The 56,961-nt window shown below is 73.6% G+C and carries 53 protein-coding genes and 1 pseudogene (2 of these 54 running past the window's edge); 39 read left to right on the top strand and 15 right to left on the bottom strand.

Going from position 1 to position 56,961, the window contains the following annotated elements; all coding sequences use genetic code 11:
- The 5 genes from ACFPCY_RS40430 to ACFPCY_RS40410 form a co-directional block, all read right to left on the bottom strand.
- Nucleotides 1-260, bottom strand: partial view of a VldE C-terminal domain-containing protein gene (locus tag ACFPCY_RS40430; RefSeq protein WP_378264718.1) — the start only. Its footprint begins 877 nt before the window's first position; only the first 260 of its 1,137 coding nucleotides appear in the window; it begins with the start codon at nt 258-260; its stop codon lies off the left edge, out of view.
- A 170-nt stretch (nt 261-430) separates the two neighbouring features.
- Entirely contained in the window at nt 431-1,267 is an 837-nt protein-coding gene (locus ACFPCY_RS40425) for a DUF4253 domain-containing protein (protein ID WP_378264716.1), read from the bottom strand.
- A gap of 85 nt (nt 1,268-1,352) precedes the next feature.
- Nucleotides 1,353-1,523: a hypothetical protein gene (locus tag ACFPCY_RS40420; RefSeq protein WP_378264714.1), complete on the bottom strand. Its 171-nt coding sequence runs from the start codon at nt 1,521-1,523 to the stop codon at nt 1,353-1,355.
- A 24-nt stretch (nt 1,524-1,547) separates the two neighbouring features.
- Nucleotides 1,548-3,926: an ABC transporter permease gene (locus tag ACFPCY_RS40415; RefSeq protein WP_378264712.1), complete on the bottom strand. Its 2,379-nt coding sequence runs from the start codon at nt 3,924-3,926 to the stop codon at nt 1,548-1,550.
- Nucleotides 3,926-4,654 (bottom strand): ABC transporter ATP-binding protein, encoded by a 729-nt coding sequence (locus ACFPCY_RS40410; protein WP_378264777.1) that lies wholly within the window; start codon nt 4,652-4,654, stop codon nt 3,926-3,928. The genes ACFPCY_RS40415 and ACFPCY_RS40410 overlap by 1 nt, the downstream gene beginning before the upstream one ends.
- 146 nt (nt 4,655-4,800) lie before the next feature.
- Here ACFPCY_RS40410 and ACFPCY_RS40405 point away from each other — a divergent pair, with 146 nt between their 5' ends.
- The 3 genes from ACFPCY_RS40405 to ACFPCY_RS40395 are packed head-to-tail and all read left to right on the top strand — an operon-like array spanning nt 4,801 to nt 7,570.
- On the top strand, nt 4,801-6,039 hold the full coding sequence (locus tag ACFPCY_RS40405) for a sensor histidine kinase (RefSeq protein ID WP_378264710.1): 1,239 nt from the start codon (nt 4,801-4,803) through the stop codon (nt 6,037-6,039).
- Nucleotides 6,027-6,665: a LuxR C-terminal-related transcriptional regulator gene (locus ACFPCY_RS40400; RefSeq protein WP_378264708.1), complete on the top strand. Its 639-nt coding sequence runs from the start codon at nt 6,027-6,029 to the stop codon at nt 6,663-6,665. The genes ACFPCY_RS40405 and ACFPCY_RS40400 overlap by 13 nt, the downstream gene beginning before the upstream one ends.
- 32 nt (nt 6,666-6,697) lie before the next feature.
- The gene (locus tag ACFPCY_RS40395; protein ID WP_378264706.1) at nt 6,698-7,570 is read left to right on the top strand and encodes an alpha/beta hydrolase; all 873 of its coding nucleotides are present in this window, start codon (nt 6,698-6,700) and stop codon (nt 7,568-7,570) included.
- Nucleotides 7,571-7,584: 14 nt separating this feature from the next.
- On the opposite strand, the gene ACFPCY_RS40390 is transcribed toward ACFPCY_RS40395, so the two are convergent.
- A complete protein-coding gene (locus ACFPCY_RS40390; RefSeq protein ID WP_378264704.1) occupies nt 7,585-8,526 on the bottom strand; it encodes a LysR substrate-binding domain-containing protein in 942 nt (313 codons plus the stop codon).
- A gap of 101 nt (nt 8,527-8,627) precedes the next feature.
- On the opposite strand from ACFPCY_RS40390, the gene ACFPCY_RS40385 reads away from it, so the two are divergent.
- The 11 genes from ACFPCY_RS40385 (at nt 8,628) to ACFPCY_RS40335 (ending at nt 20,140) form a co-directional block, all read left to right on the top strand.
- Nucleotides 8,628-10,082, top strand: a complete 1,455-nt coding sequence (locus ACFPCY_RS40385; RefSeq protein ID WP_378264702.1) for a 2-hydroxymuconic semialdehyde dehydrogenase — start codon at nt 8,628-8,630, stop codon at nt 10,080-10,082.
- Nucleotides 10,083-10,091: 9 nt separating this feature from the next.
- Complete coding sequence (locus ACFPCY_RS40380) at nt 10,092-10,910, top strand: 2-keto-4-pentenoate hydratase (protein WP_378264700.1); 819 nt, start codon at nt 10,092-10,094, stop codon at nt 10,908-10,910.
- Nucleotides 10,907-11,653: a 2-keto-4-pentenoate hydratase gene (locus tag ACFPCY_RS40375; protein ID WP_378264698.1), complete on the top strand. Its 747-nt coding sequence runs from the start codon at nt 10,907-10,909 to the stop codon at nt 11,651-11,653. The genes ACFPCY_RS40380 and ACFPCY_RS40375 overlap by 4 nt, the downstream gene beginning before the upstream one ends.
- The gene (locus tag ACFPCY_RS40370; protein WP_378264696.1) at nt 11,650-12,081 is read left to right on the top strand and encodes a RidA family protein; all 432 of its coding nucleotides are present in this window, start codon (nt 11,650-11,652) and stop codon (nt 12,079-12,081) included. The genes ACFPCY_RS40375 and ACFPCY_RS40370 overlap by 4 nt, the downstream gene beginning before the upstream one ends.
- The gene (locus ACFPCY_RS40365; protein ID WP_378264694.1) at nt 12,078-12,650 is read left to right on the top strand and encodes a 3-hydroxyanthranilate 3,4-dioxygenase; all 573 of its coding nucleotides are present in this window, start codon (nt 12,078-12,080) and stop codon (nt 12,648-12,650) included. The genes ACFPCY_RS40370 and ACFPCY_RS40365 overlap by 4 nt, the downstream gene beginning before the upstream one ends.
- A 75-nt stretch (nt 12,651-12,725) precedes the next feature.
- Nucleotides 12,726-13,772 carry an amidohydrolase family protein gene (locus ACFPCY_RS40360; protein WP_378264692.1) on the top strand — a complete coding sequence of 349 codons (1,047 nt, stop codon included), beginning with the start codon at nt 12,726-12,728 and terminating at the stop codon, nt 13,770-13,772.
- Nucleotides 13,769-15,055: a carboxylesterase/lipase family protein gene (locus ACFPCY_RS40355; RefSeq protein WP_378264690.1), complete on the top strand. Its 1,287-nt coding sequence runs from the start codon at nt 13,769-13,771 to the stop codon at nt 15,053-15,055. The genes ACFPCY_RS40360 and ACFPCY_RS40355 overlap by 4 nt, the downstream gene beginning before the upstream one ends.
- Nucleotides 14,998-15,915, top strand: coding sequence for an acetaldehyde dehydrogenase (acetylating) (locus tag ACFPCY_RS40350; RefSeq protein ID WP_378264688.1), 918 nt, complete (start codon nt 14,998-15,000; stop codon nt 15,913-15,915). The genes ACFPCY_RS40355 and ACFPCY_RS40350 overlap by 58 nt, the downstream gene beginning before the upstream one ends.
- Nucleotides 15,912-16,976, top strand: a complete 1,065-nt coding sequence (gene dmpG, locus ACFPCY_RS40345) for a 4-hydroxy-2-oxovalerate aldolase (protein ID WP_378264686.1) — start codon at nt 15,912-15,914, stop codon at nt 16,974-16,976. Before ACFPCY_RS40350 ends, dmpG begins: the two co-directional genes overlap by 4 nt.
- A complete protein-coding gene (gene kynU / locus ACFPCY_RS40340) occupies nt 16,973-18,256 on the top strand; it encodes a kynureninase (RefSeq protein ID WP_378264684.1) in 1,284 nt (427 codons plus the stop codon). Before dmpG ends, kynU begins: the two co-directional genes overlap by 4 nt.
- Before the next feature lie 105 nt (nt 18,257-18,361).
- Nucleotides 18,362-20,140 carry an LVIVD repeat-containing protein gene (locus tag ACFPCY_RS40335; RefSeq protein ID WP_378264682.1) on the top strand — a complete coding sequence of 593 codons (1,779 nt, stop codon included), beginning with the start codon at nt 18,362-18,364 and terminating at the stop codon, nt 20,138-20,140.
- 54 nt (nt 20,141-20,194) lie between these two features.
- Here the strand turns inward: ACFPCY_RS40335 and ACFPCY_RS40330 are convergent, their stop codons facing one another.
- The 3 genes from ACFPCY_RS40330 to ACFPCY_RS40320 all read right to left on the bottom strand — a co-directional run bounded on the left by ACFPCY_RS40330 (nt 20,195) and on the right by ACFPCY_RS40320 (nt 23,047).
- Entirely contained in the window at nt 20,195-20,620 is a 426-nt protein-coding gene (locus ACFPCY_RS40330) for a luciferase domain-containing protein (RefSeq protein ID WP_378264680.1), read from the bottom strand.
- Nucleotides 20,621-20,745: 125 nt separating this feature from the next.
- Nucleotides 20,746-22,215, bottom strand: coding sequence for a threonine/serine exporter family protein (locus ACFPCY_RS40325; RefSeq protein ID WP_378264678.1), 1,470 nt, complete (start codon nt 22,213-22,215; stop codon nt 20,746-20,748).
- Nucleotides 22,216-22,354: 139 nt separating this feature from the next.
- Entirely contained in the window at nt 22,355-23,047 is a 693-nt protein-coding gene (locus tag ACFPCY_RS40320; protein WP_378264676.1) for a PH domain-containing protein, read from the bottom strand.
- A gap of 119 nt (nt 23,048-23,166) precedes the next feature.
- Between ACFPCY_RS40320 and ACFPCY_RS40315 the strand changes: the two genes are divergently transcribed.
- A complete protein-coding gene (locus tag ACFPCY_RS40315) occupies nt 23,167-24,669 on the top strand; it encodes an alpha/beta hydrolase family protein (protein WP_378264674.1) in 1,503 nt (500 codons plus the stop codon).
- Between the two features lie 19 nt (nt 24,670-24,688).
- Here the strand turns inward: ACFPCY_RS40315 and ACFPCY_RS40310 are convergent, their stop codons facing one another.
- Entirely contained in the window at nt 24,689-25,471 is a 783-nt protein-coding gene (locus ACFPCY_RS40310) for a TetR/AcrR family transcriptional regulator (protein WP_378264672.1), read from the bottom strand.
- Nucleotides 25,468-26,691 carry an acyl-CoA dehydrogenase family protein gene (locus tag ACFPCY_RS40305; RefSeq protein ID WP_378264670.1) on the bottom strand — a complete coding sequence of 408 codons (1,224 nt, stop codon included), beginning with the start codon at nt 26,689-26,691 and terminating at the stop codon, nt 25,468-25,470. The genes ACFPCY_RS40310 and ACFPCY_RS40305 overlap by 4 nt, the downstream gene beginning before the upstream one ends.
- Before the next feature lie 48 nt (nt 26,692-26,739).
- Between ACFPCY_RS40305 and ACFPCY_RS40300 the strand changes: the two genes are divergently transcribed.
- Nucleotides 26,740-27,501 carry an SDR family oxidoreductase gene (locus tag ACFPCY_RS40300; RefSeq protein WP_378264668.1) on the top strand — a complete coding sequence of 254 codons (762 nt, stop codon included), beginning with the start codon at nt 26,740-26,742 and terminating at the stop codon, nt 27,499-27,501.
- Nucleotides 27,502-27,554: 53 nt separating this feature from the next.
- Nucleotides 27,555-28,511 carry a quinone oxidoreductase family protein gene (locus ACFPCY_RS40295; RefSeq protein WP_378264666.1) on the top strand — a complete coding sequence of 319 codons (957 nt, stop codon included), beginning with the start codon at nt 27,555-27,557 and terminating at the stop codon, nt 28,509-28,511.
- 33 nt (nt 28,512-28,544) lie between these two features.
- Here the strand turns inward: ACFPCY_RS40295 and ACFPCY_RS40290 are convergent, their stop codons facing one another.
- Both ACFPCY_RS40290 and ACFPCY_RS40285 read right to left on the bottom strand, forming a co-directional pair.
- Nucleotides 28,545-29,213 carry a response regulator gene (locus ACFPCY_RS40290; RefSeq protein ID WP_378264664.1) on the bottom strand — a complete coding sequence of 223 codons (669 nt, stop codon included), beginning with the start codon at nt 29,211-29,213 and terminating at the stop codon, nt 28,545-28,547.
- An 81-nt stretch (nt 29,214-29,294) separates the two neighbouring features.
- Nucleotides 29,295-30,596 (bottom strand): sensor histidine kinase, encoded by a 1,302-nt coding sequence (locus tag ACFPCY_RS40285; protein WP_378264662.1) that lies wholly within the window; start codon nt 30,594-30,596, stop codon nt 29,295-29,297.
- 177 nt (nt 30,597-30,773) lie between these two features.
- On the opposite strand from ACFPCY_RS40285, the gene ACFPCY_RS40280 reads away from it, so the two are divergent.
- From ACFPCY_RS40280 to ACFPCY_RS40265, 4 genes are all read left to right on the top strand, one after another.
- On the top strand, nt 30,774-32,261 hold the full coding sequence (locus tag ACFPCY_RS40280; protein ID WP_378264660.1) for a sugar porter family MFS transporter: 1,488 nt from the start codon (nt 30,774-30,776) through the stop codon (nt 32,259-32,261).
- 248 nt (nt 32,262-32,509) lie between these two features.
- Nucleotides 32,510-34,492: a threonine--tRNA ligase gene (thrS, locus tag ACFPCY_RS40275; protein WP_378264658.1), complete on the top strand. Its 1,983-nt coding sequence runs from the start codon at nt 32,510-32,512 to the stop codon at nt 34,490-34,492.
- A 117-nt stretch (nt 34,493-34,609) separates the two neighbouring features.
- Nucleotides 34,610-35,221 carry a hypothetical protein gene (locus tag ACFPCY_RS40270; protein ID WP_378264656.1) on the top strand — a complete coding sequence of 204 codons (612 nt, stop codon included), beginning with the start codon at nt 34,610-34,612 and terminating at the stop codon, nt 35,219-35,221.
- Between the two features lie 179 nt (nt 35,222-35,400).
- Nucleotides 35,401-36,033: an HIT family protein gene (locus tag ACFPCY_RS40265; protein ID WP_378264654.1), complete on the top strand. Its 633-nt coding sequence runs from the start codon at nt 35,401-35,403 to the stop codon at nt 36,031-36,033.
- A 42-nt stretch (nt 36,034-36,075) separates the two neighbouring features.
- Here ACFPCY_RS40265 and ACFPCY_RS40260 read toward each other — a convergent pair whose 3' ends face one another.
- Nucleotides 36,076-36,966, bottom strand: coding sequence for a polysaccharide deacetylase family protein (locus tag ACFPCY_RS40260; RefSeq protein ID WP_378264652.1), 891 nt, complete (start codon nt 36,964-36,966; stop codon nt 36,076-36,078).
- A gap of 160 nt (nt 36,967-37,126) precedes the next feature.
- A complete protein-coding gene (locus ACFPCY_RS40255) occupies nt 37,127-39,295 on the bottom strand; it encodes an elongation factor G-like protein EF-G2 (protein ID WP_378264650.1) in 2,169 nt (722 codons plus the stop codon).
- A gap of 235 nt (nt 39,296-39,530) precedes the next feature.
- Here ACFPCY_RS40255 and pgsA point away from each other — a divergent pair.
- The 18 genes and pseudogenes from pgsA to ACFPCY_RS40165 form a co-directional block, all read left to right on the top strand.
- Nucleotides 39,531-40,130 (top strand): annotated as a pseudogene (pgsA, locus tag ACFPCY_RS40250) (phosphatidylinositol phosphate synthase); the annotation flags it as partial.
- Between the two features lie 191 nt (nt 40,131-40,321).
- Nucleotides 40,322-41,311, top strand: a complete 990-nt coding sequence (locus ACFPCY_RS40245) for a phosphatidylinositol mannoside acyltransferase (RefSeq protein WP_378264648.1) — start codon at nt 40,322-40,324, stop codon at nt 41,309-41,311.
- Nucleotides 41,308-42,495 (top strand): glycosyltransferase family 4 protein, encoded by a 1,188-nt coding sequence (locus tag ACFPCY_RS40240; RefSeq protein ID WP_378264646.1) that lies wholly within the window; start codon nt 41,308-41,310, stop codon nt 42,493-42,495. The genes ACFPCY_RS40245 and ACFPCY_RS40240 overlap by 4 nt, the downstream gene beginning before the upstream one ends.
- Nucleotides 42,496-42,503: 8 nt before the next feature.
- Nucleotides 42,504-43,040, top strand: coding sequence for a hypothetical protein (locus ACFPCY_RS40235; protein WP_378264644.1), 537 nt, complete (start codon nt 42,504-42,506; stop codon nt 43,038-43,040).
- Nucleotides 43,041-43,335: 295 nt separating this feature from the next.
- Nucleotides 43,336-44,361, top strand: coding sequence for a DUF3048 domain-containing protein (locus ACFPCY_RS40230; RefSeq protein WP_378264642.1), 1,026 nt, complete (start codon nt 43,336-43,338; stop codon nt 44,359-44,361).
- A 225-nt stretch (nt 44,362-44,586) separates the two neighbouring features.
- Nucleotides 44,587-45,510 carry a pyridoxal 5'-phosphate synthase lyase subunit PdxS gene (gene pdxS, locus ACFPCY_RS40225; RefSeq protein WP_378264640.1) on the top strand — a complete coding sequence of 308 codons (924 nt, stop codon included), beginning with the start codon at nt 44,587-44,589 and terminating at the stop codon, nt 45,508-45,510.
- 447 nt (nt 45,511-45,957) lie between these two features.
- The gene (locus tag ACFPCY_RS40220; RefSeq protein ID WP_378264638.1) at nt 45,958-46,572 is read left to right on the top strand and encodes a DUF6928 family protein; all 615 of its coding nucleotides are present in this window, start codon (nt 45,958-45,960) and stop codon (nt 46,570-46,572) included.
- Nucleotides 46,573-46,757: 185 nt separating this feature from the next.
- Nucleotides 46,758-47,375 carry a pyridoxal 5'-phosphate synthase glutaminase subunit PdxT gene (gene pdxT, locus ACFPCY_RS40215; RefSeq protein ID WP_378264636.1) on the top strand — a complete coding sequence of 206 codons (618 nt, stop codon included), beginning with the start codon at nt 46,758-46,760 and terminating at the stop codon, nt 47,373-47,375.
- A 2-nt stretch (nt 47,376-47,377) separates the two neighbouring features.
- The gene (locus ACFPCY_RS40210; RefSeq protein WP_378264634.1) at nt 47,378-48,130 is read left to right on the top strand and encodes a YebC/PmpR family DNA-binding transcriptional regulator; all 753 of its coding nucleotides are present in this window, start codon (nt 47,378-47,380) and stop codon (nt 48,128-48,130) included.
- An 86-nt stretch (nt 48,131-48,216) separates the two neighbouring features.
- On the top strand, nt 48,217-49,374 hold the full coding sequence (locus tag ACFPCY_RS40205; RefSeq protein ID WP_378264632.1) for a GNAT family N-acetyltransferase: 1,158 nt from the start codon (nt 48,217-48,219) through the stop codon (nt 49,372-49,374).
- 79 nt (nt 49,375-49,453) lie between these two features.
- Nucleotides 49,454-50,065 (top strand): crossover junction endodeoxyribonuclease RuvC, encoded by a 612-nt coding sequence (gene ruvC, locus ACFPCY_RS40200; RefSeq protein ID WP_378264630.1) that lies wholly within the window; start codon nt 49,454-49,456, stop codon nt 50,063-50,065.
- Nucleotides 50,062-50,667: a Holliday junction branch migration protein RuvA gene (ruvA, locus tag ACFPCY_RS40195; protein ID WP_378264628.1), complete on the top strand. Its 606-nt coding sequence runs from the start codon at nt 50,062-50,064 to the stop codon at nt 50,665-50,667. Before ruvC ends, ruvA begins: the two co-directional genes overlap by 4 nt.
- Nucleotides 50,664-51,734 (top strand): Holliday junction branch migration DNA helicase RuvB, encoded by a 1,071-nt coding sequence (ruvB, locus tag ACFPCY_RS40190; protein ID WP_378264626.1) that lies wholly within the window; start codon nt 50,664-50,666, stop codon nt 51,732-51,734. The genes ruvA and ruvB overlap by 4 nt, the downstream gene beginning before the upstream one ends.
- 210 nt (nt 51,735-51,944) lie before the next feature.
- On the top strand, nt 51,945-52,478 hold the full coding sequence (gene yajC / locus ACFPCY_RS40185; protein ID WP_378264624.1) for a preprotein translocase subunit YajC: 534 nt from the start codon (nt 51,945-51,947) through the stop codon (nt 52,476-52,478).
- A gap of 96 nt (nt 52,479-52,574) precedes the next feature.
- A complete protein-coding gene (secD, locus tag ACFPCY_RS40180) occupies nt 52,575-54,341 on the top strand; it encodes a protein translocase subunit SecD (protein ID WP_378264622.1) in 1,767 nt (588 codons plus the stop codon).
- Nucleotides 54,342-54,343: 2 nt separating this feature from the next.
- Complete coding sequence (gene secF / locus ACFPCY_RS40175; RefSeq protein ID WP_378264620.1) at nt 54,344-55,492, top strand: protein translocase subunit SecF; 1,149 nt, start codon at nt 54,344-54,346, stop codon at nt 55,490-55,492.
- Between the two features lie 128 nt (nt 55,493-55,620).
- Nucleotides 55,621-56,145, top strand: coding sequence for an adenine phosphoribosyltransferase (locus ACFPCY_RS40170; protein WP_378264618.1), 525 nt, complete (start codon nt 55,621-55,623; stop codon nt 56,143-56,145).
- Nucleotides 56,146-56,864: 719 nt separating this feature from the next.
- Nucleotides 56,865-56,961 carry the 5' end (the start) of a RelA/SpoT family protein gene (locus ACFPCY_RS40165; protein WP_378264775.1) on the top strand. The gene runs 2,078 nt beyond the window's last position, so 97 of the gene's 2,175 nt are visible here — the first part of the coding sequence; its start codon is at nt 56,865-56,867; the stop codon falls past the right edge of the window.

Below are 56,961 nucleotides of genomic sequence, written 5' to 3'. Positions count from 1 at the left end.
GTCAGCCCGGCGACGCCCTTCAGCCTGCGCACCCGCGCCACGGCGTCCGGCGGCAGCGTGCCGGGCCCGGCGACGAGGAGATGCGGCGTCAGCGTGCGGGTCAGGGGCGCGACCGGCGGCGGTTTGGGGGCGGCTGCGTCCGCGACCGAGACCAGCCGCCCGGACTTGCGGTCAGGCGGGTCGGTGACGCCGGAGACGACGGCCGCGACGTCGGCGGCCAGCGTGGCCAGGACCGCCGCGCCCACCACGGCGGGCAGCACGCGCGCGCGTCTCCGATCGGGCCCGTGCCCGCGTCCCGTCCTGCGCACCGTGACCGCCGTCCCTTGTTGATCTCCCTCAGACCGGTCATCGTAGACACTCCGGTGGCGGGTGATCCAGAGGAGGCGGGCGGCTCAGGCGGGACGGTCGGTCGCCCGCGCCGCGTCCGCGGTCAGTCCCACCAGAACGACCACCAGGTCTTGCCGCGGATCTCCTCGGCGTATCCGGCGAGCGTGCCGGGACCCTGGAAGAGGATGTCCGGGCAGAACGCCCAGTGCTCGGCCGCGACCTGCACCGCGTGCCGGGTGGTGACCGGCGGCGCGGCGACGCTCAGCTCCAGCGTGTTGAAGCCGAGGCCGACGACGCGCGCGCCGAACCGCTCCTCCCAGCCGCGCACGACGGCGGCGAGGGGCGCGGTCCACTCGTTGTGGTTCAGCGCGCCCTGCCAGCCGATCGCGGCGAGCGCGTCCGCGCCCCGCTCCACCGCGACGAGGCCGAGCGAGAGCCCGCGCGCGGAGAGCGCGCGGGCGTGCCGGTCGGCGGCGGCGTCCGGGTCGTCCAGCGGGGTGCCGGGGGCGGCCGGGCCGGGGCAGTGCCGGCCGAAGGGCGCGAGGTCCTCGAAGTCCTCGGCCCCGGCCTGCTCGGCGAAGTCGCTCCACACCTCGTACATGAACGCGGCGGGCGCGTAGTTGCCGATCTCGGCGACCGGCTCGGGGGCGACCTGCCCGGCCGCCCAGGGCTGGTCCGACTCGTCCAGCAGGACGGGCCAGAGGCCGGACCGGGGGTGCTCGGCGCGCAGCCGCGACCACAGCTCGCCGGTCACCGGGTCGTCGCTCACCCAGAACGCGGGCCGCCGGACGAGCTGCCGCTGCGGGTAGCCGGGATCGGGCCAGACCACGTCTCCGGGCGGGAGCGCCACCGACAGCGAGCGCTCCGCGCCGTCGTCGGGGAAGAGCTTCGGGAGGTCACCCGGCAGCCGCTCTCGCAGGTCGAGGTCCACGTCGTCCATATCACGCCGTTCCGGTCCAATTCGTGCCAACACCGATCTTGGCACTCCAGGATCGTAACGGCGACCGCGCGGGCACGGGCACGGTTCACCGCTCCCGGCGCCCCCGGACGAGGTATTCGGCGAGCAGGCCGAGGATTCCGGCTCCGGTGACGGCGCTGACGACGATCTGGTGCCAGGTGCCACGGAACAGGATCTGGTACCCGACGTTCACGATCAGCAGGACGACGAACAGGGTCCAGCGGGTGGCGGAGTTCATGGCATTGCCTTTCTCGACGGAGTGTCAGTGGACGAACGGGACGGACGGCAGGGACGGGACCGGCTGGCCGGTCACGACCGTCGCGAGCGCGGCGGTGGTGACGGCGGCGACGGCCAGGCCGGCGACCGCGCCGGTGCCGAGGACGATCACGCCCTCCAGCCGGACCGAGCCGCGGACCTGGGCGCGGGTGGCGCCGACCTTGCGGAGCAAAGCCAGTTCGGGGCGGCGCGAGGCCACCGCGAGCAGCCGGGTGGTGACGACGCCGACGAGGACGAACCCGCCGATCGCCGCCACGATGATCTGGCTGAGGAGTTCCTGCGTGCGCATCTCGCGCGAGGTGGCCTCGCCGAAGGCGGCGGGGTCCACGGCGCGGACGCCGGTGAAGCGGGCGGTGACCGAGTCGAGCGCGCGGGCGGTCTCGGGGGAGCACGGGCCGGAGCAGCGCACGAGGACGTGGTCGTCTAGGGCCGAGCCGGCGTGCGCGGCGACCAGGTCGCGCAGGAGGAGGACGTCCCCGAGGCCGAGGCCGCGCGCGTAGACCGCGACCACGCGGGCGCTGATCCGGGTGCCGTCGCCGAGCCACAGCGTCCGGGACGAGCCGATCTTCGCCCCGCCGGCGACGTCCTTGCTCAACGCGACGGACGTGCCGGTCAGCGCGTCCAGGCCGCCCTTGGCGAGCCCGGCGTCGACGGTCCGGGAGGCGTCCGCGCCGAGCCCGCGCGCGGGCAGCGACCGCAGCTTCGTCTCGCCCATCTCGCGGACCGCCATGACCACGGTCGTGCGGTGGACCGGCGTCGCGGCGGTCACTCCGGGGACGGTCCGGACGGCCTCGGCGACCCCGGACGGCACGCCCGCACCGGACGAGACGAGGATCCGGTCGGCGCGGTCCGCGGCGGCGGCCTGGCCGGACGCGGCGTCGATGCTCGTCGCGATCCCCGAGAGCTGTACCAGCGCGAACGCGATCACGAGCGCGACCGGCGTCAGCGTCGCCCCGGCGCGCGGCGCGGCGGCCGCGGCCGAATGCCGGGCGAGGCGTCCGGCGACCGGGGACAGCGCCACCACCGCGCCGCCCAGCACCCGCGCGCCGAACTGGGCGATCACCGGCGAGAGGAGCGCGACGCCGACCATCAGCGCCATCACCATGCTGCTGAGCGAGGCCGCGGCCACCGCCCCGGACGCGCCGAGCGTCACGCCGAGCGAGCTCAGCCCGCCCGCCAGCATCAGCGCTCCGGTGACGATCCGCCAGCGCGGCGGCGAGGACGGATCGGCGGCGGTCTCCCCGAGCGCCCGCACGGGACGGATGCCCGAGACGCGCAGCGACGCCAGCAGCGCGACCAGCACGGTCGCGACCATGGTCAGCGCGAACGAGGCGAGCGCGGGCAGCGGGCTCAGCGCGAGGCCGAAACCGGGCGGCAGCACGCCCTTGTGGTGCATCGCCGACTGGAGGAGCGCCCCGGCGGCGAGCGACAGGACCCCGCCGATCGCGGCGGCGGGCAGCGCGGTCCGCAGCGCCTCGCGGACGACGCGTCCGCGCACCTGGCCGGGCGTCGCGCCCACGGCGCGCAGCAGCGCGTACTCGCGGGCCCTGCGCCGCGCCTGGAGGCCGAGGAGCCCGCCGGCCACGATCAGCGCGGTGATCAGCGAGGTTCCGCCGATCGCCGCGCCGAGCTCGATCATGTCCGGCCGGACGGCGGCGACGGCCGGGTCCTCGGCGTCGCCGCGCGAGTCGCCGGTCAGGACGGACAGGCCCGGAGCGGCGGCGCGCAGGTCGCGGATCTTCGTGTCGCGGTCGGCGAGCACGCCGAACGCGTTGGCGAAGCCCGGATGTCCGCTCAGCTCGGCCGCCGTGGCCGGCGCGAAGTAGGCCGCCGCCGGTCCCGAGCCGACCAGCCCGGTGACCCGGTAGGACGTCGGCACGCCGTTCGCCTGGAGCCGGACCGTCCGGCCGACCTGCGCGCCCGAGCTCGCGGGCAGAACGACCTCGTCCGGTGCCTGCGGTGCCCGACCCGAGGTCGGTGCGGCCGGGAGCAGCGCCGCCGAGTCCCAGCCGTGGCCCGACAGGACGGCCCCGCCGGACGTCACGACCGGGAACGACACGTCCGCGACCACGGCCCGGACGCCGGGCACCCCGCGCAGGCGGTCGGCGACCGCGACGGGCAGGCGCGGCAGCTCGGTCCTCGGCCGCCGCTGCGCCTCCGGCTTGGAACCCGGCGACTTCGTCGTGATCTCGACGTTCCCCGGGGCCGTCACGACCGCCTTGGCGGCCTTGTAGCGCTCGACCGGCGCGTGCGCCCGCAGCCCGGACTCCAGCAGCACGCCGAACGCGCCGACCAGCACGGTCGCGAGCAGGAGCGTCACGAAGACGCCCAGGGACGCGCCCTTGAAATCATCGCGGCGCGGCATCACGCGGCCACCGCGTCCCAGCGCGCCAGCACGGACGCGACCGTCGGCGAGACCAGCTCGTCCACGATCCGGCCGCCGTCCAGGAACAGCACCGAGTCGGCCCACGCGGCGGCGACCGGATCGTGCGTGACCAGCACGACGGTCTGGCCCGCGCGGTCCACCGACTCGCGCATCAGCCGCAGCACCCCGCGGGCGGTGCGCGGGTCGAGCGCGCCGGTCGGCTCGTCGGCGAACACGACCTCCGGCTCGGTCACCAGCGCGCGGGCCAGCGCCACGCGCTGCTGCTGCCCGCCGGACAGCTCACCCGGCCGGTGCCGCATCCGGTCGGCGAGGCCCACGCGGGCCAGCACGGCGGCGATCCGGTCCCGGTCCACCTCGCCGCCGCCGAGCCGGAGCGGCAGCGCGACGTTCTCCTCCACGTCCATGGACGGGATGAGGTTGAAGGACTGGAACACGAAGCCGACCCGCTCCCGCCGCAGCCGCGTCAGCGCGGACTCGCGCAGCCGGCCGAGGTCGGCGCCGCCGATCCACACCGTGCCGGACGTCGGGCGGTCCAGCCCCGAGGCGCAGTGCAGGAAGGTGCTCTTCCCGGAGCCGGACGGTCCCATCACGGCGGTGAAGCCGCCGCGCGGGAACGCCCACGAGACGCCGTCGAGGGCCGTGACGTCCCCGTAGGACCTGGTCACCGTGTCGAGGCGCACCGCCGGGGTGGCGTGCGTCCTGGTCATCGCGCTGTTCACGCCATCGACGCTAGGCAGGCCGGGATCGTTTGCCATCCGGGCGCGACCCCGCATCCATGGTGTAGCCGGCTACACCATGGGACGGGGGCGCGCCCGGGCGCGGGGCGGCCTTCCGGTGGCATACGGTGATCGCCATGGAGGGGACGCTCAGGAGATCGTGGCGGGCCGCCGCGTACCTGGCGGTCGGCCTCCTCACCGCCGTGCCCGCGCTCCTGGGCTTCTACCTGGTGCCGCTGGCGCTGCTGCTCGGCGTGCTGTTCGTGGCGCTGCCGTGGCTGCCGTCGCTGATCCGGCCCGTCCACGCGATGGCCGCCTTCGAGCGCCGCCGGGCCGCCCGGTACCTGGGCCGGGAGATCGCCGCGCCCGAGCCGCTCCCGCCGTCCGGCTCGGCGCTGGAGGACGGCGTGCGCCTGCTGCGTTCGGCGGCGACCTGGCGCGAGCTCGCCTGGCTGCTCCTGCACGGCCTCTACGGGCTGATTGCGGGCCTGTTCGGCACCCTGCTGGTGCCCTCGGCGGCGTACTCGCTGACCCTGCCGCTGTGGTGGTGGGCCGCGCCGGAGGGCTCGGTCTCGGCGTTCGTCCGGCTGGAGACCTGGGGCCAGGCGCTGACCCTGCCGTTCCTCCAGGTGGCGCTCGACCTCGCGCTGGCGGTGTGGCTGGTGCCCCTGCTCGCGCTCGGGCAGGCCAGGCTCGCCGAGATCCTGCTCTCCCCGCCGCGCCGCCGCGTCAACCTGCGGCAACGCGTCGAGCAGCTGACCGAGACCCGCGCCGAGGCGCTGGAGGCGCACGGCGCGGAGCTGCGCCGCATCGAACGCGACCTGCACGACGGCACGCAGGCCCAGCTCGTCGCGGTCGCGCTGCGGCTCGGCCTGGCCGACCGCCGCTTCGACGCCGACCCGGCCGCGTCCCGCGAGCTGTTCCTCCAGGCCAGGGACGGCGTCGAGGAGGCGCTGACGCAGCTGCGGACGGTGATCCGCGGCATCTACCCGCCGATCCTGTCCGACCGCGGCCTCGCCGGGGCGGTGCGCGCCCTGGCCGGGGCGCAGCCGATCCCGGTCAGCCTGGACGTCCCGGCGGACGGCCTGCGCGCGCCGGCCGCCGTCGAGGCCGCCGCCTACTTCGTCGTCGCCGAGGCCCTGACGAACGTCAGCAAGCACGCCGGGGCGAGGAGCGTCGCGGTCGCCGTCCACCGGGACGGCCCGCTGCTGCGGGTGCGTGTCGCCGACGACGGCAAGGGCGGCGCGGACGAGCTGCGGGGCAGCGGCCTCGCCGGGATCCGCCGCCGCGTCGCCGCGCTGGACGGCGAGACCCGCATCGACAGCCCCGAGGGCCGGGGCACGACCCTGGAGGTGGACCTGCCGTGCGGATCGTGATCGCCGAGGACAACGTGCTGCTCAGGGAGGGTGTCACGCTGCTGCTGGAGTCGGGCGGGCACGAGGTCGTGGCGTCCGTCGGGGCCGGGCCCGAGGTGGTCCCGGCGCTGCTGGAGCACCGTCCGGACGCCGCCGTGCTCGACGTCCGGCTGCCGCCGGGCTTCCGCGACGAGGGCCTGCGCGCCGCGATCGAGGCCCGCAAGGCGATCCCCGGGCTGCCCGTCCTGGTGCTCTCGCAGTACGTCGAGGAGACCTACGCCGGCGAGCTGCTCTCGGACGGCGCGGGCGCGATCGGCTACCTGCTGAAGGACCGCATCGGCCGGGTGGACGAGTTCCTCGACGCCCTCGACCGGGTCGTCGCGGGCGGCACGGCGCTGGACCCTGAGGTCGTGGCCCAGCTGATGTCGGTCCGGCGCGACCCGCTGAGCAGCCTCACCCCGCGCGAGCGGGAGGTGCTCGGCCTGATGGCGCAGGGCCTGGACAACGCCACCATCGCGACCACCCTCGTGATCACCGAGCGGTCGGTCGGCAAGCACATCGGCGCGGTCTTCGCCAAGCTCGGGCTGCCGCCGTCCGACAGCGGCCACCGGCGGGTGCTGGCCGTCCTCGCCTACCTCAACGCGTGATCGGACCGGCCGTCCGGCATAAGGTGATCACCATGGACCTGCGTGACGACCCGGCCCGGGGGCTCAGCGACGAGCAGCTCGACGTCGCCTACAACGTGCGGCGCAAGGCGGGCCCGGAGCGGTTCGAGGCGCTCATGAAGCGCTACCGGGCCGACTCCGACGCCGCCGTGGCCGGACTGCCCGGCACGCCCGGGATCCGCTACGACCAGACCAGCGGCGAGCGGCTCGACGTGTGGGGCACCGAGGACGGCGAGCTCCGCCCGGTGTTCGTCTTCCTGCACGGCGGCTACTGGATGGCGGGCGCCAAGGAGGACACCGCGTTCATGGCGCGGATGCTCCACGGCCGGGGCGTCGCGACCGTCGTGCCCGACTACACCCTCACCCCGAAGGTGACGGTCGAGGAGATCGTCCGGCAGGCGCGCGCGGCCGTCGCCTGGGTCTGGCACCACGGCCGCGAGCACGGCCTCGACCCGGACCGGATCGTCGTCGGCGGCAGCTCCGCCGGCGGGCACCTCACCGGCATGACCATGGTGGAGGGCTGGCAGGAGGAGCTCGGCCTGCCCGCCGACGTGGTGAAGGCCGCGATGCCGTTCAGCGGCCTGTTCGACCTGCGCCCGATCCTCCGCGTCTACGTGAACGAGAACGCGCGCCTGGACCTGGAGTCGGCGACCCGGCTCAGCCCGGCGTTCCTGCCCGCCGGACGCCGCTGCCCGGCGGTGTTCGCGGTCGGCTCGGAGGACGGCTCCGGCTTCCTGGACCAGTCGCGCCGCTTCCAGCCCTACTGGGGCAACGGCCCGCTGCTCGTCGCCGACGGCCGCGACCACTTCGACGTCGTCCTCGACCTGGAGGACCCGGACACCGAGGTCAGCCGGGCCCTGCTCGGCCTGTTCCGCGACCTCGGCTGAACGCCCGCCTTCACCTACGGCTTTGGCTCCGGCTGGGTGATCTCGGCCGCCTGCGAGCGCAGGTGGTCGAGCATCAGCCGCGCGGACGGCGTGAGCGGCCGCCGGTCCGGGAGGGTCACGCCGACCTGGCGGCGCACCGGGTCCAGTGGGACCGGCAGCGGCGCGACGCCCGCGTCCGTGCGGGCGACCAGCTCCGGCAGCGCCGCGATCATGTCGGTGTCGCGGACGAGCGTCCGGACGGTCAGCACCGACGTGCACTCGACCAGGTCGGTGGGCAGCGCCAGCCCCCGGTCCCGGAAGATCTGCTCCAGCTCGCTGCGCAGCGCGGTCTGCTGGAGCGGCAGCACCCAGGGGTAGTCGAGCAGGTCGGCGAGGGTCAGGCCGTCCCGGTCGCGGGCCGGGTGCCCGGCCCGCGCGACCAGCCGCACCGGCTCCCCGTACAGGACGATCTGGCGCAGCCCCGGCTGGTCGCCGATCGGGTTGAGGCGGCCGAGGACCATGTCGATCTCGCCGTCCAGCAGCCGCGGCACCTGGGCGTCGAAGGTCGCCTCCTGGACGATCACCGTGATGCCCGGCCGCTCCCGCTTCAGCGCCGCGATCGCGCGCGGCAGCAGCACGTTCGACCCGGCGAGCAGGGTGCCGATGGTGACCGTGCCGACCTGGCCGTCGGCGAGGCCGCTGATCCGCTCCCCGGCGCGCCGCAGCTCGGCGAGCACGGCGCGGGCGTGCTCCACGAACGCCTCGCCGAACAGCGTCGGCGTCACGCCGCGCGGCCCCCGGCTGAACAGCTCCACGCCGAGGACGTGCTCGACCTCGCGCAGGCTGCGGGTGACCGCGGGCTGGGCCAGGTGCAGGTGCTCGGCGGCGCGCAGCACGCTGCCGTGGTCGGCGATCGCCACCACCAGCACCAGGTGCCGCAGCTTCAGCCGCCCGTTCAGCAGGTCGATGGCGCGCATGCCGCCCTTCCTACCAATAACCCTCCTGATATAGCAAGGACGACATTCGGTATTGGACGCGCATAGCTGGCGGGGAGGATGATCGTCGTGTCGGGAGGGTGATGAGGGAGGCGAACGGCATGCGGGTGCGGCACTACGTCGGCGGCGAGTTCCGGACGGACGGCGCGCCGTTCCCCCTGGTCGACCCGGTGACCGGCGACGAGGCGGGAAGCGCTCCGGAGGCGCCCCGGGCGGTCGTCGACGAGGCCGTCCGGTCGGCGCGGGCGGCGCTGAACGGCGAGTGGGGCGCGACCTCCCCCGAGCAGCGGTCCGCCGCGCTCCGCCGGATCGCCGACGGCATCGACGCCCGGTTCGAGGAGTTCGTGGACGCCGAGGTCCGCGACACCGGCAAGCCCCGCGAGCTGGCCGCCACGGTGGACATCCCGCGCGCCGCGGGCAACTTCCGCGCCTACGCCGACCTGCTGTACGGCCGTCCGGAGCGCGCCTACACGACGACCGTCCCCGGCTGGAGCGGCGGCACCGGGCAGGCGCTCAACTACTCCGTCCGCCGCCCGCTCGGCGTCGTCGCGGTCATCTCCCCGTGGAACCTGCCGCTGCTCCTGCTGACCTGGAAGGTCGCCCCGGCCCTGGCCGCCGGGAACGCGGTGGTCGCCAAGCCGTCGGAGGAGACGCCCTCGACCGCGACGCTGCTCGCCGAGGTGGTCCACGACGCCGGGCTGCCCGCCGGGGCGTTCAACCTCGTGCACGGGCACGGCGCGGACGCCGCCGGGTCGTTCCTCACCGGCCACCCCGGCGTGGACGCGATCGCGTTCACCGGCGAGTCGGCCACCGGCGCCGCGATCATGCGCAACGCCGCCGACCACGTCACCCCGGTCTCGTTCGAGCTCGGCGGCAAGAACCCGGCGCTGGTGTTCGCCGACGCCGACCTCGACGCCGCCGTGGACGGCACGGTCCGCTCGTCCTTCACCCACTCCGGGCAGATCTGCCTGTGCACCGAGCGGGTCTACGTCGAGCGGCCGGTCTTCGACGAGTTCGTCGAGCGGCTCGGCGCGCGCGCCCGCGCGCTCGACGGCTACGGCCCGATGATCTCCGCCCAGCACCGCGACAAGGTGCTGTCCTACTACCGGCTCGCGGTCGAGGAGGGCGCGACGGTCGTCGCGGGCGGCGGCGTCCCGACCTTCGGCGACGGCCGCGACAAGGGCTTCTACGTGGAGCCGACCGTGCTGACGGGCCTGTCCGAGCAGGCCCGGACCGTCCGGGAGGAGATCTTCGGGCCGGTCTGCCACGTCGCGCCGTTCGACACCGAGGAGGAGGCCGTCCGGCTCGCCAACGACAGCGAGTACGGCCTCGCCGCGACCGTGTGGACCCGCGACCTGTCGCGCGCGCACCGGGTCGCGCCGCGGATCGAGGCCGGGATCGTGTGGGTGAACTGCTGGAACCTGCGCGACCTGCGCACCCCCTTCGGCGGCGTGAAGGCTTCCGGGATCGGCCGCGAGGGCGGAGAGTACTCCCTGGACTTCTTCTCGGAGCCCGTCAACGTCTGCATCCAGATCTGAGAGCGAACCTTGACCGAAACTGAGAGCCGGACCGCGCGCTCCGCCGTCGAGCGGGCCGCCGACCGCATCCTCGCGGCGCACGCGAGCGGCACGCCCTGCGCGCCCGTCCGCGACCTGATCTCCACCCCGGACGAGGCCTACACCGTCCAGGAGCGGCTCACCACCAGGTGGATCGCCGAGGGCCGCCGCCTCGCCGGCCGCAAGATCGGCCTGACCTCCACGGCCGTGCAGAGGCAGCTCGGCGTGGACAGCCCCGACTTCGGGATGCTGTTCGCCGACATGGCCGTCCCCGACGGCGCGGAGGTGCCCGCCGGGGCCGTCCAGCAGCCGCGGGCCGAGGCCGAGGTGGCGCTGGTCCTGGAGCACGACCTGACACACGAGCGGCACACCGTCGCCGACCTGATCCGCGCGACGGCGTTCGCGCTGCCCGCGATCGAGGTCGTCGGCAGCCGCATCCGCGACTGGGACATCACCCTGGCCGACACGGTCGCCGACAACGCGTCCTCGGGCCTGTACGTGCTGGGCAACCGGCCCGTCCGGCTCGCCGACGTGGACCTGCGGCTGTGCGGGATGGTGCTGGAGCGGCGCGGCGAGCAGGTGTCGTCCGGCACCGGCGCGGCCTGCCTCGGGCACCCGCTGAACGCGGCGCTCTGGCTCGCCGACACGCTCGTCCGGGTCGGCCGCCCGCTGCGCGCGGGCGACACCGTGCTCACCGGCGCGCTCGGCCCGGTCGTGCCGGTCGCGCCCGGCGACGTCGTGGAGGCGCGCATCGACGGACTCGGCGACGTCCGCGTCGCCTTCGCCCGCCAGGAAGGGGAAGAGGCGTGACCGACGTCAGGGGCCTGGCCGCCCGCCTGGACGGGGCGCGGCGCGAGCGGCGCGCGATCGGGATGCTCAGCGCGTCCGAGCCGAAGCTGGACGTGCCCACCGCCTACGACGTGCAGCGCGCGGGCATCGAGCTGCGGCGCACGTCCGGCGAGCGGTTCGCGGGCGTGAAGATGGGCTTCACCAGCCGCGCGAAGATGGTCCAGATGGGCGTGGACGACGTCATCTGGGGCCAGCTCACCGACCGGATGCTGGTCGAGTCGGCGGCCGACGTCGCCTCCCTGATCCACCCGCGCGTCGAGCCGGAGATCGTGTTCCTGATCGGCCGGGACGTCATCCGCCCGGCCGACGTGGACACCGCCGTGGCCGGCGTCGCGGTCGGCTACGAGATCCTCGACTCGCGCTACTCCGACTTCAAGTTCACCCTGCCGGACGTGATCGCCGACAACGCGTCGGCGTCCGGGTTCGGCATCGGCGCCTGGCACGGCCCGCGCGACGTGTCGAACGTCGGGATGGTCCTGGAGATCGACGGACGCGTCGTCCAGACCGGCTCGTCGGCGGCCATCCTCGGCGACCCGGTGCGGGCGCTGCGCGCCGCCGCGCGGCTCGCGACCGAGGCCGGGATCGTGCTGCGCGCGGGCGACGTCGTCCTCGCCGGGGCCGCGACCGCCGCCGTCCCGCTGCCCGCGAACGCGCACGTCCGCGTCACCGGCGCGGGCCTCGGCTCGGTGGAGGTGACCACGTGACCGATGAGGCGATCCTCGTCGAGGGCAAGGCGAAGCCGCGCGGGAGGTTCCCGCACGTGCGGCGCGCGGGCGACTTCGTGTTCGTGTCCGGGACCAGCTCCCGGCGCCCGGACGGCACGTTCGCCGGAGCGAGCGCCGACCCGATGGGCGTCACCGACCTCGACATCCGCGCGCAGACCCGCGCGGTGATCGAGAACATCCGCGACCTGCTGAAGGCGGCCGGGGGAGACCTCGCCGACGTCGTCAACGTCACCACCTACCTGGTGAGCATGAACGACTTCGGCGGCTACAACGAGGTCTACGGCGAGTACTTCGACGAGACCGGCCCCGCCCGCACCACGGTCGCGGTGCACCAGCTCCCGCACCCGCATCTGCTGATCGAGATCTCGTGCGTCGCCCACATCCCCCCCAAGGAGGCCGGAGCATGACCCTTCCCAAGATGGTGCACGGACAGCCCTTCAACTTCCAGGCGTGGATCGCCGAGCACGAGCACCTGCTCAAGCCGCCGGTCGGCAACAAGCAGGTGTTCGAGAACGCCGGGATGATCGTCATGGTGGTCGGCGGCCCGAACCAGCGGACCGACTTCCACGACGACCCGCGCGAGGAGTTCTTCTACCAGCTCAAGGGCAACATGGTCCTGCGGGTGATGGAGGAGGAGGGCAGGCCTCCGGTGGACGTGCAGATCAACGAGGGGGACGTGTTCCTGCTGCCCCCGCACGTCCGGCACTCGCCGCAGCGCCCCGAGGCCGGCTCGGTCGGCCTGGTCGTGGAGATCGCGCGCCCGGAGGGCGAGCTGGAGTCCTTCGAGTGGTACTGCACCGAGTGCCACCACCTGGTGCACCGCACCGAGCTGCAGGTCCGGTCGATCGTGGACGACCTGCCCCCGGTGTTCCAGGAGTTCTACGACGGCGACCGCAAGTGCCCGAACTGCGGCGCGACCCATCCGGGCAGGCAGTGGCCCGATGCGATGGTCCCCAAGACGGCGCCCCGCGCCTGAGCCGAACGAAACGACCCTTCCGGCGGCCCGCCCCGCCGGAAGGGGGCGCGAGCACGCCCGAAAACGGAGGTCCCCGTGAGCGTCTTCGATGTCCACGCGCACGTCTTCCCGCGCATCAGCCGCGCGGAGGGACGGGTGCTGAGCGACACCGGCGAGCCGTGGCTGCGCGACCACGGCGACGGCACCGGAATGATGATGAGCGGCGGCGACGAGTACCGCCCCGTCGAGGAGGGCCTGTGGGAGCCCGCCCGCCGCCTCGCCGACATGGACGCCGCGGGGGTGGACGTCCAGGCCGTCTCGTCCACGCCGCTGATGTTCGGGTACGGGGCCGACCCGGCCCGCGCCGCCGACTGGTGCGACCTGGTCAACGCCAGGATCGTCGAGTACTGCGCGGCCGACCCCGCGCGGCTGCTGCCGCTCTGCCAGGTGCCGCTCCAGCACACCGCGACCGCCTGCGAGGTCGCGACCCGCGCGGCCGCCGCCGGGGCCCGCGGCGTGCACATCGGCAACCACGTGGGCGAGCGGAACCTGGACGACGGCGAGATCGCCGAGTTCCTCGCGCACTGCGCCGCGCTCGGGCTGCCGGTGCTCGTCCACCCGTGGGACATGATGGCGACCGACCGGATGCGCGGGCACATGCTCCCGTGGCTGGTCGGGATGCCCGCCGAGACGCAGCTCAGCATCCTCGGCATGATGCTCGGCGGCACGTTCGAGCGGCTGCCCGAGTCGCTGCGGCTGTGCTTCTGCCACGGCGGCGGCAGCTTCGCGTTCCTGCTCGGCCGGGCCGACAACGCCTGGCGCAACCGGGACATCGTCCGCGCGGACTCGCCGCGCCCGCCGTCGGAGTACACGAGCCGCTTCCACGTCGACTCGGCCGTGTTCGACCCGCGCGCGCTGCGCCTGCTGGTGGACGTCATGGGCGTCGAGCGCGTCATGCTCGGCACCGACTACCCGTTCCCGCTGGGCGAGCGGGAGCCGGGCGCGACGATCCGCGCCTGCCCCGGCCTGACCGGCGCCGACCGGTCGGCCATCCTCGGCGGGAACGCCGAGCGGTTCTTCGCGCCCGCCTCCGGCCGGGACGCCCTCCGGGTCGACTCCGCGGCGGCGGGGCTCGCCTCATGACCACGGTCGCGACCGCGGCCGGGACGGTGCGCGGCGGCCCGGACGACGGGACGATCGCGTTCCGGGGCGTCCCGTACGCCGCGCCCGCCCGCCGGTTCGCGCCGCCCGAACCGCCCGTCCCGTGGGACGGCGTGCGCGAGGCCCGCGCCTTCGGCCCGCCCGCCCCGCAGCGCCCGGGCCGGATGGCCTGGGTGCCGGGCCTGGAGATCGATCCGGAGTCGGGCCGGGAGAACTGCCTCACCCTGAACGTCTGGACGCCCGGCACCGCCGGACGGCGGCCGGTGCTGGTCTTCCTGCACGGCGGCGCGTTCGTGTTCGGCTCGGGCGCCCAGCCGATGTACCGGGGGACGCCGCTCGCCCGCGACCACGACCTGGTCGTCGTCACCCTCAACTACCGGCTCGGCGTGCTCGGCTTCGCCTGCGACGACGAGATCCCGGCCAACCTCGGGCTGCGCGACCAGGTCGCCGCGCTGGAGTGGGTCCGCGCCAACATCGCCGCGTTCGGCGGCGACCCGGACCGGATCACCCTCGCCGGGCACTCGGCGGGCGGGATGAGCGTGCTCGCCCTCATGGGCGCGCCGAGCGCGCGCGGCCTGTTCCAGCGGGCCGCCGTGATGAGCGGCCTGCCCTACGGCTTCGCGACCGGGACGCGCGCCCGCGCGTTCACGGCCGCGTTCCGCCGGGCGCTCGGACGGGCGCAGCCCCGGTCCGCGCCGCTGAAGGCCGTCCTCGCGGCCGAGGGCGAGGCGGCGCGGACGCTGCCGCCGGTCGAGGGCGTCCTGCCGGTCGCGCCCGTGGTGGACGGGGCGTTCCTGCCCCGGCACCCGATGGACGCCGTCCGGTCGGGGGCGGTCCCGCCGCTCCCGCTGCTGGTCACGACCACCGCCGAGGAGATGCGGCTGTTCGCCGCGATCGACCCGGCCACGCTGTCGGCCGCCGGCGCGCGCACCGAGCTGGTCATGGCGCGCCCGGCGGACGAGCTGGCGCGCTGGCACGCCGCGCACGGCGGCGAGGTCCGGCGCGTCCGGTTCGAGCACCGCTCGCCGTACGCCCACGCGGGCGTGCGGCTCGGCGCGGCGCACCTGGTGGACGTCCCGTTCCACCTCGGCACCCTGCACGACCGGCGGCTCGCCCCGCTCACCGGGACCGGGCCGGACGTCGCCGCCCTCGGCGCGGAGACCGCCGCGGCCTTCGCCGATTTCTGCCACGGAAGGGAGACAGTGCCATGCCGGACGCGCAGCGCGTCGCGATCATCGGATCGGGCAACATCGGCACCGATCTGATGATCAAGGTGCTCCGGACGTCGGAGGCCCTCGACGTCGCGGTGCTCGCGGGGATCGACCCGGACTCCGACGGGCTCGCCCGCGCGCGCCGGTTCGGCGTCGCGACGACCCACGAGGGCGTCGAGGGCCTGGTCGCCATGGACGAGTTCGCCGACGTGAAGGTCGTGCTGGACGCCACGTCCGCCAAGGCGCACCGGCACAACGCGCGGGTCCTGGAACCGTACGGGAAGAAGATCGTCGACCTGACCCCGGCGGCGATCGGCCCGTACGTGGTGCCCGCGGTCAACCTGGACGAGCACCTCGCCGCCCCGAACGTCAACATGGTCACCTGCGGCGGCCAGGCCACCGTGCCGATCGTCGCGGCCGTGTCGCGGGTGACGCCGGTCCGGTACGCCGAGATCGTCGCGTCCATCGCCTCCAAGTCGGCCGGGCCCGGCACCCGCGCGAACATCGACGAGTTCACCGAGACCACGTCGCGGGCGCTCGAAGAGGTCGGCGGCGCGGCGCGGGGCAAGGCGATCATCGTGCTGAACCCGGCCGAGCCGCCGCTGATCATGCGGGACACCGTGTACTGCGTGACCGGCGACTGCGACCCCGAGCAGGTCACCGCGTCGATCGAGAAGATGATCGCCGAGGTCGCCGCGTACGTGCCCGGCTACCGGCTCAAGCAGAAGGTGCAGATCCGCCCGCTTCCCGCCGCCGACCCGCTCGCGGCGCTCGCCGGGGGAGAGGCCGGGAACCTGGTCTCGGTGTTCCTGGAGGTGGAGGGCGCGGCGCACTACCTGCCCGCCTACGCCGGGAACCTCGACATCATGACGTCCGCCGCGCTGCGCGTGGCAGAGAGGATGGCGGCCCAGTGAGCCCGGCAGAGAACGTGGAGCCGGCGGAGAGCGTCGAGCCGGCGGAGAGCGTCGAGCTGTACGTCCAGGACGTGACGCTGCGGGACGGCATGCACGCCATCCGGCACCGCTACACCGTGGACCAGGTCCGCGAGATCGCCGCCGCGCTGGACGCGGCGGGCGTGGACGCGGTCGAGGTCGCGCACGGCGACGGCCTCGCCGGGTCGAGCGTCAACTACGGCCCCGGCGCGCACCTGGACGAGGAGTGGATCGCCGCCGCGGCCGAGGTCATGCCGAACGCGCGGCTCACCACGCTGCTGCTGCCCGGCATCGGCACGATCGCCGAGCTGAAGCGCGCGCACGAGCTCGGCGTCCGGTCGGTGCGGGTCGCCACGCACTGCACCGAGGCCGACATCTCCGCCCAGCACATCGCCACCGCCCGCGAGCTCGGCATGGACGTCGCCGGGTTCCTGATGATGTCCCACATGGCCGACGCCCGGACGCTCGCCGGGCAGGCCAAGCTGATGGAGTCCTACGGCGCGCACTGCGTCTACGTGACCGACTCCGGCGGACGGCTGACGATGGACGGCGTCCGGGACCGCGTCCGCGCGTACCGGGACGTCCTGGACGACACCACCGAGATCGGCATCCACGCCCACCACAACCTCGGGCTCGGCGTCGCCAACTCGGTCGTCGCCGTCGAGAACGGCGTGCGCCGCGTGGACGCCTCGCTCGCCGGCATGGGCGCGGGAGCGGGCAACTGCCCGCTGGAGGCGTTCGTCGCCGTCGCCGACCTGATGGGCTGGAAGCACGGCAGCGACGTGTTCAAGCTGATGGACGCCGCCGACGACATCGTCCGGCCGCTCCAGGACCGGCCCGTCCAGGTGGACCGGGAGACGCTGACGCTCGGCTACGCGGGCGTGTACTCGTCCTTCCTGCGGCACGCCGAGGACGCCGCCCGCCGCTACGGCCTCGACACCCGGGAGATCCTGGTCGAGGTGGGCCGCCGGGGCATGGTCGGCGGCCAGGAGGACATGATCGTCGATGTGGCGCTGGACCTGATCGAAGGAAGGAACACGTGACCGACGAAGCCGCGCCCGGGGAGGCGGGGACGCGCGAGCTGCGGGCCCGCCGCCTCGACGAGACCGACCCGCTGCCGACGCTGCGCGCCGAGTTCCTGATCCCGCCCGCGCCGGGCGGCCCGTACGAGGAGGCCGCGTACTTCGCGGGCAACTCGCTCGGGCTCCAGCCGAAGGCGACCGCCGCGCGGCTCGCCGAGGAGCTGACGGACTGGTCGCGGCTGGGCGTGGAGGGGCACACGCAGGCCCGGCGCCCGTGGGTGTCCTACCACGAGCTGCTGACCGAACCCGCCGCGCGGCTGGTCGGGGCGCTCCCGCACGAGGTCGTCGCGATGAACTCGCTGACGGTCAACCTGCACCTGCTGATGGCCAGCTTCTACCGGCCGTCGGGGGAGCGGACCCGCATCGTCATCGAGGACTCGGCGTTCCCGTCCGACTCCTACGCGGTCGCGAGCCAGGCCGTCCACCACGGGCTCGACCCGGCGGAGACGGTCGTGCGGCTGCGCCCGCGTCCCGGCGAGGACAACCTGCGCACCGAGGACGTCGTCGACTACCTGCGGCGGGAGGGGAACCGCGTCGCGCTGCTGATGCTCGGCGGCGTCAACTACCTGACCGGCCAGCTGATGGACATGGCGACGATCACCCGCGCGGGCCGCGCGGCGGGCGCGGTCGTGGGCTGGGACCTCGCGCACGCCGCCGGGAACGTCCCGCTGAGCCTGCACGACTGGGACGTGGACTTCGCCGCCTGGTGCACCTACAAGTACCTGAACAGCGGGCCCGGCGCGGTCGCGGGCGCGTTCGTGCACGAACGGCACGTCCGGGACACCACGCTGCCGCGCCTGTCCGGCTGGTGGAGCACGCGGGCCGACATCCGGTTCCGCATGGACCCCGAGGTCGCCCACCCGCCGACCGCGGACGCCTGGGCGCTGTCCAACCCGCCGATCATGGCCCTCGCACCGGTCCTGGTCTCGCTGGAGATCTTCGACCGGGTCGGCATGACCGCGCTGCGCGCCAAGAGCGAGCGGCTCACCGCCTACCTCGCCGAGCGGCTCGCGCCCATCGGCGGCGTCCGTGTCATCACGCCGGACGACCCCGCGCAGCGCGGCACCCAGCTCTCGCTGCGCGTCGCGGACGCCGGCGGCCTGGTGAAGGCGCTGGCGGACGAGGCGGGCGTGATCGCCGACGCGCGCGAGCCCGACGTCGTGCGGCTGGCGCCCGTCCCGCTGTACTGCACCTTCCACGATTGCCACCGCGCCGCCGAGGCGCTCGCGAAGCTCACCTGAAATTCCGGTGATAACCGGTTCGGTATAGCCGCCCCGAAAGTAGGTATTAGCGGATTCTCCTCACCTGGATCATGCTTCTCGAACCCCCTAGGAAAGGCATTTTCCATGAGGAGAATCCGCCTCGCGGCGGTCGCCGCGGGCTCGGCGTCCGCCGCCGTCCTGGCCTCGCTCGCCGCGATCGGCTCCGCGCACGCCAGCCCCGCCGACCCCTACATCCCGACGGTCTGCGGGGACCGCAGGCCGCCCGCGGCCGACCCCGGCTCGTACGGGATGCAGCTGGACGGCTCGTTCCGGCACCCGGCCCTGACCCCCGCCGACGAGGAGCGGCACCCCTTCCCCGGCGGGTCCACGGACCTGTTCGGCAAGACCGCCGGCTACGACCCGAACGCCCACCGGTCCGGTCCGGTGAAGGTCGAGGCGTCGTACCGGGGGAAGGAATTCACCCCGGACTACTTCCACTCGTGGCAGAACATCGTCGATTTCCACGGCCGCCGCTATATGTTCCAGTACGACCGGAGCGAGGGCCGCGTCTACGACATCACCGACGTCAAGAAGGTGAAGGTCGTGGAGAAGATGACCCGCGACGACGTGAACGGCGACGAGAACAAGGCCAATGGCGCCTGGGCCGCGCACGACTTCTGGGGCGCGTCCACGATCCAGTGGAACCGGCGGCTCAACGCCTACGTCATGGTGCAGAGCTTCGAGGCGAAGCGCCAGATCCCGGACGAGCTCGGCGACGACCCCGAGCACGGCAAGTTCGGCAACCCCGAGGGCGTGAGGAAGGTCCGCGCCACCAAGCAGCTCAAGGGCTTCAAGGTCTTCCGCTTGGACGGCCCGCGCAAGAGGGACTGGCACCTGCTGGCGACCGTCAGCACCGACGCCACCCAGAAGGACCCGCTGCACTCCGACGTCAACGCCGCGCAGCAGGGCTCCGGCTCGCTCGACATCCCGTACTACACGGGCGAGAAGTACATGTTCATCGCGGTCGCGCCGCGCGACTCCTGGGGCAACTCCGAGGTCCCGACGAACCTGTACTCGGCCGGATACGCCTCCTACGACATGTCCGACCCGGCGCACCCGCGCAAGCTCGGCGAATGGCACCTGCCCGGCCAGGTGAAGGGCGAGGAGGCCGCGTACCGGACGAACCCGCGCTGCGGGAACCAGACGTCCTGGATGGGCGCGCGCATGTCGCTGTTCATTCCCAAGCCCGTCGAGCAGGGCGGCAGGTACGCGTTCGCGGCGCAGGGCGGCTTCGGGTTCTCCGTCCTCGACATCTCCGACCCGGCGCGCATGAGGATCGTCGGGCACCTCGACCTGCCGATGTCGGTCGGCGGCACCGAGGCCGACAACGTGGACGTCTCGCAGTACGCCAGGACCGGCATCGTGTACGTCAGCGGCTACCCGCTCGGCGAGGACTGCTACGAGCCGTACAAGGACGTGTTCCAGGTGGACGTCCGGAACCCGGCCAAGCCGCGCATCGTCGGCACGCTGCCCCGGCCCGTCCCGCCGAAGGGCTCCGGCTTCGCCGACTTCTGCCAGCGCGGCGGCAGCTTCGGACCCAAGCGCACCGGCTACTACACCTCGCCCGGCACCCCGCCGAACGGCCTGCTGACCTACGGGTTCTACAACGCGGGCGCGCAGTTCTTCGACGTGAAGGACCCCGCCCACCCGAAGATCGTCGCGCAGTTCGTCCCGCAGGGCTACAGCAAGGACGTCCCGGACTGGGCGCTCGGCAACCAGACGCACGGCGTCTACATCGAGTGGGACCGCCGGATCGTCTGGGTGATGACCAACGACGGGATCTACGCGCTGTCGTCCCGGCGGCTCATCGGCAAGCCGAACCTGGGCGCGCCGGAGCAGCCGTTCCGCAACTCCACCCTCTGACCGCCCACCCGGCCCGACCGCCCACCCGGCCCGACCGCTCATGCGGTCTGGCCGCTACCCGGTCCGGGACGCCGCCGCGCCGCAGGGCCCGGCGTCCCGGACCGCCGCGGTCGCCTTGATCGCCACGCTGGTCAGGGCCAGCGCCAGCGCGAGGTCGGAGTCGGTGTCGAGACGGACCGCCACCCACTCGCCGCCCGGCCGCACCCGCACCCGGCCGGTGCCGGCGAGCGCCTCGCCGAGCCGGTCCAGCACCGGGCGGGTCAGCCGGAACTCGGCCTCGTCGCCGTGCAGGTGCAGCACCTGCCGGCCGCCCGTCGCGAGCGCCCTGCCGAAGCCGCAGTCGGCCCGCACCACCGAGACGTCCGGCCAGGACCCCACCTGTTCGAGCAGGCGACCGCCGTTCCCCCCGGCCGCCCGCCGTCCGGCCGGCCGGGCGTCGCCGCCCACGGCCGCCGTCGCGCCACTCCCGTTGGCTGCCACGCACGCATCGTCCCGCCGCGGCTACGCCGAGGGGAACCGCCCGAGTCGAAATCGTTACGCCCGGAAGGCCGCCAGGTGCGTTGTCACGTGCCAAAACGCGCTCGGACGGGCCGTCCTCCGGCGCGTCAGGTGCGGACGCGCCGCGGCGGGCGCAGCACCCGCCGCGCGGGCCGGACGAGCCGGAGCAGCTCCCCGCCGATGTACACGCCGGCGCCGATCGCGAGCGCGGTCGCGAGCGCCTCGACGAGCACCAGCGCGGCGTGGCCGGTCCGTCCGGTGGTGAGCTCCAGCATGCCCCGGTACATCAGCGTTCCGGGCATCAACGGCGCGATGCAGGGCGTCACGCACACCAGCGCCGGAACGCGTGCCAGCCGCGCGTAGGCGGTGCCGAGCAGGCCCACCACGGTCGCGGCGATCGCCGTGGCGGGCGCGGCGGGCAGGTCCAGCCCGCGCATCTCGATCAGGACGGCCCAGGCGAGCATCCCGCCGAGCGCGATCGGCGGCAGCAGCGTCCGCGACACCAGGTGGTAGACGGCGAACGCCACCGCGATCGCCGCGGCGCCGAACGTCTGCGGCGCCGCGACCGTCGTCGGCGCGGACGGCAGGTTCTCCAGCGAGATCGGCACGCCGTTGCGCGCGGCCACGTAGGTGACCGCGCCGATGCCGCTCAGGATGGCGGTGATGACGAACAGCACCTCGACCAGCCGGGTGGTGCCGGTGACCAGGTCCCCGGCGATGCCGTCCTGCATGGACACCACCAGCGCCCGGCCGGGGATCAGCGCGATGACGACGCCGATGATGACCGACCCCGAGCGCACCGGCGCGTCGGTCGCGACCAGCAGCACCGTCACCAGGGTGCCGATCGCGGCGCCCAGCGCCATCTGGAAGAAGTCGGCGATGCCGCGGCGGCCGAGCCACGCGCCCGTCCGGTCGCCGAGCAGCGTCGCGACGAACGCGGCGAGCGCCGCGTACAGCCCGCCGCCGACCAGGATCCCGCCCGCCCCGCCGAGCACCGACAGCGCGGTGGCCTGCGTCCAGTGCGGGTAGGCGGTCGGGCGGCCGATGATGTCGCTGAGCCGGAACTTGGCCTGCTGGAGCCCGAGCTTCCCGGCGGTCGCGTCGCGCACCATCTGGTCCACGGCGACGAGCCGCGTGTAGTTCGGCGTCCGCCGCCGGACGCGCCGTTCGGCGGTGACGGGAGGACGGTCCCCGCGCGGCAGGTAGGACATCCCGACGGCGGCGAGCGTCACGTCGATCTCGGTGTGCGGAAGCCCGTACGCGCGCGCGATGCGGCCCATGGCCCGGTCCACCGACTCGGCGGTGTCCCCTCCGGCGAGCAGGAGCTCGCCGATGCGCAGCGCCAGGTCGAGCGTGGCGTAGGCGTCCGTTCCGACGCCGGGCTCGCGCCCGCCGCGCAGCGCCGCCTCCATCGCGGCGAGGGGGTTCTCGCCGGTGGTGGTCGCGGGGTCGGACTCGCCCGGCCAGGCCGCCTCGTCGCCCTCGCCCTCGTCCGCGCCCTCGTCGGCGTCGGCGTCGGTGGCGGCGTCGGGCTCGGTTTCGGCGCGGCCTCCGGCCTCGTCGTGCTCCTCGTCCACTGCCCTCCCGGACTCCGATGCGCCTGCGGCGACGCTAGCGGCGCCGGACGCCGCGTCCGGCCGAGGGACGCGGGAAGGCGACCGACTCTTTGCCCGTCATTGGGCGGGGCAGTGCCGCCTGCCGACAGTGTCCTTCAGGCTAGGGACGTCGCGGTTCGGGGAGGGCCGAGGCCGTCACGCGCCATCCGGACGGGACGACGCGGCGCGCTTCGGCGATGAACGCGGCGGAGTTCGCCCCGGCGTCCGGCCCTTCGAAGAAGAAGATGGTGTAGCGCGGCCTGACCTGCGACGTCTCGGCCGCATGATGCCGCTCGGCGAGGGCGGGCAGGACGTCGTCGACCAGCCGTCCGTCGCTGCCGTCGTGGTTCACGGTGACCGGGTGGGTGTTGTGGTGTTCGCGCCGGAGGTCCATCGACACCGCGAGGGTCTGCTCCTCGCGCGTGTAGCCGCGCGGCTGGTATCGCATCGCAGAGGGCTCGGGCCGCTCGAACCCGCGGCTCTCCAGCTCCGCGTAGATGCGCTTCTGGGCGGGGCTCGACCTTCCGAGGTCGAGATTGTGCGTCCTGAAGAGCACGGGACCGGTCGCGTAGGGCGCGGGGGGCCGGCCTTCGCTGAGGAAGCGTCCGGGTTCGGGAGCGCCGTCCGCGAGCACGAGGCGGAGCTGGAACGGGATCGGGCCGCGATGGTTCGTGTGGACGCGGGTGTAGACGAGACCGGCGACGTCGTCCCAGGGGATCCGCCGCGGACGCCACAGCCGGACGATCGTCAGCGCGTCGTCGTCGAACCGCAGGGTGGTCAGCGGGCTGAGCCTGATGATCGTCGATCCGGCCACGGCCGCATCCTAGTCCTGAATGTGGTTCGTGTTCCGGTATTGCCGGTGGTGTCGGAGGTGGTGTAGCTACTGAGGTCCGAATCAGTTACTGATTACCTTGGGACCCCCGGAGTTCACCCATGCCACGTCGCCCCCGCCGGGCCGCCGCCGTCGCCACGACCGCGCTGACCGCGGCCCTGCCCCTGGCCCTCGCCGTGCCCGCGCACGCCGACGGCGCGCCCGCGCCCCGGACGGTGAAGCTCGCCTCGTTCGACGGCGTGCACATCGTCACCAACTTCTTCCCGGCCAAGGGCCTGGCCACCGGGGCGAAGGCCCCGACGATCCTGCTCGGCCACGGCTGGGGCGGACGCGCCGAGACCGACCCCGCCAAGGGCCAGCTCGCGCTGTTCACCGCCGCCGGGTACAACGTGGTGACCTGGAACGCCCGCGGCTTCGGCTCCGAGGGCGCGGCCAACGTGGACACCCCGGCGGTCGAGGGCCGGGACGTCATGAAGATCATCGACTGGACCGCGGCGCAGCCCGAGGTCCAGCTCGACCGGCCCGGCGACCCGCGCCTCGGGATGGCGGGCGGCAGCTACGGCGGCGGCATCCAGCTCGTCGTCGCCGGGATGGACCGCCGGGTGGACGTGATCACCCCGACCATCGCCTTCCAGAGCGTCGAGCGCAGCCTCTACCGCGACTCGGTCTACCGCGCGGGCTGGGGCTCGCTGCTGTGCCTCGGCGGCGTCGTGAACGGCAACCGCGTCGCCGGGAAGGTGCTGGAGGGCTGCGCGTCCGGCGCGCTGAGCGGGACGCTGTCCCCGTCGGTCCAGAAGTGGTTCCTCCAGGCCGGCGCGGGATCGCTGGTCAACAGGATCCACATCCCCACGCTCGTCATGCAGGGCACCGTGGACACGCTGTTCACGCTCCGCGAGGGCCTGTCGTTCTACCGGCCGATCAAGGCGAACGGCGCGCCGGTCAAGATGATCTGGTTCTGCGGCGGGCACGGCACCTGCTCGACCAAGGCCGGCTCGGCCGACCACCTCGCCAAGGCCACGCTCGCCTGGTTCGCCCGCTACCTGAAGCGGGACGCCTCCGTCGACACCGGCGCCGGCTTCGAGTACATCGACCAGGACGGCGTCTACCGGACGGCCGCGTCCTACCCGGCGCCGGCGCGGCAGCCGCTGCGCGCGACCGGCAAGGGCCACCTGAACGTGAGCCCGCTGGACAGCTCCGGCTCGCAGATGGTCGCGCAGCCCGCCAAGAACGCCCTGACCGTCCCGATCCCGTCGCCTGCCGCGGACGGCCAGGCGGTCGGCGTCCCGCACCTGAAGCTCAGCTACCAGGGCCGCGCGCTGCACGGGAGGACCGCCCTCTACGCGCAGATCGTGGACGTCGACTCCGGCCTGGTCGTCGGCAACCAGGCCACCCCGGTCCCGGTCACCCTGGACGGCCGCCGCCGCACGGTCGAGCGCGACCTGGAGGCGCTGTCCTGGAAGATCGGGCCGGGCCACCGGCTGGCGCTCCAGCTCACGCCGGGCACGGCCCTGTTCACCTCGCAGAAGGCGCTCGGCTGGCTGGACGCGTCGAAGGTCGCGCTGACCGTCCCGACCGTCCAGCCCGGGCCGGTCGCCGACTACTGAGCCGGCCGGCGGATCAGGGTCAGCCGCGCAGGCGCTCGCCGGTGCGGAGGCGGTCCAGGCCGAGCCAGATGAACTCGACCGCCATCGCCTCCGCCCGGTCGCGCGGGGTGTCGGGGTGCTCCAGCCACCACGACACCATCGACAGCATCGACCCGTACATCAGCGGGACGAGCAGCCGGGCGCGGTGCTCGTTCACCGCCAGCTCGGCGGGGGACAGGGCGGGGTCGGCGCGGCGGCGGATCAGCAGCAGGTCGGCGAACGCCTCGCCGAGCCGGTCGCGCAGCTCGTGCAGGCCCGGCCCGACCTCCGGCTTGTCCAGGTGCCGGATGACCAGCGACCAGGCGTCCGGCTCGTCGGTCGCGTAGTCGAACAGCACCCGCACCATCGCGCGGATCCGGTCCACCGAGCCGTCCTCGGCCCGCACCGCGGCGCCGAGCCGGGCGGTCAGCTCGGCGACGACCGAGCCGACCACCTCGGCGAACAGCTCCTCCTTGGACGCGAAGTGCTGGTACAGCAGCGCCTTGGACACGTCCGCCGCCCCGGCCACGTGCTCCATCTGCGTCAGGTGGTAGCCGCGCCGCCCGAACTCGCGCAGCGCCAGCCCGAGCAGCTGCTCGCGCCGCCGCGCGTGCGGCATCCGCCGCCGCCCCCCACCGGCACCCGCGCCGGCTGCGCCGCCCGAGCCTGCGCCCGCGCCGCCCGCGCCGGTCGCGTCCGCGCGGGGCGCGGGGCGGGGTGGGTTGGGCCTCGCCGTGCGGGCGCCCGACTCGCGGGTGCCCGCGTCCCCCGTGGTGTTCGTCATCTCGCGGTGAACTTACCCAACTCCGCGCGCGCGACGGACCGGACGTGCACGGCGTCGGGGCCGTCGGCGAGGCGCAGCGTGCGCAGCCCGGCCCACATCGCGGCCAGCGGGGTGTCGGCGGAGACGCCCGCGCCGCCGTGCACCTGGATGGCGCGGTCCACGACCTCGAGCGCGATCCGCGGCACGACGACCTTGATGGCCGCGACCTCGGACCGGGCGGCCTTCACCCCGTGCTTGTCGATCAGCCACGCGGTCTTGAGGGTGAGCAGCCGGGCCTGCTCGATCGCCATCCGCGACTCGGCGATCTGCTCCCGGACGACGCCCTGCGCGGCCAGCGGCTTGCCGAACGCCACCCGGTCCACCGCGCGCCGGCACATCAGCTCCAGCGCCCGCTCGGCCATGCCGATGGCGCGCATGCAGTGGTGGATGCGGCCGGGGCCGAGGCGCGCCTGCGCGATGGCGAAGCCGCCGCCCTCCTCGCCGACCAGGTTCTCCACCGGGACGCGGACGTCGGTGAAGGTGATCTCGCAGTGCCCCTGCTGGTCGTGGTAGCCGAAGACGGGCAGCGGACGGACGATCTCGACGCCCGGCGTGTCCATCGGCACCAGCACCATCGACTGCTGGAGGTAGGGGTGCCCCTCCGGGTCGGTCTTGCCCATCACGATCATGATCTTGCAGCGCGGGTCGGCCGAGCCGGTGATCCACCACTTGCGGCCGTTGATGACGTAGTGGTCGCCGTCCCGCTCGATGCGGGTGGAGATGTTGGTGGCGTCGGAGCTCGCCACGTCCGGCTCGGTCATCGCGAACGCGGAGCGGATCTCGCCGTTCAGCAGCGGCGTCAGCCAGCGCTCCTTCTGCTCGGGCGTGCCGAACAGGTGGAGGACCTCCATGTTGCCGGTGTCGGGCGCGGCGCAGTTGGTGGCCTCGGGGGCCAGGTGCGGCGAGCGGCCGGTGATCTCGGCGAGGCTGGCGTAGTCGGTGTTCGTGAGGCCGTGCGCCGGGTCGGTGCTGTCGGGCAGGAACAGGTTCCACAGGCCGCGCTCGCGCGCCTCGGCCTTCAGCTCCTCGACGACCGGCGGCAGCTCGTGCTCGCGCCCGGCGGCGGTCAGCTCCCGGCGCTGTTCGGCGTAGACCGGTTCGGCGGGGTAGACGTGGGCGTCCATGAAGTCCTGCAGGCGGCCGAGGTACTCCTCGGCGCGGGGGCTCAAACCGAAGTCCATTCGGCTATAGTAACTGACGAGTCAGTTACTTGCGAGGATGAGGTGCCCATGACGGCGTTCCAGGGAGCAGCGGGCCCGCGCGCGGGCAAGGTCGCGCTCATCACCGGCGGTGCGAACGGCATCGGCGCGGCGGTCGCGCGGCGGCTGGCGGAGGACGGCGCCCGGCTCGTCCTCGCCGACGTGGACGAGGACGGCGGCCGCAAGCTCGCCGGCGAGCTGGACGCCGAGTTCGTCCGCTGCGACGTGCGCGAGCCCGCCGACAGCGCGCGGGCCGTCCAGACCGCCGTCGACCGCTTCGGCGGGCTCGACCTGGCGTTCCTGAACGCGGGCGTGGCGAGCGGTTTCGGGCTCGGCGACGACTTCGACCCCGAACGCTACCGCCGCGCCATGTCGATCAACGTGGACGGCGTCGTCTACGGCGTCCACGCCGCGCTGCCCGCGCTCCGCGCCCGCGGCGGCGGCGACATCGTCGCGACCGCCAGCATGGCCGCGCTGACCGCGACGCCGTTCGACCCGGTCTACGGGGCGAACAAGGCCGCCGTCGTCGGGCTCGTCCGGGCGCTCGGCCCCGCGCACCTGCCCGAGGGCATCCGGGTGAACGCGCTGTGCCCGTCCTTCGCCGAGACCGACATCATCGCCTCGATCAAGGCGGAGCTGGAGCGCACCGGCTTCCCCGTCCTACCCGTCTCGGACGTCGTCGAGGCGTTCATGGCAATCTTGGACGCGGACGGAGCCGGCGAGGCCTGGTACGTGGTGCCCGGCCGCCCGTCCGAGCCGTTCCGGTTCCGCGGCGTCCCCGGACCCCGCTGACCCGCCCCCCACCCGACCCGGCATCACCGCCCGACGCAGCAGGAAGAGACCAGATGCGCGCCATCCAGATCACCGAGTTCGGCGGACCGGAGGTCCTCACCCCGGTCGAGCTTCCCGACCCCGTGCCGGGCGACGGGCAGACGCTCATCGAGGTGGACCGGGCGGGCATCAACTACGCCGACACCCACCAGGCCGAGAACAGCTACCTCGCCAAGCAGACGCTCCCGCTCGTGCCCGGCGGTGAGGCGGTCGGCCGCACCCCCGACGGCCGCCGCGTCGTCGCGCTGCTCGGCAACGGCGGTTACGCCGAGAAGGCCGTCGCGACGACCGCGACCATGTGGGACGTGCCCGACGCCATCGACGACGTGACCGCGCTCGGCATGGTCGTGCAGGGCGTCAGCGCCTGGCTGCTGCTGCGCCGCAGCACCCACCTCGAACCGGGCGAGTCGGTGGTCGTGCACGCGGCAGCGGGCGGCGTCGGCACGCTCGCCGTCCAGCTCGCCAAGGCCTGGGGCGCGGGACGGGTCATCGCGACCGCCTCGTCCGCCGAGAAGCGCGCGCTCGCGCTCGACCTCGGCGCCGACATCGCCGTGGACCCGGCCGAGCCCGACCTCAAGGCCGCCCTCATCGAGGCCAACCACGGCCGCCGCGTGGACGTCGTGCTGGAGATGACCGGCGGGCGCGTCACCGACGAGAGCCTCACCGCGCTGGCGCCGTTCGGCCGGCTGGCCTTCTACGGGATGGCGTCCCGCGAGCTGCCGAAGCCCGTCCAGCCCGCCAACCTGATGTCGCACTCGACGACCGTCGCGGGCATGTGGCTGGCGCACGTGTTCCAGCTCCCCGGCGACGTCATGGGCACCGCGCTGGACGAGCTGTTCGGCCTCGCCGCCGGCGGCGGGCTCAAGGTCGTCGCGGGCGGCGAGTACGGCCTGTCCGAGGTCCGCCGCGCCCACGAGGACCTGCGCTCCCGCCGGACGACCGGCAAGCTCGTCCTCGACCCGTCCCGGTAGGCCCGCCAATCCCGGTAGGCCCGCCAACAGGCGCTATTCGCCTACGAGGCCGTTCTCGTAGGCGAACACCACGGCCTGGGTGCGGTCGCGCAGCCCCAGCTTGGTCAGGACGTGCCCGACGTGCGTCTTCACGGTCTGCTCGGCCAGCACCAGCTCGGCGGCGATCTCGCCGTTGGACATGCCGCGCGCGATGAGCCGCAGCACGTCGCGCTCGCGCGGCGTGAGCGCCGCCGTCGCCGCCGGGCTCGGCCGCTGGTGCCGGCGGCGGCGCGCGAAGTCGGAGATCAGCCGCCGGGTGATCGAGGGCGCGAGCAGCGCGTCCCCGGACGCCACCACCCGCACGCCCTGCACGAGGTCGGCGGCCGGGGCGTCCTTGAGCAGGAAGCCGCTCGCGCCCGCGCCGAGCGCCTCGTAGACGTACTCGTCCAGGTCGAAGGTGGTCAGCACCAGCACCTTCGGGCCGCCGCCGGCCTGGCCGGGGTCGTCGCCGACCAGCTCGGCGGTGGCGGCGAGGCCGTCCATCTCGGGCATCCGGATGTCCATCACCACCACGTCCGGGGCGAGCTCGCGGGCGAGGGACACCGCCTCCCGGCCGTTGCCGGCCTGCCCCACCACCTCGATCTCCGGATCCGACGACAGCAGCGCCGCCAGCCCGTCGCGGATCATCACCTGGTCGTCGGCGATCAGCACCCGAATCGTCACGAGAGCACCCTACGGCGTTCCGCGACCATGATCGTCCGGTGTCGGGACCGGCGCCCGGACCGGCGCCCGGACCGGCGTCCGTCAGCCGTCGGCGCCGTAGGGGAGCTCCGCCTCGACCGCCCAGCCCGGACGGCCGTCCCCGCGCGGGCCGGTCGCCAGCGTCCCGCCCAGCATCGTGACCCGCTCGCGCATCCCGACCAGCCCGTGCCCGCCGCCGGACGACTCGGGCTCGCCGCCCGGTCCCGGCCCCTCGTCCCGGACGGCCACGCGCAGCGTCTCGTCCCCGTAGCCGATCTCGACCCGCGCCGTCCCGCCCGGCGCGTACCGGGACGCGTTGCTCAGCGACTCCTGGACGATCCGGAACGCCGACAAATCCACGCCCGTCGCGAGCGGGCGCGGCATCCCGGTCACCGAACCGGTGACGGTGAGCCCGGACCGCCGCGCGGCCTCCAGCAGCTCGTCCAGCCGGGCCAGGCCGGGCTGCGGCGCCCGCTCGGCCGCCTCGTCCTCGGCCCGCAGCAGCCCGACCACGCGGCGGGTCTCCGCCAGCGCCTCGCGGGCCGCGTCCCGGACGACGACGAAGGTGGCGCGGGCCTGCTCCGGCAGCTCCGGGATCTTGTAGGGCGCGGCCTCCGCCTGCATCGCGATCACCGACATGTGGTGCGCCACCACGTCGTGCAGCTCGCGCGCGATCCGGGCGCGCTCCTCCAGCACGGCCTGCCGGGCGAGGTCGCGGCGGTGCAGCTCCTCCTGCTCGCGCAGCGCCCGCTCGGCGATCCGCCGCCCGCCGACCGCGTCGCCGAACGCGAGCGCCAGCAGCGCCAGCGCGGACAGGATCACCCCGAACCACACCGGCATCGCGACCAGCACGGCCGGCCCGACCACCCCGGCCACGCTGACGGTCCCGGCGCCGAGCGTGACCGTCCGGTCCCCGGCCGCCCCGACGCAGAACAGGATGATCATGAAGGCCAGCCACGCGGTCGGCGACCACGGCCAGAACCCGGCGTCCCGCACGGCGAGCGCGCCGAGCAGCAGCCCGGCCGCCGCGATCCGCCAGGCGAGCAGCGGCCGGAACAGCGTGATCACCAGGGGCGCCGCCTGGAGCAGCCCGATGGGCACGCTCTCGTCGGCCGACCGGTGCAGGGACTCCATGGGGATGGCGATGGACGCGGCGGTGAAGCCGATCGTGAGCAGCATCAGCAGCACGATCAGCGGGACGCGCACCCACAGCCGGCGGGGGAGCGGCGGCCGCACCGCGCGCGGCCCGGTGGCGACACCGGGCAGGACGGCGCGGCGCAGCGCCGTCCGGACGAGATCGGCGCCCTGTGGGGCGGGCCGGTCCGCGGCGGCGGGACGGCCGGGTGAGGAAGGCTGGTCGCTCATTTCCCTCGGAGACTAGTGCGCCCGCGAGCCCGCCCGCGTGCCCCCGGAGAGGGAGATCCGGGCCGCCACCTGGGGTATCGGCCCGTCCGCGCGGACGGCGCGGAGCGGCCCGGGACCCGGCCGAACCTTGGCCCGACCGCCAGGATTGCCTGATCTTTTCCTGGGAAGGTCGGGAACATGACTACGGAGGGTAGAGGCGCCGCGGAGCAGGCAGCGGAACACGCAGCGGACCACGCGGAGGGATCCTCGGCCGCCGTCGCCGCGATGCTCGCGGGCGCCGCCGCGCTGGGCGGCTTCCTGTTCGGGTACGACTCGTCGGTGATCAACGGGACGGTCGACGCGCTGCGGCAGCAGTTCCACCTGAACTCGTTCTGGATCGGGTTCGTCGTGTCCTCGGCGCTGCTCGGCTGCGCCGTCGGCGCCTGGTTCGCCGGGCCGCTCGCCGACCGGATCGGCCGGATCAAGGTCATGGTCGGGGCCGCGGTCATCTTCGTGATCAGCTCGCTCGGCTCGGCGCTCGCGTTCAGCGCCGCGGACCTGACGTTCTGGCGCGTGGTCGGCGGCATCGCGATCGGCACCGCCTCGGTGATCGCGCCCGCCTACATCGCCGAGATCGCCCCGGCCAACCTGCGCGGACGGCTCGGCTCCCTCCAGCAGATGGCGATCGTGCTCGGCATCTTCGCCGCGCTGGTGGTGAACTACGTCATCGCCCGGATGTCGGACGGCGGCGCGACCGGCACCTTCCCGTGGGGCGGCTCGTCCTGGCGGTGGATGTTCGGCGTCGCGATGCTGCCCGCCGTCCTGTACGGCGTGGTCTCCCTGGTGATCCCCGAGTCGCCGCGCTACCTGGTCAAGAAGGGCGAGATCCGCCGCGCCAAGCAGATCCTGCAGCGGCTCGCCGGGCACGAGGCCGACGTGGACGTCAAGATCGGCCGGATCCTGCGCTCGCTGGCCACCGACCGGCCCGTCCACCTGCGCGACCTGCGCGGCGAGCGGTTCGGGCTGCTGCCGATCGTGTGGATCGGCATCCTGCTCTCGGTGTTCCAGCAGTTCGTCGGCATCAACGTGATCTTCTACTACGGCACCACGCTGTGGCACGCCGCCGGGTTCGGCGAGAACGACGCCATGCTCACCTCGGTGATCAACTCGATGGTGAACGTCGGCTCGACGCTGATCGCGATCGCGCTGGTGGACAAGGTCGGCCGCCGCCCGCTGCTGCTGTTCGGCGCGGGGCTGATGGCGGTGACGCTGTGCGTGATGGCCGTGTGCTTCGCCACCGCGCCCGTCGTGGACGGCAACCCCAAGCTCGGCCACGTCGCGGGCCCGGTCGCGCTGGTCGCCGCCAACCTCTACGTGTTCGGCTTCGCGTCCACCTGGGGGCCGATCGTCTGGGTGATGCTCGGCGAGATGTTCAACAACTTCATCCGGGCCTCGGCGCTCGCGGTCGCGGCGGCGGCGCAGTGGATCGCCAACTGGCTGATCACCGTCACCTTCCCGTGGCTGTCGGGCATGTCGCTCGGCCTGGCCTACGGCCTGTACACCGCGTTCGCCGCGCTCGCCTTCGTGTTCGTCTGGCGGAGCGTCCCGGAGACCAAGGGACGCGAGCTGGAGGACATGGACAAGCTCCGGGGGCCCGAGCACCGGCGCCAGCCGTCCGCCACGTAGTACAGTGGTGGCCGTGAGAGCCGTGCTCGCCGCCGCCGAGGCGCTGACGACCACGCCGGGCACGCCCCGGCGTCACGGCCGCACGTCCTGATCTTCGAACTGCGGTGAGGCCCCGGGAGCTGCTCCCGGGGCCTCACCGCGTTACGGGGACCCGCTCGATACGATCCCAACCGACCTGCACGCACCACCGGCACCACCAGCACCACCGCAAGCACCCGATCATCAGCACTCACCACCAGCACCCAGCAATGCGAGGAGACACCGTGTCAGAGCTGCGCATCACCCTCGACGGAAGCGAGCGAGTGGTGCCCGCCGGCACGACCGCCGGAGAGGCCCTCGACGCCGACGGCCGCACCGTGATCGCGGCGCGGGTGAACGGCGCCCTGCGCGACCTGGCCCACCGGGTCGCCGAGGGCGACGTCGTCGAGCCCGTGGAGATCGGTTCCGCGGACGGCCGCGCGATCATGCGCCACTCGGCCGCGCACGTGATGGCCCAGGCCGTCCAGGAACTGCACCCGGAGGCCAAGCTCGGCATCGGCCCGCCGGTCGAGAACGGCTTCTACTACGACTTCGACGTCGCCGAGCCGTTCACCCCCGACGACCTGAAGCGCATCGAGAAGCGGATGCGCGAGATCGTCAAGCAGGGCCAGCGGTTCTCCCGCCGGGTCGTGTCCGACGACGAGGCGCGCGCCGAGCTCGCGGACGAGCCGTACAAGCTGGAGCTGATCGGGCTGAAGGGCGCCGCGTCCGCCGACGACGGCGCGAACGTCGAGGTCGGCGCCGGCGAGCTGACCATCTACGACAACCTCGACGCCAAGTCCGGCGAGCTGTGCTGGAAGGACCTGTGCCGGGGCCCGCACCTGCCGTCCACCCGGGTGATCCCGGCGTTCAAGCTGATGCGGACCGGCGGCGCGTACTGGCGGGGCAGCGAGAAGAACCCGCAGCTCCAGCGCATCTACGGCACCGCGTGGGAGTCCCGCGAGCGCCAGGACGAGTACCTGGCGATGCTCGCCGAGGCCGAGAAGCGCGACCACCGCAAGCTGGGCGCCGAGCTCGACCTGTTCTCCTTCCCGCCCGAGCTGGGCAGCGGCCTGCCGGTCTTCCATCCCAAGGGCGGGATCATCCGCAAGGAGATGGAGGACTACATGCGGCAGCGGCAGCTGGAGGCGGGGTACCAGTTCGTCAACACCCCGCACCTCACCAAGTCGTCGCTGTTCGAGATCTCCGGGCACCTGCCGTACTACGGCGAGGACATGTTCCCCGCCTTCGAGCTGGACGGCACCGACTACCGGGTCAAGCCGATGAACTGCCCGATGCACAACCTGATCTTCCGGGCGCGGGGCCGCTCCTACCGCGAGCTGCCACTGCGGCTGTGCGAGTTCGGGGCGGTGTACCGGTACGAGAAGTCCGGCGTCGTGCACGGCCTCACCCGCGTCCGGGGGATGACCCAGGACGACGCGCACATCTACGCCACCAAGGAGCAGATGGGCGACGAGATCAAGTCGCTGCTCCAGTTCGTGCTGAGCCTGCTGCGCGACTTCGGCCTCCGCGAGTTCTACCTGGAACTGTCCACCCGCGACGACTCCGACAAGTTCATCGGCGACGAGGCGGACTGGGAGGAGGCCACCGAGGCGCTGCGCCGGGCCGCCCTCGACTCCGGCCTGGACCTGGTGGACGACCCGGGCGGCGCGGCGTTCTACGGCCCGAAGATCTCGGTCCAGGCGCGCGACGCGATCGGCCGCACCTGGCAGCTGTCCACCATCCAGCTCGACTTCAACCAGCCCAAGCGGTTCGGCCTGGAGTACCAGGCGGCGGACGGCACCCGGCAGCAGCCGGTGATGATCCACCGGGCGCTGTTCGGGTCGGTCGAGCGGTTCATGGGCGTGCTGGTCGAGCACTACGCGGGCGCGATGCCGCCGTGGCTGTCCCCGGTGCAGGTCGTCGGCGTCCCGATCGGCGACGCGCACGTCGAGCACCTGGAGAAGGTCGCCGCGGCGCTGCGCGAGCACGGGATCCGGGTCGAGGTGGACGCCTCGTCCGACCGGATGCAGAAGAAGATCCGCAACGCGCAGAAGCAGAAGGTCCCCTTCATGCTGCTCGCGGGCGACGACGACGTGAGCGCCGACGCCGTCTCGTTCCGGTACCGCGACGGCGAGCAGAAGAACGGCGTCGCCATCCCGGACGCCGTGGCGGAGATCGTCAAGGCCGTCCGCGAGCGCGTCCAGGTCTGAGCGGGGTTCCGGTCCCGGCGTCCCGGGACCGCCCGCCGGGCGGGAGACCGCCCGGCGGGGCCCGGCTTGGTAGCCTCGGGCGGCACGCGCACGGAAGAGCCCCGGGGGAGTACCAGCATGAAGACCAGCAGCCCGCCCGCCGCCGGGCCCGGCCTGACCGCCGCCCGGTTCCTCGGGTACGGCGGCGCGGCCCTGCTGGTGTCGGCGGCCCTGGCCGTGCTGGTGTTCCAGGCGTTCGGCGGCGGGCACGGCGACGCGTCCGCGTCGGCGTCCCACGGCCCGTCGTCGTCGAACGGCGCCGACGGCGTGTCCGGCGGGCCGGTCGGAACGGTCCCCTCGGGGCCGGTTCAGCAGCAGACGCGCGGCGGGAGGCCCTACCCGTCGAAGCCGGGGACGTCCGGCACGGGCTCGCAGCCCGGCGACCAGGGCGCGCCGATGCCCGGCACGGGCGGCGGCGTCGGCGTCGAGTTCTGCCCGGCGGGAACCGCCGTCTACCGCGCCGCGGGGGCGAACGGCATCGACGTGGCGGTCACCGTCGGCGCGGCGGGCGTGGTGAAGGCGGACGTCACCGTCGCGGGCCACGGCGACCTGAGCGACCAGTCGACCGTCCGCCGGGCGGGCACGCAGACGTTCCGCTTCACCGTCAGCCCGGCCCTGGTCCGCCGCGTCAAGATCACCACGCTGTCGGTCGGCGTGGACATGCAGACCTGCTACGCCCGCCCCGCCTGACCCGCCGTGCCTGACCCGCCGTGCCTGACCCGCCGTGCCTGACCCGCCGTGCCTGACCAGCGCCGCCTGATCAGCGCCGTCGGCTCGCCCGGCGCCGCCTCGCCGGAGACCCGGCTTCGGCCCTTGCGGCACCCCTCTCTATGCTGCTGGTCAGGCCGTCAGCAAAGGAGAACGCCGCCTTGAGCGCAGAGCCGGAGGGGCCCGTGGTGCCGGAGGCGCGGGAGAGCGCGCCCGATTCGGGAGCGGCGGGCGTGCCCCGGCCTCCCGCCGCCCAGATCGAGGAGGAGCGCGGCGGCGCGGGCGTCGCCGACAGCTTCCAGCGCCTCTGGACGCCGCACCGCATGGCCTACATCAAGGGCGAGAACAGGGCGCCCGGCGAGGACGACGGCTGCCCGTTCTGCGAGATCCCGAAGATGAGCGACGAGGACGGCCTCGTCGTGGCGCGCGGGAGCGCGGTCTTCGCGGTGCTGAACCTGTACCCGTACAACTCCGGGCACCTCATGGTCGTCCCGTACCGGCACGTCGCCGACTACACCGAGCTGGACGAGGACGAGTACGGCGAGCTGGCCGTCCTCACCCGGCGCGCGATCACCGCGCTGCGCCGGGCGAGCGGCGCGCAGGGCTTCAACGTCGGCATGAACCTCGGCACGGTCGCGGGCGCGGGCATCGCCGCCCACCTGCACCAGCACGTGGTGCCGCGGTGGGGCGGCGACACGAACTTCATGCCCGTGATCGGCCGGACGAGGGTGCTGCCGCAGCTGCTCCGCGACACCCGGCAGCTGATCGCCGACGCCTGGCCGTCCGACGACTGACCCGTCCGGCCGTCCGGAAGCCGTCTTCCCAGCGCGTGCGGCTCAGTGCCCGCTCATCGGGGACGGACTCTGCGTCGGCCCCCCGGAGGCGGGTGCCCCGGACGCCGGTGCCCCGGAAGCCGGTGCCCCGGACGCGGCCAGCAGCTCGGAGATCGTGACGAACTCGAAGCCCTTCGCGCGCAGCCCGCGGATCATCTTGGACAGGTTCCGGAGCGCCACGAGCCGGTCCGGGTTGCCGTGGTCGTGCGCGAGGACGATCGTCCCCGGCTTCACGTTGTTCACGATGTAGTCGACCAGGCCCTGCGGACGGTCCTCGTAGGTCTTCTCCAGCATCTTGATGCCCCAGAGCGTCAGGTCGTAGCCGAGCTGGCCCGCCGCGCTCATGGTCGTCCCGCCCAGTTGCCCGTAGGGCGGGCGCAGGTGCCGGGGCTCCTTGCCGGTGATCTGGGCGATGGCCTTGTGCGCGCGGTGGATGGCGTCCACGGCCTCGGCGTGCGTCAGGCGCGACATGTCCTTGTGCGCCCAGGTGTGGTTGCCCGCCTCGTGCCGGTCCATCCGGCCGTGGATGATCTTCGCGTTGGCGACCGCGCGCTCGCCGACCATGAAGAAGGTCGCCTTGGCCTTCTCGGCGTCCAGGATGTCGTGGACCATCCCGGTCCAGTTCGGCATCGGGCCGTCGTCGAAGGTCAGCGCCACCAGCTTCTGCGAGGTGTCGACCGACCAGGTCACGTCCACGTGCCCGTGCACCGGACGCCACGGGCCCGCGACCGGGATGGCCATGGCCGACTTCGGCGTCCCCTCCGGGACCGCCGCGACGGCGGCGGCCCCGCCGCCCGCGCCCACGGCCAGCCCGCCCACGGCCAGACCGGCGCCCTTGATGATGTTGCGGCGGCTCGTCTTGGCCCGAGACCGCTCGTCCCCCGTACTCGTCACAGCTGGAAAGAATCTCACAGTTCGCCGAGAATTCCCCAACGGGGCGGTCCTGCCGGGAGAAGCCGGGGACGGGGAGCGTCCGGCGAGGGCGGCCCCCGCCCCACAGGGGTTCCGGTCCCTCAGCGGCCCCCGGCCCCTCGGCGGCGGCGCGGCCGGTCGCTCACTCCGCCTTCGCCTCCGCGGCGACCTTCTCGGCCAGGTGCGCCGGCAGCGGCTCGTAGCGCAGGAACGTGCGCTGGAAGGTGCCGGTGCCCTGCGACATGGACCGCAGGTCGATCGCGTACCGGATGATCTCGAGCTGCGGCACCTCGGCGCGGATCAGCGTCCGGCCGCCCGGCGGCACCGACTCCGACCCGAGCACCCGGCCGCGCCGGGACGTCAGGTCCGACATCACCGCGCCCATGTACTCGTCCGCGATCAGCACGCCGACCTCGTCCACCGGCTCCAGCAGCAGCACCGGGACGCGGCTCGCGGCGTCCTTCAGCGCCAGCGCGCCCGCCGCCTGGAACGCCATGTCGGACGAGTCGACCGAGTGCGCCTTGCCGTCGTGGAGCGTCACCCGGATGTCCACCAGCGGGTACCCGGCGGCGACGCCGCGCTCCATCTGCTGCCGCACGCCCTTCTCCACCGACGGGATGAACTGCCTCGGGACCACGCCGCCGACGATGCGGTCCACGAACTCGAAGCCCTCCCCGGACGGCAGCGGCTCCACGGTGATGTGGCAGATGCCGTACTGCCCGTGCCCGCCGCTCTGCTTGACGTGCCGGCCGAGCCCCTCGGCCCGCCCGCCGAACGTCTCGCGCAGCGGCACCCGCAGGTCCACCCGCTCGACCTCGACGCCGTACCGGGACGCGAGCCGGTCGATCAGCACGTCCGCGTGCGCCTCGCCCATGCACCACAGCACCAGCTGCCGGGTCTCGGGATTGTTCTCCAACCGCAGCGTCGGGTCCTCGGCGACGAGCCGCCCGAGCGCCTGGCCGAGCTTGTCCTCGTCGGCCTTCGAGCGCGCCCGGATCGCCACCGGCAGCAGCGGGTCCGGCATCGACCAGGGGGTCATGACCAGCGGGTTCGCCGGGTCGGACAGGGTGTCGCCGGTCTCCGCGCGGGCCAGCTTCGCGACCGCGCAGACGTCGCCCGCGCGGCACTCGGTGATCGTCCGCTGGGTCTTGCCGAGCGGCGAGCTGAGCGCGCCGATCCGCTCGTCCACGTCGTGGTCCTCGTGGCCCCGGTCGGTCAGGCCGTGCCCCGAGACGTGCACGACGGTGTCCGGGCGCAGCGTCCCGGAGAACACCCGGACCAGCGAGATCCGGCCCACGTACGGGTCGGAGACGGTCTTCACGACCTCCGCGACCAGCGGGCCGTCCGGGGCGCACTCGATCGGCCGCGGCGGGCCGCCGTCCACCGGCGCGACCCGCGGGCAGGAGTGCTCCAGCGGGGACGGGAACGCCTGCGTCACGACCTCCAGCAGCTCGGCCATCCCGATCACCGGGCCGGGCTGCGCGCCGTGCGGCACCGAGGTCGCGAGCACCGGGTAGAAGCTGCCCCGGGCGACCGCGGTCTCCAGGTCGGTGATCAGCGCCTTGACGTCGATCTCCTCGCCGGACACGTACCGGTCCATGAGCGACTCGTCCTCGCTCTCCTGGATGATCCCCTCGATGAGCGACGCGCGCTGCTCGGCGATCCGCTCGAGATGGGCGGGGTCGGGGTCGCGCTCGACCCGCCGCCCGGACGAGTAGTCGAAGCAGCGCTGCGTCAGCAGCCCGACCACGCCGGTCAGCCGGTCGCCCTCGCCGATCGGGAAGTAGCACGGCAGCACGCCCTCGCCGAAGGCGTCCTGCAGGTGCAGCAGCGTGTCGTCGAAGTCGCCGCGCTGCTGGTCGACCTTGGTGACCACGACCGCGCGGGGCATCGACACCGCCGCGCACTCCTCCCAGAGCATGCGGGTCAGGCCGTCCACGCCGTCCACGGCGGAGACCACGAACAGGGCGGCGTCGGCGGCGCGCAGCCCGGCCCGCAGGTCCCCGACGAAGTCGGCGTACCCGGGGGTGTCGATCAGGTTCACCTTCACGTCGCCGTGCTCGAACGGGGCGAGGGCGAGGTTCACCGAGCGCTGCTGGCGCACCTCGACGTCGTCGAAGTCGCTGACCGTCGTCCCCTCCTCGACCCGGCCGGCCCGCTGCACCGTGCCGGTCGCGGCGAGCAGCGCCTCGGCCAGCGTCGTCTTGCCCGCCCCCGAGTGGCCGACCAGCGCGACGTTGCGCACCCTGTCGGGCCGGCCGGCCTCCGGTGCCCTGCCGTTGCCTCCCGGGTGGTTCGCTCTGTCCGTCATGACACACCTCCTCGGGCGGGCTCCCGCCATGGGAGCCCGTCGCTCCTCCTGGTGGTTCTCGGCCCGGAGTGAGCGGCGTCACATCCGTCTCCTCACCCTTTCCCGTGTCGGCGCGGATCACAAGGGGTGAGGTGGTATTGATGAGCACTACGATGGGCGCGCCGCGCGGCGCGCGCGGGGCCGCGTCCGGCCCCCGCGGCGCCCGGCCTCTCGGACTCTCGATGAACGGACGGCGATGCTCAACAAACTGCGGCCCGCACTGGGCCGCGTCCTGACGCCCATCGGACGGGGAGTGGCGCGCACCGGCGTCACGCCCAACGCGATCACGGTCGTCGGCACGGCGGGCACCGTCGCGGGGGCACTGGTCTTCTTCACCCGGGGGCACTACTTCTGGGGCACGATGGTGATCACCGCCTTCGTGCTGTTCGACATGCTGGACGGCGCGGTCGCCCGCGTCACCGGGAAGAGCTCGCGGTTCGGCGCGTTCCTCGACTCGACCATGGACCGGATCGCGGACGCGGCGATCTTCGCGGGCCTGATGATCGGGCTCTCCCGGGACGGCCAGGACGGGCTCGCCGCCGTCGCGCTGTACTGCCTGGTCGCCGGGGTCGTGGTGTCCTACGCCAAGGCCCGCGCCGAAGGCCTCGGCTACACCTGCAACGTGGGCATCGCGGAGCGGTCCGAGCGGCTGGTCATCGCGCTGGTCGCCGCCGGGTTCCACGGCCTCGGCGTGCCGTACATCCTGACCTTCGCGCTGTGGCTGCTGGCCGTCCTCAGCACGGTGACCGTGGGGCAGCGCTTCGCGGTCGTCTACAAGCAGGCCGCCGCCGCGCCCGCCACGCCCCCCGCGCCGTCGACTCCCGCAGCGCCCGCCGCGCCCGCCTCGGAGCGTCCGGAGGCCGCCGAGAAGCGCGCGGAGACCGCTGAGAAGCGTCCGGAGACCGCCGAGAAGCGCGCGGAGGCCGCCGAGAAGCCCGCCGGGGCCCCCGAGGTGGACGAGGAGCGGCACGCGCCCGGACGGCGCGCATGACCCCCACCGGGACGGAGGCGGACCGTCCCGGCGCCCGGGCCGCCGGGCTCGGGCACCGGGCCGTGGCCCGGCTCACCGACACCGGGTACGCGCTCGGCTGGACGGTCGTCCGCAAGATGCCGGAACGGCTCGCCCGCGCGCTGTTCAACGCGATCGCCGACCGCGCCTGGCGGCAGCGCGGCGCCGGCGTCCGGCAGCTGGAGCTCAACCTGTGCCGCGTGCTCGGCCGGGACCGGCCGGACGCCTACGTCCGGCTGACGTCCAAGCAGGTCATGCGCTCGTACTTCCGGTACTGGCTGGAGGTCTTCCGGCTGCCGGAGTACTCCAAGGAGCGCATCCTCGGCCACATGAACGTCTCCGGCCACGAGAAGATGCTGGAGATCCTCGACTCCGGACGCGGCGTCATCCTCGCCCTGCCGCACATGGGCAACTACGAGCAGGCCGGGGCCTGGCTCGTCCACATGGGCTACCCCTTCACGACCGTCGCCGAGCGCCTCAGGCCCGAATCCCTCTTCGACCGCTTCGTCGCGTTCCGCGAGAGCCTCGGGATGGAGGTCCTGCCGCACAAGGGCGCGTCCGCCTTCGGCCGTCTCGCGCAGCGGCTCCGGGCCGGCCGTCCGGTCTGCCTCGTCGTGGACCGCGACCTCACCGACTCGGGGGTCGACGTCGAGTTCTTCGGCGAGACCGCGCGGATGCCCGCCGTCGCCGCCGCGCTCGCGATCCAGACGGGCGCGGCGCTGCATCCGGTGACACTCTGGTACGAGGGGGAGGACTGGGGGGCCCGGGTGCACGACGAGATCCCGGTCCCCGAGACGGGCGGCAGACGGGAAAGGGTGCAGGCCATGACCCAGCAGCTCGCGCGGATCTTCCAGGAGGGCATCGCCGAACACCCGGCGGACTGGCACATGCTCCAGAAGGTGTGGGTCGCCGACCTCGGCCGCGAACCCGGCCGGGGCGCGGGCCGTCCCGCGGAGGGCACGCGGTGAGGGTCGGCATCGTCTGCCCGTACACCTGGAACGTCCCCGGCGGTGTGCAGCAGCACATCCGCGACCTCGCCGAGGCCCTGATCGGGTTCGGCCACCACGTGTCGGTGATCACTCCGGCCGACGACGACGCCCAGCTCCCCGGCTACGTGGTGTCCGCCGGACGGGCCGTCCCCGTGCCCTACAACGGCTCGGTCGCCCGGCTCGCCTTCGGGTTCCTGTCCGCGAGCCGGGTGCGCCGGTGGATCCACGAGGGCGGCTTCGACGTGCTGCACGTGCACGAGCCCGCCGCGCCGTCCCTCGGGCTGCTGGCCTGCTGGGCGGCGGACGGGCCGATCGTCGGCACCTTCCACGCGTCCTACACCAAGTCGCGGGTGGTGTCGGTGACCGCGCCGATCCTCCAGTCCGGGCTGGAGAAGATCACCGGCCGGATCGCGGTGTCCGAGGCGGCCCGCAAGACCCTGGTCGAGCACCTCGGCGGGGACGCGGTGCTGATCCCGAACGGCGTCGCCACCGAGCGCTACGCGATGGCCGAGCCGCTGCCGGGCTGGCCCGGCCGCGACGCCACCGGCGGCCCCGGCTCGCACCCCGGCCACGGCGCGGGCGCGGACGGCGGCGTCCTCGGCTTCCTCGGCCGCATGGACGAGCCGCGCAAGGGCCTCCAGGTGCTGCTGCGCGCCTTCGAGATCCTCGGCCCCGAGCGGCCCGGCCTGCGGCTGCTGCTCGCCGGGCCGGGCGACGCCGACGACGTCGTCGCGCGCGTCTCGCCCGGCCTGCGCGACCGGGTCGTGGTGCTCGGCATGGTCAGCGAGGCCGACAAGATCCGCGCCTACCACTCGGTGGACGTGTTCGTCGCCCCGAACCTCGGCGGCGAGAGCTTCGGGATCGTCCTCGCCGAGGCGATGTCGGCGGGCGCGCCGATCCTCGCCAGCGACATCGAGGCGTTCGACCGGGTGCTGCTCGGCGGCCGCGCCGGGGCCCTGTTCCCGGTCGGCGACGCCGCGGCGCTCGCCGCGGCCGCCGCCGACCTGCTGGACGACCCGGCCCGCCGCAAGCAGCTGTCCGCCGAGGCGCGCGCGGCCGTCCGCCGGTACGACTGGTCGGCGGTCGCCCGCGACGTCCTGCGGGTCTACGAGACGGTGACGCTGCCCGGCACCACCGTCGTCGAGTCCGGACGCGGAGCGTAGGCCGGCCGATGCTCCCCGACTGGATCTACGACCTCCTCTTCGTCGTCGCCGTCGTCTTCCTCGCCGGCGTGTACGTCTCGTGGCGCGCCACCCGGCTGGACCGCCTGCACGTGCGGGTCGAGACGGCCCGCGCCGCCCTCGACGCCGCGCTCGTCCGGCGCGCCGCCGTCGCGCTGGAGCTCGCCGCGTCCCGGCTGCTCGACCCGGCCACCAGCCTCGTCCTCGCGACCGCGGCGCACGAGGCCCGCACCGCGGACGCCGAGTCCCGCGAGTTCGCCGAGAGCGACCTGTCGCGCGCCCTGCGCGCGGTGTTCGACCAGCCCGACTTCACCGAGACGCTGTCCCGCAGGCCGGACGGGGAGGCCGTCCTGGAGGAGCTGACGGCCGCCTGCGCCAAGGTCGTCTACGCCCGCAGCTTCTACAACGACGCGGTCGCGTCCGCCCGCACCGCCCGGCGCAAGCTGCTGATCAGGGTGCTGCCCCTGGCGGGCCGCGCCGCCTGGCCGGGCTTCTTCGAGATCGACGACGCCCCGCCGAACTCCTGACGCCCCCGCGCGCCGCGCCCCGCGGGCGGCGCGCAAGCAGGCGCTCACCGCGTCCGGAAGGCGACGTCGAGCAGGCGCTCGTCGCGTCCCGTGGGGGGCTGAGCAGGCGCGCTCGCCGCGTCCCCGAGGCGGCGTTGAGCAGGCGCTCACCGCGTCTGGACGGCAGCGTCGAGCAGGCTCGCGCCGCGTCCGGGGGGAGCGGCGCTGAGCAGGCGCTGCGCGCGGCGTCCGGACCGGGCTGGGGGCGGTCGGCTACCCTCGGGGCCGTTCGGCGTCGTCGGAGTGAGGAGTGCGCGTGGGCTTCGTCCTGAACCGGACCCTGCGGACGTGGACGGCGGCCGCGATGGGCGGCGTGCTGGCCTGCGGGACGCTCGCGGCCTGCGGCGGGGGAGGCAAGGACAAGTCCTCCGGGCGGCAGCCGGTCAAGGGGAGCCCGTCGCCGACCGCCCTCGGCTACCACCCGCTGAACGGCGGCGCGACCGGGCTGACCAACCCCGTCCTCGCCGTGAAGATCGAGAACACCGCGCCGGCGATGCCGCAGAGCGGCGTGTCCGCCGCCGACGTCGTCTACGTCGAGCAGGTCGAGGGCGGCGAGACGCGGCTGATGGCCGTGTTCTCCTCGCACCTGCCGAAGCGGGTCGGGCCCGTCCGCAGCGCCCGCATCTCCGACCTGCACCTGCTGCCGCAGTTCGGCCGTCCGGCGTTCGCGTTCTCGGGCGTCCAGAGCAAGATGAAGAAGTACATCCGGCAGGCCCCGGTGTACGACATCTCCCAGGACAACGGCGGGCGCGCCTACGTCCGCGACAACTCGCGCAAGATCCCGTACAACCTGTACGCCGACCCGAAGGACCTGCTCAAGCAGGCCCCGAAGGCCCAGGCCCCGCAGGACGTCGGGTTCCGCTTCGGCCCCGCCCCGGACGGCGGCAAGCCCACGTCGTCCTTCACCGCCAAGTGGCCCGCCGCCGACATGGAGTTCGCCTGGTCGGCCAAGGACAAGCGCTGGCTGGCGTCCTTCCACGGCCGCCCCGACATGGACGCCGGCGGCGGACGCGTCGGAGGCCAGACCATCGTCGTCCAGCGCGCCAAGACGACCCGGTCGCAGTTCCACGACTTCCTCGGCGCCTACACGCCGCTGATCCACACCACCGGGACCGGCACCGCCACCGTCTACCGCGACGGCAAGGCGTTCGACGCGAAGTGGTCACGGCCGAGTGAGGACAAGGGCACCACGTTCACGACGGCCGACGGGAAGCCGCTGAACTTCGCGCCCGGCCAGGTCTGGATCGTCCTGGTGAACGACGGTAAGCCCTACATGCCGTAGCGAGCCGCGCCGGATCCGCGTCCGCGTCCCGACCGCGCAGTGACCGCGTTCCGACCGCCCTGTGACCGTGTTCCGGATCGCTTTCCAACCTGTAAGGCCCGTTTCGGCGATGGCTCCGTACATGCCGTAACGCCGCGCCGGGCGGCGCTGACACTCTGCCGGGTCGAGGGGTGGCCCTAGCAGGCAATATCATGGGATCAGACTTGTCGTCCGTTCACGTGAGGAATGCCCGTGTCCACTCCCAGCAACGCCCCTGAGAACACCGCTCCCGCGACGGGCACCGCCCGGGTCAAGCGCGGCATGGCGGAGATGCTCAAGGGCGGCGTGATCATGGACGTCGTCACCCCCGACCAGGCCAAGATCGCCGAAGACGCCGGCGCGGTCGCGGTGATGGCGCTCGAGCGCGTCCCCGCCGACATCCGCGCCGAGGGCGGCATCTCCCGGATGAGCGACCCCGACATGATCGAGGGGATCATCGAGGCGGTCTCCATCCCGGTGATGGCCAAGGCCCGGATCGGCCACTTCGTCGAGGCCCAGGTGCTCCAGGCGCTCGGCGTCGACTACGTCGACGAGTCCGAGGTGCTCACCCCGGCCGACTACGACAACCACATCGACAAGTGGGCGTTCACCGTGCCGTTCGTGTGCGGGGCGACCAACCTCGGCGAGGCGCTGCGCCGCATCACCGAGGGCGCGGCGATGATCCGCTCCAAGGGCGAGGCCGGCACCGGCGACGTCTCCAACGCCACCACGCACATGCGCAAGATCCGCGCCGAGATCCGCCGCCTGCAGAACCTCCCCGAGGACGAGCTGTACGTCGCGGCCAAGGAGCTCCAGGCCCCGTACGAGCTGGTCAAGGAGGTCGCCGAGGCCGGGAAGCTGCCGGTCGTGCTGTTCACCGCGGGCGGCATCGCCACCCCGGCGGACGCCGCGATGATGATGCAGCTCGGCGCCGAGGGCGTGTTCGTCGGCTCCGGCATCTTCAAGTCCGGCAACCCGGCCCAGCGCGCCGAGGCGATCGTGAAGGCCACCACCTTCCACGACGACCCGGACGTGATCGCCAAGGTGTCCCGCGGCCTCGGCGACGCCATGGTCGGCATCAACGTCGCCTCCCTCGGCGAGGACCAGAAGTTCGCCCACCGCGGCTGGTGACGTCCTGGCCCGGACGCCCCTGAAGCCCCACCGCCGGCCGGACCCGCCACGGCGAGCCCCGGCCGGCCGGTTTGCGTCTGCGCCGTAGGCCCGCCCGCCCGGTCCGCGCGTGCGCCGTAGGCTCGCCCGGTCGGTTTGTGCCTGCGCCGTAGGCCCGCCCGGTCGCCTGGTCTGCGTCTGCCGTCGGCTCGCAGGGTTGGCTGGTGCGCGCGCGTCGTAGGCCGCCCGGGCGGCTGGTCTGCGTGTGCCGTCGGCTCGTCCGCTTGCTCGGCCGGCCGGTCTGCGCGTGGGGCGTCGGCTCGTCCGGCCGGGGTCTCCGGCGGACGGGTGGGCGGATTACTTCGCCTTCCGGCCTGCCCCTGCGCGGCGCGAGGGTTTACGCTGGCCGCGCGGCCGGTGGGGCCTGGTCCCCGTGGGCGGCTCGGCCGCGGGAGGGGATGGACGAGGATGGGTTGGTCGGTCGCTCTCGCGTGCGCGACGGCGGGCGATCCCGCCGAGGTGTTCCGGCCGGGCCTGGCCCCCGACGCGGCCGCCGGCGCCGAACTGGCGCGGCGGCTGTACCCGGCGGCGACCCTGGTCGAGACCGGCGAGACGGTCCTGGACTTCGCGCTCTGGCCCTACGAGGACGAGCTGTTCGTCGGCGCGTTCGACCGGGCGCTGCTGGTCTGCGACCGGCGGCTGTTCGGCCTGGACGACGACGCCCGCCGCGTCGCCGACACGGTCGCCGCGGCCCTGCCCGGCGCCCGCTGCGGCGTCCTCGTCCTGCAGAACGTGGCGTCCGGATGCTGGTTCCGCTGGTACGAGGCGGGCGGTCTGCGCCGCGAGGTGATCGTGACCACCGAGGACGGCGTGGTCATCGACAAGGGCGGCCGGATGCCCGCCGAGCGCCCCTACTGGGCGGCGATCGACGGCGGCGCGCCCGACGTGCCGCTGCCGTTCTCGCCCGAGGACTTCGGCCTGGCGCTCGCCCGCGAGCACATGGTCGGCCGCGACCTGGCGTCCCACGGCCCGGACGGCTTCCTGCCGCTGGAACTGCCCCTGCGCCGCTTCAAGCTCTGCTGAAGCCGATTCGGGCGCTGCCAAGCCGGTTCGGGCCGCTGCCAAGCCGGTGGGCCGCTGCGAGGCCGGTTCGGGCTCAGTCGAAACGGCCCCGGATCCGGGCCGTCCGGGAAGCGACCGCAGGTCCGGGGGCGTTGTAAGGAACGTCTAGGGTTGTGACGACCCCGAAACTCCTCGGAAGGACAAGCGTGACTGCTGTGCCGACCATCGGCGTGCTGGCTCTGCAGGGCGACGTGCGCGAGCACGCGCGGGCGCTGGAGGGCGCCGGGGCGCGGACCGCTCTCGTCCGCCGCCCCGAGGAACTGGAGAGCGTGGACGGCCTGGTGCTGCCCGGCGGCGAGTCCACCACGATGTGGCGCCTGGCCCGCTCGTTCGAGCTGCTCGAACCGCTGCGCAAGCGGATCGAGGCCGGGATGCCCGCGTACGGCTCCTGCGCCGGGATGATCATGCTGGCGGACCGGATCGAGGGCGGCGTGGCCGGGCAGGAGACGGTCGGCGGCATCGACATGACGGTCCGCCGCAACGCGTTCGGCCGCCAGGTCGACTCGTTCGAGGCGCCGGTCCCGCTGACCGGCATGGGGGACACGCCGTACCACGCCGTGTTCATCCGCGCCCCCTGGGTGGAACGCGTCGGCGACGCGGTCGAGGTGCTCGGTCGTGCCGAGAGCGGCCCGAACGTCGGTAGGATCGTCGCCGTCCGCCAGGGCCGCCTCATGGCGACCTCGTTCCACCCTGAACTGACGGGCGACCACCGCGTGCACCACTACTTCGCCGAACTGGTGCGCCGGGCGACGGAGGAGGATTAAGCATGTCCGGCCACTCCAAGTGGGCGACGACCAAGCACAAGAAGGCTGCCCTCGACGCCAAGCGGGGCAAGCTGTTCGCCAAGCTGATCAAGAACATCGAGGTCGCGGCCCGTACCGGCGGCGGCGACCCCGAGGCGAACCCCACCCTGTACGACGCCATCTACAAGGCGAAGAAGAGCTCCGTCCCGAACGACAACATCGAGCGCGCGCGCAAGCGCGGCGCCGGTGAGGAGGCGGGCGGCGCCGACTGGCAGACCATCACCTACGAGGGCTACGCGCCCGGCGGCGTCGCGGTGCTCATCGAGTGCCTCACCGACAACCGCAACCGCGCCGCCTCCGAGGTCCGCGTCGCGCTCACCCGCAACGGCGGCTCGCTCGCCGACCCGGGCTCGGTCTCGTACATGTTCAACCGCAAGGGCGTCATCATCGTCCCCAAGGAGGGCACCTCCGAGGACGACGTGATGATGGCCGTCCTGGACGCGGGCGCCGAGGAGGTCAACGACATCGGCGACCAGTTCGAGGTCGTGTGCGAGGCGGGCGACCTGCTCCCGGTCCGCAAGGCCCTCCAGGACGCCGGCATCGACTACGAGTCGGCCGAGAGCAAGTTCCTGCCGACCATGTCGGTCCCGCTCGACGAGGAGAACGCCAAGAAGGTGTTCCGCCTCCTCGACGCCCTCGAGGACTCCGACGACGTCCAAGAGGTCTACGCCAATTTCGATGTTTCCGACGAGATCATGGAGAAGATCGACGCCTGACCGGTCGATCCCCATCGTCGTCGACGGACGCCGCCGCCCCGTTATCGGGAGGCGGCGTCCGTCGTGTCGCCCCTAGGGTGGAGATCATGGAGATTCGCGACGTGACCACCGCCGATCTGGACGCGGTGCTGGACAACCGGGTCCGTGCCTTCGGGCCGGTGGACGAGGCCGAGGCGCGGTCCTGGCGGAACCGGGTGGACCTGGTGCTGCCCGAGGGCCGGGAGATCGCCGGCTGGGACGGCGACCGCCTGGTGGCGACCACCCGCGTCTGGGGTTTCCGGCAGTGGTGGCAGGGCCGGCCGGTGCCGACCGGCGGCGTCGCCGGAGTGACGGTGGCCCCGGAGGACCGCGGCCGCGGCGCGGGGCGGCGGATCGTCACGGCCGCTCTGCAACGTTCCATCGAGCGTGGTGACGTCCTCGCCGCCCTGCACCCGGCCACGACGGCGTTCTACCGGGGCCTCGGGTTCGAGCACGCGGGCGCGCTGCACAAGGTCACGCTGGCGGCGGAGGCGCTGCGCGGGATCACGGCCGACCGGCTGGACGTCCGCCGGGCCGGGCCCGACGACGCCGGGCTGGTCGCCGAGACGATCGCGCGCGTCCACCGCGACGCCGGTGACTGCGGCCCCGTGGACCGCGGTGAGGGGTACTGGCGGACCGTCCTGGAGGACGAGAAGCCGTTCGCGTACCTGGCCGAGGACGGCGTCCTGATCTACCGCTGGAGCAAGGACGCCTCGGCGCTGGAGGTCGAGCGGCTGGTGGCGGCCTCGGAGCGGACGGCGCGGGGCCTGTGGGCGATCGTCGGGTCCGGCGCGACCACGGCCGAGACGGTGAAGGCGCACCTCGCGCCGTACGACCCCGTCCTGTGGCTGGTGGGGGAGCGCGAGCACGACATGATCGACCGCACCCAGTGGATGCTGCGCGTCCTGGACGCGCCGAAGGCGGTCGAGCTGCGCGGCTACCGCGCCGGTGTGAGCGCCGAGGTCCCGGTCCGGATCGACGACGACCTGGTGCCCGGCAACTCCGGCGACTGGACGCTCGTCGTCAAGGACGGCGAGGGGCGCCTCGAACCCGGCTCCGCCGACCCGGCGGCCGTCCGCGTCGGTCCGCGCGGCCTGGCGGCGCTCTACGCGGGCGTCCCGGTGAGCACGCTGCGCCGCGCCGGCCTCCTGCACGGCGGCGACATCCGCTCCGAGACCCTCGACTCGGTCTTCGGAGCGCAGCCGTTCGCGCTCGACTACTACTGATCGGCCCGGCCTCCGCGCGCATGTCATCCTGGTCCGATAGCGTGACCGTCGGCCGAACACATGATCGAAAGGCGGGGCCGTGCGGGTGATGGGCGTGGACCCCGGGCTCACCAGGTGCGGTGTCGGCGTCGTCGAGGGCGTCCCCGGCGCGCCGCTGAGCCTGGTGCACGTGGCGGTCGTCCGCACCGATCCGGGCGAGGACGTGGCGCGGCGGCTCCTCGGCATCGAGCGCGGCATCGAGGCGCTGCTGGAGGAGTTCGATCCCGAGGTCGTGGCCGTGGAGCGGGTGTTCGCGCAGCACAACGTCAGCACGGTCATGGGCACCGCGCAGGCGGCGGGGCTCGCGATGGTCGCCGCCGCCCGCCGGGGGCTGCCGGTGGCGATGCACACGCCGTCCGAGGCGAAGGCCGCGATCACCGGCAACGGACGCGCCGACAAGGCCCAGGTCACGGCCATGGTCACGCGCCTGCTGCGGCTGGACGCGCCGCCCAGGCCCGCCGACGCCGCCGACGCGCTCGCGCTCGCGATCTGCCACGTCTGGCGCGGCGGCGGGCAGGCGCGGCTGGCCGCCGCGCGCCCGCGCACCGTCCCGGGGCAGGGCTCGCCCACCCAGGCCGAGATCAACGCCGCCCGCATCGCCGAGGCGCAGCGGGCGGCCCGTTCCCGTAGTCGAGGAGGTTTCCCGAGGTGATCGCGTTCGTCAGCGGCAAGGTCGCCGCCGCCGGGCCGGACGGCGCCGTGATCGACGTGCACGGCGTCGGCATGGCGGTGCAGTGCACCCCGGCGACGCTCGCCGGGCTGAAGGTCGGCGAGGCCGCGCACGTGCCGACGTCGCTGGTCGTCCGGGAGGACTCGCTCACCCTGTTCGGGTTCGCCGACGACGACGAGCGGCAGATCTTCGAGCTGCTCCAGACGGCGAGCGGGGTGGGGCCGCGCCTGGCGCTGGCGATGCTGGCCGTCCACTCCCCGGACGCGCTGCGCCTCGCGGTCGCCCAGGAGGACGTGAACGCGCTCACGAAGGTTCCGGGCATCGGGAAGAAGGGCGCGCAGCGGATCGTCCTGGAGCTGAAGGACCGGCTCGGCGGCCCGGTCGGCGCGCCCGAGGCGCCCGGCCGCCGTCCCGGCGCGGGCCAGGCGTGGCGCGCGCAGGTGCAGACGGGCCTGGTCAACCTCGGGTGGACGGTCCGGGACGCCGACGCCGCCGTGGACGCGGTCGCCGCCGACCTGGACGGCACCGAGGTCCCGCCGGTCGGCGAGCTGCTGAAGGCCGCGCTGAAGAAGCTGAGCAAGTGAGCGAGTACGACGAGCGCCTGGTCGGCGGCGCGGCCGAGGGGCCGGAGGAGCAGGTCATCGAGGCCGCGCTGCGGCCGAAGCGGCTGGACGACTTCGTCGGCCAGGAACGCGTGCGCGAGCAGCTGTCCCTGGTGCTCCGCAGCGCGCTGCGGCGCGGTCGCACCCCGGACCACGTGCTGCTGTCGGGCGGACCGGGCCTCGGCAAGACCACCCTCGCGATGATCATCGCGGCCGAGCTGGGCCAGCCGCTGCGGATCACCTCGGGGCCCGCCATCGAGCGCGCGGGTGACCTGGCCGCCGTGCTGTCCACCCTCGCCGAAGGGGAGGTGCTGTTCCTGGACGAGATCCACCGGATGGCCCGTCCCGCCGAGGAGATGCTCTACATGGCGATGGAGGACTTCCGCGTCGACGTCGTCGTCGGCAAGGGCCCCGGCGCCACCGCGATCCCCCTGGACATCGCCCCGTTCACCCTCGTCGGCGCCACCACCCGCGCCGGGATGCTGCCCGGCCCGCTGCGCGACCGGTTCGGCTTCACCGGCCACATGGACTTCTACAGCGCGGCGGAGCTGGAAGTGATCGTCCAGCGCTCCGCCCGCCTGCTGGACGTGGAGATCACCGACGAGGGCGCCGCCGAGGTCGCGTCCCGCTCCCGCGGCACCCCCCGCATCGCCAACCGCCTGCTCCGCCGCGTCCGCGACTACGCCGAGGTCCGCGGCGACGGCGTCGTCACCCGCGAGGCCGCCCGCGCCGCCCTCACCCTCTACGAGGTCGACGAGAAGGGCCTGGACCGCCTCGACCGCGCCGTCCTGAGCTCGCTGATGCGCAAGTTCGGCGGCGGCCCGGTCGGCCTGTCCACCCTGGCCGTCTCGGTGGGGGAGGAGCCCGAGACCGTCGAGGTCGTCGCGGAACCCTTCCTCGTCCGCCAGGGCCTGCTGGCCCGCACCCCCCGCGGCCGCATCGCCACCCCCGCCGCCTGGGCGCACCTCGGTCTCACCCCGCCCCCCACCGCCCCTCTCGCCGGAGCCGCCCTCTTCGACCTCGACGACACCCCCGACGAACCCGAGTAACGGGCGGATCCGGCCGGACATGATCACGGTGGCGTGATCGGGGCGTAACGGGTTGGGAACTTCCCGAGAGTGCCGCTCGTCACGTCGTTGCCGGGGTCTCGCGTACTCTCTAGACTCCGGGACTTGGTCACACCGTCCACCAGCCGGCGGTCCCGAGACGCGGCCTACCGGCCACAGGCTGGGCAAACCAATCGGAAGGACGCCCCTCTAATGGGCAGCGACATGCACATCGTGGCAGCGGGTTCTGGGGGCAGCGGGGCATTCAACCTGCTGCTCCTGCTGGCCGTGCCGCTGGTTTTCTATTTCCTGCTGATCCGGCCGCAGAGCAGGCGGCGCAAGGAGCAGCAAGAGCTGCAGAGCAACATCGCGCCGGGCACCCGCGTGATCACGACCGCGGGCATGCACGCCACGGTGGCCGACGTCCAGGACGACGGCGTCGTGCTGGAGATCGCGCCGGGCGTCGAGGCGAAGTTCGTCAAGCAGGCGATCATGACCGTCCTGAAGGACGAGCCCGCCGACGAGGAGCTCGAGGACGACGAGCCGGACGCCCCGTCCGACGAGGTCGAGACCGAGGCCGACGCGAAGACCGAGGGCGAGACCCGGGCCAAGGCGGACGTGACCGACGACGCCGACGTGGACGTCGCCGAGGACGGGAAGACCGCCGTGAAGGCGGGCGTTAAGGCCGACGCGAAGGACGAGGGCGAGGCCGCCCACGCGGGCAAGGCCGACAAGCCCTCCGCCTGACCCGCGGCGGCACCGACAAGACGGGAAGTTCGACGACCAGTGGCATCGTCTCGTAGCAATGTCCCCAGGCCGGGGCGCACCCTCCTAGCGCTCTTCGTGGTCCTGGCGGCCCTGACCGGCGTGATGTTCATGCAGGGGAAGGGGACCCCCAAACTGGGGCTCGACCTCGCGGGCGGGACGACCGTCACGCTGACCGCGCACACCGAGAACGGCAAGAACCCGCCGTCGTCCCAGATGGACCAGGCCGTCAAGATCATGACGCAGCGGGTCAACGGGCTCGGCGTCTCGGACAGCGAGGTCGCCAAGCAGGGCGGCAACAACATCGTGGTGAACCTGCCCGGACAGGGACAGGGCAAGGCGGCCGAGACCATCGGGTCCACCGCCAAGCTCCAGTTCCGGCAGGTGTTCGCCGAGGCCAGCGGTCTGCCGGCCAAGGCGCCGGCCACGACGCCGACGCCGACGCCGAGCGGGTCGGCCAAGCCGACGGGCAAGGCGACGATCCCGGGCACGGGCGGCGTCCCGTCCGCCAAGCCGTCGACTTCGGCGAAGCCGTCCGACTCGTCCACGCCGCGCGGCCGCGCGCTGTCGAAGGCGCTGACGGCCCCGACGCCGTCCGGCTCTCCGTCGGCCAAGCCGAGCGGGTCGTCCACGCCGAAGCCGTCGGGCACCCCGACCGCGCAGACGCCGGTCGTCCCGGACGGCAACGACTTCGCCGGGGTCGACGACAAGAACGCCATCGCCGAGTTCCAGCGGGCCGTCTGCAAGCCGGACGGCGGGCCGACCCTTCCGGGCTCGGACGACGTGAACCGCAAGTGGGTCGTGGCCTGCGACGACAAGTCCGAGAAGGGGCAGGTCACCAAGTACCTGCTCGGCCCGGTGCGGGTGCTCGGCGAGGACGTCAAGTCGGCCAACGCGGTGCCGCCGGACGCTTCCCAGGGCCAGACGAGCTGGGCGGTGAACATCGGCTTCAACGGCAAGGCCGGTAACCAGTTCTCGCAGGTCACGACAGAGGCGTCGAAGGCCTACCAGGCCAATCCCACCTCCCCGCAGGGGCAGGTCGCGATCGTGCTGGACGGGCAGGTCGTCTCGGCACCGGCCATCAAGGAAGGCCCGATCACCGGTGGCAGCGCCCGGATCGACGGTCCGGCCGACAGCTTCACCCAGAGCTACGCCGACGACCTGGCGAACAAGCTGAAGTACGGCGCGCTGCCGCTGAAGTTCACCCCGAGCTCGGTGGACGAGGTCTCCTCCACGCTGGGCAACGACCAGTTGCGCGGCGGCCTGATCGCGGGCGGCATCGGTCTCGCCCTGGTCGTCTTCTACTGCATGCTGTACTACCGGGGCCTCGGTCTCGTGGCGGTCGGCTCGCTGGTGGTCGCCTCCTGGACGACCTACGTGGCGGTCGTGATCCTCGGTGAGAACATGGGCTTCCGGCTCAGCCTCCCGCACATCATCGGCCTGATCGTGTCGATCGGCATCACCGCGGACTCGTTCATCGTCTACTTCGAACGGATCCGCGACGAACTGCGCCAGGGCAGGGCACTGCGGCCCTCGGTCGAGGTGGCGTGGAAGCGGGCGCGGCGTACCATCCTCGTGGCGGACGCGGTGACCTTCATCGCCGCGCTCGTGCTGTACTTCCTCGCCGTCGGCGGCGTCGCGGGCTTCGCGTTCGCGATGGGCCTCACCACGCTGATCGACGTCGTGGTGGTGTTCTTCTTCACCAAGCCGCTGATGTCGGTGCTCAGCCGCACCGCCTTCTTCGGCAAGGGTCACCGGCTGTCCGGACTGGACGCCAAGCGGCTGCGCCGCACGGCGCAGCCCCGCACGACCGGCTCCGCCCGCCCGACGAGCCAGGAGGCCTGATCATGGGACTGCGCGCGGTCATCTCCCGGATCTACCGGGGCGAGATCAGTGCCGACATCGTCGGCAAGCCGAAGCTGTGGTACTCCATCTCCGGCCTGCTGATCGTGTTCTCCCTCGCCGGGCTGCTCGTCCAGGGCCTGAACTTCGGCGTGGAGTTCAAGGGCGGCTCGGTCTTCACGATCAACAAGGCGAAGAGCGCCTCGATCGAGGACGTGCGCGGCGCGGTGAACGGCGTCGCCGGGATCCACGACCCGATCGTCCAGAAGGCCGGGGACGCCTGGCGCGTCACCACCAAGAGCCTGGACCCGAAGCAGGTCGCCGAGGTCAAGCAGGACGCCTCGAAGAAGCTGAACGTCTCCGAGAACGACATCAGCACCCAGGTGGTCGGCGCGTCCTGGGGCGGTGAGATCACCAAGAAGGCGTGGCAGGCGCTGATCGTCTTCATGATCCTGATCATCGGCTACCTCGCGGTCGCGTTCGAGTGGCGGATGGCGGTCGCCGCGATGGTGGCGCTGCTGCACGACCTGATCATCACGGCCGGGATCTACGCCTGGTCGGGCTTCGAGGTCACGCCGGCGACGCTGCTGGGCTTCCTGACCATCCTCGGATACTCGCTGTACGACGCGGTCGTGGTGTTCGACATGATCAAGGAGGTCACCCGGCCGCTCACCGCCAAGTCGAAGATCACCTACAGCGAGGCCGCGAACCAGGCGCTGTCCAGCACGCTGGTCCGGTCGCTGAACACCTCGCTGGTGGCGATCCTGCCGGTCGCGGCGATCCTGTTCATCGGCACCACGGTGTTCGGCGCGGGCACCCTGAAGGACCTGTCGCTCGCCCTGTTCGTCGGCATGATCGTCGGTACCTACTCCTCGATCTGCGTGGCGACGCCGCTGCTGGTCCAGCTCAAGGAGCGGGAGCCGAGGTACCGCGAGCTGCGCCGCAACATCGCCAAGCGCGAGGAGAGCCCGAAGCGCCAGGCGAAGGCGGCGAAGGCCGCGGTCCCCGCGACGCCGGGGGACGACGCGTCCCCGGCCGGGGACGACGACGCCCAGGACGAGGTGGCCGCGGGCGTCACGCTGCGGAAGGTCGTGCAGCAGGGGCCGCGCCAGCAGCCCAAGCGCGGCACCCGGCAGCAGCGCCGCGGCAAGTAGGCTGCCTGTACGACCTGCTCGAACGAGCATGACGGCCGTGCCGTCCCCCGGTTCCCCGGGCGGACGGCACGGCCGTCGCACTGCCCGGGGCGCGCGCCCCGCCCGAAGCGAACCGCAAGAGGAGACCCGTGGACCTCGACAAGCTGATCCAGGACCGGATCCGCGACGTGAACGACTACCCGAAGCCGGGCGTGGTGTTCAAGGACATCACCCCCCTGCTGGCGGACCACGTGGCGTTCGCCGGGGTGGTGGACACGGTGGTCAACCACTACGGCCGCGGCACCGTGGACAAGATCGTCGGGATCGAGGCGCGCGGGTTCATCCTGGCCGCGCCGGTCGCCTACCACATGGGCGCGGGCTTCGTCCCGGTGCGCAAGAAGGGCAAGCTGCCCGCGGCGACGTTCGAGCAGAGCTACGAGCTGGAGTACGGCGCCGAGACGATCGAGCTGCACACCGACGCGTTCCAGCCGGGCGACCGGGTGCTGATCGTCGACGACGTGCTGGCGACCGGCGGCACCGCCCGGGCGGCGGCCGAGCTGGTGCGGCGCGGCGGCGGCGAGGTGGTCGGCCTGTCGGTGCTGATGGAGCTGTCCTTCCTGAACGGCCGCGACAGGCTGGACGGCCTGGAGGTCCACGCCCTGGTCACCGTCTGACGCCGGGCGGCTCCGGCGGGTGCCGAACGTCCCCCGGAACGTGTGGAATGTCCGGTCCCACGAGAATGTTCTACTGATCACGCGCCCGAGATCGTGGATTCGGCCGGGTGCGAAATGGGGGCCGGATACACTGGCCGAATCAGGAGACCGGCGGGGACGGGCGCGCCCGCCCGGCTACCGGGGAGAACGCGCCCGCACGGCTTCGAGGAGGCTGGGTGCCCGGTGAGGTGGTATCGACCGACGCGGTGACCGGCACGCGCACGGACGTCTCGCGTCCGGACGCGCCGAGCGGGGCCGCCGTGCGCGCTCCGGCCGCGCCCGCGAACGTGAAGGGCGCGCCCGCGCGGCCCGGCGGCACCGCGCCCACGGACCCGGTGCCCACGGACCCGGTGCCCACCGACCGAGTGCCCACGGACCCCGTGCCCACCGACCCGGTCCCCACCGATCCCGGCTCCGGCGATCCCGGTCCCACCGGCCGGGCGCCCACCGGCCACGTGCGCGCCGCTTCCGGCTCCGGCTCCGCCGGCACGCCCCGCACCGCTTCCGCGGGTCCCGATCGCAAGGCCCCCGCCGCGGGCGCCGCCAAGGGAACCACACCGTCCGAGGGCGTGGAACCGTCCGAGCCCGCTCCGGCGGGTTCCGGTCCGGCCCCGATCCCACCGTCAGCCGCCCGGGTGCGGCGCAGGCTCGCCCGGCTCGGATCCCAGCGCGGACCCGCCATGAATCCGGTACTCGAACCACTCATCAAGACGGTCCGCAACACCCATCCCAAAGCGGACCTGCGGCAGATCGAGCGCGCCTACGACGTGGCCGCGC

This window comes from Actinomadura gamaensis, assembly GCF_042652125.1.
Taxonomy (GTDB): Bacteria; Actinomycetota; Actinomycetes; order Streptosporangiales; family Streptosporangiaceae; genus Spirillospora; species Spirillospora gamaensis.
This window is presented reverse-complemented; position numbering and strand designations above follow the sequence as displayed.

Coding starts and splice junctions, on each gene's coding strand:
- pdxS (WP_378264640.1), top strand. CDS start 44,587: ATGCCCGTGTCCACTCCCAGCAACGCCCCTGAGAACACCGCTCCCGCG.
- ACFPCY_RS40235 (WP_378264644.1), top strand. CDS start 42,504: ATGCTCCCCGACTGGATCTACGACCTCCTCTTCGTCGTCGCCGTCGTC.
- ACFPCY_RS40335 (WP_378264682.1), top strand. CDS start 18,362: ATGAGGAGAATCCGCCTCGCGGCGGTCGCCGCGGGCTCGGCGTCCGCC.
- ACFPCY_RS40355 (WP_378264690.1), top strand. CDS start 13,769: ATGACCACGGTCGCGACCGCGGCCGGGACGGTGCGCGGCGGCCCGGAC.
- ACFPCY_RS40270 (WP_378264656.1), top strand. CDS start 34,610: ATGAAGACCAGCAGCCCGCCCGCCGCCGGGCCCGGCCTGACCGCCGCC.
- ACFPCY_RS40395 (WP_378264706.1), top strand. CDS start 6,698: ATGGACCTGCGTGACGACCCGGCCCGGGGGCTCAGCGACGAGCAGCTC.
- ACFPCY_RS40410 (WP_378264777.1), bottom strand. CDS start 4,654: ATGACCAGGACGCACGCCACCCCGGCGGTGCGCCTCGACACGGTGACC.
- yajC (WP_378264624.1), top strand. CDS start 51,945: ATGGGCAGCGACATGCACATCGTGGCAGCGGGTTCTGGGGGCAGCGGG.
- ACFPCY_RS40280 (WP_378264660.1), top strand. CDS start 30,774: ATGACTACGGAGGGTAGAGGCGCCGCGGAGCAGGCAGCGGAACACGCA.
- ACFPCY_RS40255 (WP_378264650.1), bottom strand. CDS start 39,295: ATGACGGACAGAGCGAACCACCCGGGAGGCAACGGCAGGGCACCGGAG.
- ACFPCY_RS40350 (WP_378264688.1), top strand. CDS start 14,998: ATGCCGGACGCGCAGCGCGTCGCGATCATCGGATCGGGCAACATCGGC.
- ACFPCY_RS40300 (WP_378264668.1), top strand. CDS start 26,740: ATGACGGCGTTCCAGGGAGCAGCGGGCCCGCGCGCGGGCAAGGTCGCG.
- secF (WP_378264620.1), top strand. CDS start 54,344: ATGGGACTGCGCGCGGTCATCTCCCGGATCTACCGGGGCGAGATCAGT.
- ACFPCY_RS40390 (WP_378264704.1), bottom strand. CDS start 8,526: ATGCGCGCCATCGACCTGCTGAACGGGCGGCTGAAGCTGCGGCACCTG.
- ACFPCY_RS40310 (WP_378264672.1), bottom strand. CDS start 25,471: ATGACGAACACCACGGGGGACGCGGGCACCCGCGAGTCGGGCGCCCGC.
- ACFPCY_RS40425 (WP_378264716.1), bottom strand. CDS start 1,267: ATGGACGACGTGGACCTCGACCTGCGAGAGCGGCTGCCGGGTGACCTC.
- ACFPCY_RS40415 (WP_378264712.1), bottom strand. CDS start 3,926: ATGCCGCGCCGCGATGATTTCAAGGGCGCGTCCCTGGGCGTCTTCGTG.
- ACFPCY_RS40220 (WP_378264638.1), top strand. CDS start 45,958: ATGGGTTGGTCGGTCGCTCTCGCGTGCGCGACGGCGGGCGATCCCGCC.
- thrS (WP_378264658.1), top strand. CDS start 32,510: ATGCGAGGAGACACCGTGTCAGAGCTGCGCATCACCCTCGACGGAAGC.
- ACFPCY_RS40210 (WP_378264634.1), top strand. CDS start 47,378: ATGTCCGGCCACTCCAAGTGGGCGACGACCAAGCACAAGAAGGCTGCC.
- ACFPCY_RS40295 (WP_378264666.1), top strand. CDS start 27,555: ATGCGCGCCATCCAGATCACCGAGTTCGGCGGACCGGAGGTCCTCACC.
- ACFPCY_RS40420 (WP_378264714.1), bottom strand. CDS start 1,523: ATGAACTCCGCCACCCGCTGGACCCTGTTCGTCGTCCTGCTGATCGTG.
- ACFPCY_RS40285 (WP_378264662.1), bottom strand. CDS start 30,596: ATGAGCGACCAGCCTTCCTCACCCGGCCGTCCCGCCGCCGCGGACCGG.
- ACFPCY_RS40315 (WP_378264674.1), top strand. CDS start 23,167: ATGCCACGTCGCCCCCGCCGGGCCGCCGCCGTCGCCACGACCGCGCTG.
- ACFPCY_RS40405 (WP_378264710.1), top strand. CDS start 4,801: ATGGAGGGGACGCTCAGGAGATCGTGGCGGGCCGCCGCGTACCTGGCG.
- ACFPCY_RS40305 (WP_378264670.1), bottom strand. CDS start 26,691: ATGGACTTCGGTTTGAGCCCCCGCGCCGAGGAGTACCTCGGCCGCCTG.
- ACFPCY_RS40245 (WP_378264648.1), top strand. CDS start 40,322: ATGACCCCCACCGGGACGGAGGCGGACCGTCCCGGCGCCCGGGCCGCC.
- ACFPCY_RS40205 (WP_378264632.1), top strand. CDS start 48,217: ATGGAGATTCGCGACGTGACCACCGCCGATCTGGACGCGGTGCTGGAC.
- ACFPCY_RS40365 (WP_378264694.1), top strand. CDS start 12,078: ATGACCCTTCCCAAGATGGTGCACGGACAGCCCTTCAACTTCCAGGCG.
- ACFPCY_RS40385 (WP_378264702.1), top strand. CDS start 8,628: ATGAGGGAGGCGAACGGCATGCGGGTGCGGCACTACGTCGGCGGCGAG.